This is a genomic window from Brevibacillus sp. NSP2.1 (assembly GCF_000470975.2).
Lineage (GTDB): Bacteria > Bacillota > Bacilli > Brevibacillales > Brevibacillaceae > Brevibacillus > Brevibacillus agri.
Genome location: NZ_CP048274.1, coordinates 4,585,974 through 4,642,443 on the forward strand (window position 1 = coordinate 4,585,974; position 56,470 = coordinate 4,642,443).

53 protein-coding genes, 12 tRNA genes and 1 pseudogene (2 of these 66 only partly in view) are annotated in these 56,470 nt (G+C 50.6%); 15 read left to right on the forward strand and 51 right to left on the reverse strand.

Going from position 1 to position 56,470, the window contains the following annotated elements:
• Positions 1 to 113, reverse strand: the 5' portion of a protein-coding gene (locus tag M655_RS22245) for a DUF3139 domain-containing protein (protein WP_007780736.1). Its footprint begins 196 nt before the window's first position; only the first 113 of its 309 coding nucleotides appear in the window; it begins with the start codon at positions 111 to 113; its stop codon lies beyond the left edge, outside the window.
• A gap of 113 nt (positions 114 to 226) precedes the next feature.
• Between M655_RS22245 and M655_RS22250 the strand changes: the two genes are divergently transcribed.
• Together M655_RS22250 and M655_RS22255 are read left to right on the forward strand one after the other, a co-directional pair.
• Complete coding sequence (locus M655_RS22250) at positions 227 to 715, forward strand: C40 family peptidase (RefSeq protein WP_286085890.1); 489 nt, start codon at positions 227 to 229, stop codon at positions 713 to 715.
• A gap of 78 nt (positions 716 to 793) precedes the next feature.
• Entirely contained in the window at positions 794 to 1,999 is a 1,206-nt protein-coding gene (locus tag M655_RS22255) for a hypothetical protein (RefSeq protein ID WP_286085891.1), read from the forward strand.
• A 248-nt stretch (positions 2,000 to 2,247) separates the two neighbouring features.
• On the opposite strand, the gene cas2 is transcribed toward M655_RS22255, so the two are convergent.
• From cas2 to M655_RS28395, 8 genes are all read right to left on the reverse strand, one after another.
• Positions 2,248 to 2,541 (reverse strand): CRISPR-associated endonuclease Cas2, encoded by a 294-nt coding sequence (gene cas2, locus M655_RS22260; protein WP_005836160.1) that lies wholly within the window; start codon positions 2,539 to 2,541, stop codon positions 2,248 to 2,250.
• A gap of 9 nt (positions 2,542 to 2,550) precedes the next feature.
• On the reverse strand, positions 2,551 to 4,218 hold the full coding sequence (gene cas4g/cas1g, locus M655_RS22265; RefSeq protein WP_152344123.1) for a CRISPR-associated endonuclease Cas4g/Cas1g: 1,668 nt from the start codon (positions 4,216 to 4,218) through the stop codon (positions 2,551 to 2,553).
• A 24-nt stretch (positions 4,219 to 4,242) separates the two neighbouring features.
• Entirely contained in the window at positions 4,243 to 7,569 is a 3,327-nt protein-coding gene (gene cas12b, locus M655_RS22270; RefSeq protein ID WP_026557978.1) for a type V CRISPR-associated protein Cas12b, read from the reverse strand.
• Between the two features lie 2,059 nt (positions 7,570 to 9,628).
• Entirely contained in the window at positions 9,629 to 11,188 is a 1,560-nt protein-coding gene (locus M655_RS22275) for a hypothetical protein (protein ID WP_286085892.1), read from the reverse strand.
• A 13-nt stretch (positions 11,189 to 11,201) separates the two neighbouring features.
• Positions 11,202 to 12,098: an S-layer homology domain-containing protein gene (locus M655_RS22280; protein ID WP_026557980.1), complete on the reverse strand. Its 897-nt coding sequence runs from the start codon at positions 12,096 to 12,098 to the stop codon at positions 11,202 to 11,204.
• A 309-nt stretch (positions 12,099 to 12,407) separates the two neighbouring features.
• A complete protein-coding gene (locus M655_RS28385; protein WP_502708111.1) occupies positions 12,408 to 12,749 on the reverse strand; it encodes a hypothetical protein in 342 nt (113 codons plus the stop codon).
• Positions 12,750 to 12,755: 6 nt separating this feature from the next.
• On the reverse strand, positions 12,756 to 13,097 hold the full coding sequence (locus tag M655_RS28390) for a hypothetical protein (RefSeq protein ID WP_502708111.1): 342 nt from the start codon (positions 13,095 to 13,097) through the stop codon (positions 12,756 to 12,758).
• A 6-nt stretch (positions 13,098 to 13,103) separates the two neighbouring features.
• Positions 13,104 to 13,445 (reverse strand): hypothetical protein, encoded by a 342-nt coding sequence (locus tag M655_RS28395; RefSeq protein WP_502708111.1) that lies wholly within the window; start codon positions 13,443 to 13,445, stop codon positions 13,104 to 13,106.
• Positions 13,446 to 13,944: 499 nt separating this feature from the next.
• Here M655_RS28395 and M655_RS22285 point away from each other — a divergent pair, with 499 nt between their 5' ends.
• Positions 13,945 to 15,135 carry an ISL3 family transposase gene (locus tag M655_RS22285; protein ID WP_129552220.1) on the forward strand — a complete coding sequence of 397 codons (1,191 nt, stop codon included), beginning with the start codon at positions 13,945 to 13,947 and terminating at the stop codon, positions 15,133 to 15,135.
• A 284-nt stretch (positions 15,136 to 15,419) separates the two neighbouring features.
• Here the strand turns inward: M655_RS22285 and M655_RS22290 are convergent, their stop codons facing one another.
• The 4 genes from M655_RS22290 to M655_RS28405 form a co-directional block, all read right to left on the reverse strand.
• Positions 15,420 to 16,622 (reverse strand): transposase, encoded by a 1,203-nt coding sequence (locus M655_RS22290; protein ID WP_129552163.1) that lies wholly within the window; start codon positions 16,620 to 16,622, stop codon positions 15,420 to 15,422.
• A 277-nt stretch (positions 16,623 to 16,899) separates the two neighbouring features.
• A complete protein-coding gene (locus M655_RS22295; RefSeq protein ID WP_005835371.1) occupies positions 16,900 to 17,079 on the reverse strand; it encodes a winged helix DNA-binding protein in 180 nt (59 codons plus the stop codon).
• A 166-nt stretch (positions 17,080 to 17,245) separates the two neighbouring features.
• The gene (locus M655_RS28400) at positions 17,246 to 17,341 is read right to left on the reverse strand and encodes a hypothetical protein (protein WP_412677745.1); all 96 of its coding nucleotides are present in this window, start codon (positions 17,339 to 17,341) and stop codon (positions 17,246 to 17,248) included.
• Between the two features lie 68 nt (positions 17,342 to 17,409).
• Positions 17,410 to 17,616, reverse strand: coding sequence for an NAD(P)H-dependent oxidoreductase (locus tag M655_RS28405; RefSeq protein ID WP_412677746.1), 207 nt, complete (start codon positions 17,614 to 17,616; stop codon positions 17,410 to 17,412).
• Between the two features lie 169 nt (positions 17,617 to 17,785).
• On the opposite strand from M655_RS28405, the gene M655_RS22305 reads away from it, so the two are divergent.
• Positions 17,786 to 18,574, forward strand: a complete 789-nt coding sequence (locus M655_RS22305) for an IS4 family transposase (protein ID WP_005835376.1) — start codon at positions 17,786 to 17,788, stop codon at positions 18,572 to 18,574.
• A 345-nt stretch (positions 18,575 to 18,919) separates the two neighbouring features.
• On the opposite strand, the gene yhbH is transcribed toward M655_RS22305, so the two are convergent.
• Both yhbH and M655_RS22315 read right to left on the reverse strand, forming a co-directional pair.
• The gene (gene yhbH / locus M655_RS22310; protein ID WP_026557981.1) at positions 18,920 to 20,077 is read right to left on the reverse strand and encodes a sporulation protein YhbH; all 1,158 of its coding nucleotides are present in this window, start codon (positions 20,075 to 20,077) and stop codon (positions 18,920 to 18,922) included.
• Between the two features lie 96 nt (positions 20,078 to 20,173).
• The gene (locus tag M655_RS22315; protein ID WP_025847917.1) at positions 20,174 to 22,072 is read right to left on the reverse strand and encodes a PrkA family serine protein kinase; all 1,899 of its coding nucleotides are present in this window, start codon (positions 22,070 to 22,072) and stop codon (positions 20,174 to 20,176) included.
• Positions 22,073 to 22,440: 368 nt separating this feature from the next.
• On the opposite strand from M655_RS22315, the gene M655_RS22320 reads away from it, so the two are divergent.
• Complete coding sequence (locus M655_RS22320) at positions 22,441 to 22,641, forward strand: hypothetical protein (RefSeq protein ID WP_007779969.1); 201 nt, start codon at positions 22,441 to 22,443, stop codon at positions 22,639 to 22,641.
• 301 nt (positions 22,642 to 22,942) lie between these two features.
• On the opposite strand, the gene M655_RS22325 is transcribed toward M655_RS22320, so the two are convergent.
• From M655_RS22325 to trmL, 3 genes are all read right to left on the reverse strand, one after another.
• Positions 22,943 to 23,107, reverse strand: a complete 165-nt coding sequence (locus M655_RS22325) for a hypothetical protein (RefSeq protein ID WP_286085893.1) — start codon at positions 23,105 to 23,107, stop codon at positions 22,943 to 22,945.
• Between the two features lie 150 nt (positions 23,108 to 23,257).
• Positions 23,258 to 23,986, reverse strand: coding sequence for an HAD family hydrolase (locus M655_RS22330; protein ID WP_005835386.1), 729 nt, complete (start codon positions 23,984 to 23,986; stop codon positions 23,258 to 23,260).
• Between the two features lie 74 nt (positions 23,987 to 24,060).
• A complete protein-coding gene (trmL, locus tag M655_RS22335) occupies positions 24,061 to 24,531 on the reverse strand; it encodes a tRNA (uridine(34)/cytosine(34)/5-carboxymethylaminomethyluridine(34)-2'-O)-methyltransferase TrmL (RefSeq protein ID WP_005835388.1) in 471 nt (156 codons plus the stop codon).
• Between the two features lie 159 nt (positions 24,532 to 24,690).
• On the opposite strand from trmL, the gene M655_RS22340 reads away from it, so the two are divergent.
• Positions 24,691 to 25,398 carry a ferric reductase-like transmembrane domain-containing protein gene (locus M655_RS22340; protein ID WP_005835390.1) on the forward strand — a complete coding sequence of 236 codons (708 nt, stop codon included), beginning with the start codon at positions 24,691 to 24,693 and terminating at the stop codon, positions 25,396 to 25,398.
• Between the two features lie 19 nt (positions 25,399 to 25,417).
• Here M655_RS22340 and M655_RS22345 read toward each other — a convergent pair whose 3' ends face one another.
• From M655_RS22345 to rnhA, 4 genes are all read right to left on the reverse strand, one after another.
• Positions 25,418 to 26,392: an amidase domain-containing protein gene (locus M655_RS22345; RefSeq protein ID WP_026557982.1), complete on the reverse strand. Its 975-nt coding sequence runs from the start codon at positions 26,390 to 26,392 to the stop codon at positions 25,418 to 25,420.
• Positions 26,393 to 26,554: 162 nt separating this feature from the next.
• Positions 26,555 to 27,103, reverse strand: a complete 549-nt coding sequence (locus tag M655_RS22350; protein WP_005835393.1) for a methylated-DNA--[protein]-cysteine S-methyltransferase — start codon at positions 27,101 to 27,103, stop codon at positions 26,555 to 26,557.
• A gap of 173 nt (positions 27,104 to 27,276) precedes the next feature.
• Complete coding sequence (gene queG, locus M655_RS22355) at positions 27,277 to 28,494, reverse strand: tRNA epoxyqueuosine(34) reductase QueG (protein ID WP_026557983.1); 1,218 nt, start codon at positions 28,492 to 28,494, stop codon at positions 27,277 to 27,279.
• Positions 28,491 to 28,931: a ribonuclease HI gene (gene rnhA / locus M655_RS22360; protein WP_007779986.1), complete on the reverse strand. Its 441-nt coding sequence runs from the start codon at positions 28,929 to 28,931 to the stop codon at positions 28,491 to 28,493. The genes queG and rnhA overlap by 4 nt, the downstream gene beginning before the upstream one ends.
• A 157-nt stretch (positions 28,932 to 29,088) precedes the next feature.
• Between rnhA and M655_RS22365 the strand changes: the two genes are divergently transcribed.
• Positions 29,089 to 29,760: a B3/B4 domain-containing protein gene (locus tag M655_RS22365; protein WP_025847908.1), complete on the forward strand. Its 672-nt coding sequence runs from the start codon at positions 29,089 to 29,091 to the stop codon at positions 29,758 to 29,760.
• 15 nt (positions 29,761 to 29,775) lie between these two features.
• On the opposite strand, the gene M655_RS22370 is transcribed toward M655_RS22365, so the two are convergent.
• From M655_RS22370 to M655_RS28410, 4 genes and pseudogenes are all read right to left on the reverse strand, one after another.
• Positions 29,776 to 31,107, reverse strand: a complete 1,332-nt coding sequence (locus tag M655_RS22370; RefSeq protein ID WP_005835403.1) for a purine/pyrimidine permease — start codon at positions 31,105 to 31,107, stop codon at positions 29,776 to 29,778.
• 180 nt (positions 31,108 to 31,287) lie between these two features.
• On the reverse strand, positions 31,288 to 32,337 hold the full coding sequence (locus M655_RS22375) for an NAD(P)/FAD-dependent oxidoreductase (protein ID WP_005835405.1): 1,050 nt from the start codon (positions 32,335 to 32,337) through the stop codon (positions 31,288 to 31,290).
• Between the two features lie 101 nt (positions 32,338 to 32,438).
• Positions 32,439 to 33,443: an ABC transporter substrate-binding protein gene (locus M655_RS22380; RefSeq protein ID WP_026557984.1), complete on the reverse strand. Its 1,005-nt coding sequence runs from the start codon at positions 33,441 to 33,443 to the stop codon at positions 32,439 to 32,441.
• A gap of 70 nt (positions 33,444 to 33,513) precedes the next feature.
• Positions 33,514 to 34,369, reverse strand: a pseudogene (locus M655_RS28410) (helix-turn-helix domain-containing protein).
• Between the two features lie 723 nt (positions 34,370 to 35,092).
• Here M655_RS28410 and M655_RS22395 point away from each other — a divergent pair.
• Positions 35,093 to 36,166 carry a hypothetical protein gene (locus M655_RS22395; RefSeq protein WP_152344124.1) on the forward strand — a complete coding sequence of 358 codons (1,074 nt, stop codon included), beginning with the start codon at positions 35,093 to 35,095 and terminating at the stop codon, positions 36,164 to 36,166.
• Between the two features lie 74 nt (positions 36,167 to 36,240).
• Complete coding sequence (locus M655_RS22400; RefSeq protein ID WP_237716599.1) at positions 36,241 to 36,702, forward strand: hypothetical protein; 462 nt, start codon at positions 36,241 to 36,243, stop codon at positions 36,700 to 36,702.
• A gap of 105 nt (positions 36,703 to 36,807) precedes the next feature.
• Here the strand turns inward: M655_RS22400 and M655_RS22405 are convergent, their stop codons facing one another.
• The 14 genes from M655_RS22405 to M655_RS22470 all read right to left on the reverse strand — a co-directional run bounded on the left by M655_RS22405 (position 36,808) and on the right by M655_RS22470 (position 41,446).
• Complete coding sequence (locus tag M655_RS22405; RefSeq protein ID WP_007779997.1) at positions 36,808 to 38,553, reverse strand: ABC transporter ATP-binding protein; 1,746 nt, start codon at positions 38,551 to 38,553, stop codon at positions 36,808 to 36,810.
• Positions 38,554 to 38,710: 157 nt separating this feature from the next.
• On the reverse strand, positions 38,711 to 39,538 hold the full coding sequence (locus M655_RS22410) for a helix-turn-helix transcriptional regulator (RefSeq protein WP_051353946.1): 828 nt from the start codon (positions 39,536 to 39,538) through the stop codon (positions 38,711 to 38,713).
• A 627-nt stretch (positions 39,539 to 40,165) separates the two neighbouring features.
• Positions 40,166 to 40,247, reverse strand: a tRNA-Leu gene (locus M655_RS22415).
• An 8-nt stretch (positions 40,248 to 40,255) separates the two neighbouring features.
• Positions 40,256 to 40,329 (reverse strand) — tRNA-Cys (locus M655_RS22420).
• Between the two features lie 20 nt (positions 40,330 to 40,349).
• Positions 40,350 to 40,425, reverse strand: a tRNA-Gly gene (locus M655_RS22425).
• Between the two features lie 7 nt (positions 40,426 to 40,432).
• Positions 40,433 to 40,507, reverse strand: a tRNA-Gln gene (locus M655_RS22430).
• 26 nt (positions 40,508 to 40,533) lie between these two features.
• Positions 40,534 to 40,609: transfer RNA gene (locus tag M655_RS22435), tRNA-His, on the reverse strand.
• 29 nt (positions 40,610 to 40,638) lie between these two features.
• Positions 40,639 to 40,712: transfer RNA gene (locus M655_RS22440), tRNA-Trp, on the reverse strand.
• A gap of 5 nt (positions 40,713 to 40,717) precedes the next feature.
• A tRNA-Phe gene (locus M655_RS22445) sits at positions 40,718 to 40,793 on the reverse strand.
• A gap of 44 nt (positions 40,794 to 40,837) precedes the next feature.
• A tRNA-Asp gene (locus tag M655_RS22450) sits at positions 40,838 to 40,914 on the reverse strand.
• A 46-nt stretch (positions 40,915 to 40,960) separates the two neighbouring features.
• Positions 40,961 to 41,037 (reverse strand) — tRNA-Met (locus tag M655_RS22455).
• Between the two features lie 78 nt (positions 41,038 to 41,115).
• Positions 41,116 to 41,191, reverse strand: a tRNA-Val gene (locus M655_RS22460).
• 84 nt (positions 41,192 to 41,275) lie between these two features.
• Positions 41,276 to 41,349, reverse strand: a tRNA-Glu gene (locus tag M655_RS22465).
• A 4-nt stretch (positions 41,350 to 41,353) separates the two neighbouring features.
• A tRNA-Ser gene (locus M655_RS22470) sits at positions 41,354 to 41,446 on the reverse strand.
• Positions 41,447 to 41,732: 286 nt separating this feature from the next.
• On the opposite strand from M655_RS22470, the gene M655_RS22475 reads away from it, so the two are divergent.
• From M655_RS22475 to M655_RS22485, 3 genes are all read left to right on the forward strand, one after another.
• Positions 41,733 to 42,017, forward strand: coding sequence for a phospholipase A2 family protein (locus tag M655_RS22475; protein WP_007784666.1), 285 nt, complete (start codon positions 41,733 to 41,735; stop codon positions 42,015 to 42,017).
• Between the two features lie 139 nt (positions 42,018 to 42,156).
• Positions 42,157 to 42,360: a hypothetical protein gene (locus M655_RS22480; RefSeq protein ID WP_005829080.1), complete on the forward strand. Its 204-nt coding sequence runs from the start codon at positions 42,157 to 42,159 to the stop codon at positions 42,358 to 42,360.
• 116 nt (positions 42,361 to 42,476) lie between these two features.
• Entirely contained in the window at positions 42,477 to 43,436 is a 960-nt protein-coding gene (locus M655_RS22485) for an IS30 family transposase (protein WP_129552162.1), read from the forward strand.
• A gap of 404 nt (positions 43,437 to 43,840) precedes the next feature.
• On the opposite strand, the gene thiM is transcribed toward M655_RS22485, so the two are convergent.
• From thiM to M655_RS22505, 4 genes are all read right to left on the reverse strand, one after another.
• Positions 43,841 to 44,653 carry a hydroxyethylthiazole kinase gene (thiM, locus tag M655_RS22490; protein ID WP_005829082.1) on the reverse strand — a complete coding sequence of 271 codons (813 nt, stop codon included), beginning with the start codon at positions 44,651 to 44,653 and terminating at the stop codon, positions 43,841 to 43,843.
• Position 44,654: 1 nt separating this feature from the next.
• The gene (locus M655_RS22495) at positions 44,655 to 45,161 is read right to left on the reverse strand and encodes a hypothetical protein (protein ID WP_237716657.1); all 507 of its coding nucleotides are present in this window, start codon (positions 45,159 to 45,161) and stop codon (positions 44,655 to 44,657) included.
• A gap of 230 nt (positions 45,162 to 45,391) precedes the next feature.
• Positions 45,392 to 46,573: an RtcB family protein gene (locus M655_RS22500; RefSeq protein WP_007784671.1), complete on the reverse strand. Its 1,182-nt coding sequence runs from the start codon at positions 46,571 to 46,573 to the stop codon at positions 45,392 to 45,394.
• Between the two features lie 256 nt (positions 46,574 to 46,829).
• A complete protein-coding gene (locus tag M655_RS22505; protein WP_005827748.1) occupies positions 46,830 to 47,705 on the reverse strand; it encodes a hypothetical protein in 876 nt (291 codons plus the stop codon).
• A gap of 115 nt (positions 47,706 to 47,820) precedes the next feature.
• Here M655_RS22505 and M655_RS22510 point away from each other — a divergent pair, with 115 nt between their 5' ends.
• On the forward strand, positions 47,821 to 48,195 hold the full coding sequence (locus tag M655_RS22510; protein ID WP_005827746.1) for a YgzB family protein: 375 nt from the start codon (positions 47,821 to 47,823) through the stop codon (positions 48,193 to 48,195).
• A gap of 76 nt (positions 48,196 to 48,271) precedes the next feature.
• Here M655_RS22510 and M655_RS22515 read toward each other — a convergent pair whose 3' ends face one another.
• The 3 genes from M655_RS22515 to nth all read right to left on the reverse strand — a co-directional run bounded on the left by M655_RS22515 (position 48,272) and on the right by nth (position 51,616).
• A complete protein-coding gene (locus tag M655_RS22515) occupies positions 48,272 to 49,969 on the reverse strand; it encodes a glycosyl hydrolase family 18 protein (RefSeq protein WP_369750416.1) in 1,698 nt (565 codons plus the stop codon).
• A gap of 320 nt (positions 49,970 to 50,289) precedes the next feature.
• A complete protein-coding gene (gene perR, locus M655_RS22520; RefSeq protein WP_025845534.1) occupies positions 50,290 to 50,724 on the reverse strand; it encodes a peroxide-responsive transcriptional repressor PerR in 435 nt (144 codons plus the stop codon).
• 157 nt (positions 50,725 to 50,881) lie between these two features.
• Complete coding sequence (nth, locus tag M655_RS22525; RefSeq protein ID WP_026558258.1) at positions 50,882 to 51,616, reverse strand: endonuclease III; 735 nt, start codon at positions 51,614 to 51,616, stop codon at positions 50,882 to 50,884.
• A 127-nt stretch (positions 51,617 to 51,743) separates the two neighbouring features.
• Between nth and M655_RS22530 the strand changes: the two genes are divergently transcribed.
• Complete coding sequence (locus M655_RS22530; protein WP_005827737.1) at positions 51,744 to 52,649, forward strand: complex I NDUFA9 subunit family protein; 906 nt, start codon at positions 51,744 to 51,746, stop codon at positions 52,647 to 52,649.
• Between the two features lie 133 nt (positions 52,650 to 52,782).
• Here M655_RS22530 and M655_RS22535 read toward each other — a convergent pair whose 3' ends face one another.
• Genes M655_RS22535 through bcp form a run of 4 tightly spaced genes read right to left on the reverse strand, consistent with a single transcriptional unit; the run spans position 52,783 to position 55,706 of the window.
• Positions 52,783 to 53,331, reverse strand: coding sequence for a cob(I)yrinic acid a,c-diamide adenosyltransferase (locus M655_RS22535; protein ID WP_005827736.1), 549 nt, complete (start codon positions 53,329 to 53,331; stop codon positions 52,783 to 52,785).
• A gap of 46 nt (positions 53,332 to 53,377) precedes the next feature.
• Entirely contained in the window at positions 53,378 to 54,139 is a 762-nt protein-coding gene (locus tag M655_RS22540; protein WP_007786789.1) for a class I SAM-dependent methyltransferase, read from the reverse strand.
• A gap of 9 nt (positions 54,140 to 54,148) precedes the next feature.
• On the reverse strand, positions 54,149 to 55,201 hold the full coding sequence (locus M655_RS22545; RefSeq protein ID WP_005827732.1) for a M42 family metallopeptidase: 1,053 nt from the start codon (positions 55,199 to 55,201) through the stop codon (positions 54,149 to 54,151).
• A 34-nt stretch (positions 55,202 to 55,235) separates the two neighbouring features.
• Positions 55,236 to 55,706, reverse strand: coding sequence for a thioredoxin-dependent thiol peroxidase (bcp, locus tag M655_RS22550; protein WP_005827730.1), 471 nt, complete (start codon positions 55,704 to 55,706; stop codon positions 55,236 to 55,238).
• A 151-nt stretch (positions 55,707 to 55,857) separates the two neighbouring features.
• On the opposite strand from bcp, the gene M655_RS22555 reads away from it, so the two are divergent.
• On the forward strand, positions 55,858 to 56,470 hold the 5' portion of the coding sequence (locus M655_RS22555; protein ID WP_005827728.1) for a winged helix-turn-helix domain-containing protein. The gene runs 20 nt beyond the window's last position; 613 of the gene's 633 nt are visible here — the first part of the coding sequence; the start codon lies at positions 55,858 to 55,860; its stop codon lies off the right edge, out of view.

The following is a 56,470-nucleotide window of genomic DNA, read 5'->3' on the forward strand; positions in this document are numbered from 1 at the left end:
AGATATTGGCGTACTTGATTTTCTAAGCTTAACAAAGTTCCTTGAACATATATAACTGGAGCAGAGATCATGATTAAGACCAGGAAAACTATAATCATTGTTTTTTTGTTCATTTTCGTTATCCCCCAAAAAATTGGTTGTAAAATGATGCTTTTTTTTCCCTTAAGAGTGAAAGCGATAATGGGCGCCCTACTATCGTTAATCAACTATATAGGAGGAATTTTATATGGCAACTGAAAAACCACAATATCCTGGAACTAACACAGATATGAAGCCAGGAGACGTATTGTACTCGAAAAAAAGCTTTTCGACTTTTTTTGTTGGACACGTGGCAATTGTAGGACCGGACTACGATATCATTCACGTTCATCCAAAAGGACCTTGGTTCGTTGAAGATATCGATTACTATGTATCTCGATTTAGGGACGGCGATAAGATCGAAGTTCTCCGTCCCAGGAGTGGAGCTTCTAAAGCTGCTAAATGGGCAATCAACCATATTGATGACGTAAAGAAATACTACTTCAATATGGACTTGGATAATATTGAGCTTAGTTATTGTTCTAAGTTCATCTGGCAAGCATTTTACTATGGTTATAATCTCGATATTACCGGCATGGGTCTTACCGATCGCAGTAGAGCAACCCATATTTATCCAAATGATGTTCGAGATTCCGATCACCTTGCATCAACAGAAACCATCGACGTTGAGAAGTAAGAAGCTGAAACCTCGCATTAGCGAGGTTTTTTATTTGAGCGCCGATTTAAGATCTCAGTAGTTTAGACGGACTTTAGCGTGCTAACCACGAAGCTTTCCACTAAGCTTTCGAACAAACAGGTATCTGCTTATCAACGTGCAGCACAGGCGGTGCTAACCACGAAGCTTTCCACTAAGCTTTCGAACAAACAGGTATCTGCTTATCAACGTGCAGCACAGGCGGTGCTAACCACGAAGCTTTCCACTAAGCTTTCGAACAAACAGGTATCTGCTTATCAACGTGCAGCACAGGCGGTGCTAACCACGAAGCTTTCCACTAAGCTTTCGAACAAACAGGTATCTGCTTATCAACGTGCAGCACAGGCGGTGCTAACCACGAAGCTTTCCACTAAGCTTTCGAACAAACAGGTATCTGCTTATCAACGTGCAGCACAGGCGGTGCTAACCACGAAGCTTTCCACTAAGCTTTCGAACAAACAGGTATCTGCTTATCAACGTGCAGCACAGGCGGTGCTAACCACGAAGCTTTCCACTAAGCTTTCGAACAAACAGGTATCTGCTTATCAACGTGCAGCACAGGCGGTGCTAACCACGAAGCTTTCCACTAAGCTTTCGAACAAACAGGTATCTGCTTATCAACGTGCAGCACAGGCGGTGCTAACCACGAAGCTTTCCACTAAGCTTTCGAACAAACAGGTATCTGCTTATCAACGTGCAGCACAGGCGGTGCTAACCACGAAGCTTTCCACTAAGCTTTCGAACAAACAGGTATCTGCTTATCAACGTGCAGCACAGGCGGTGCTAACCACGAAGCTTTCCACTAAGCTTTCGAACAAACAGGTATCTGCTTATCAACGTGCAGCACAGGCGGTGCTAACCACGAAGCTTTCCACTAAGCTTTCGAACAAACAGGTATCTGCTTATCAACGTGCAGCACAGGCGGTGCTAACCACGAAGCTTTCCACTAAGCTTTCGAACAAACAGGTATCTGCTTATCAACGTGCAGCACAGGCGGTGCTAACCACGAAGCTTTCCACTAAGCTTTCGAACAAACAGGTATCTGCTTATCAACGTGCAGCACAGGCGGTGCTAACCACGAAGCTTTCCACTAAGCTTTCGAACAAACAGGTATCTGCTTATCAACGTGCAGCACAGGCGGTGCTAACCACGAAGCTTTCCACTAAGCTTTCGAACAAACAGGTAGCAAGCCTTACAGACCCGTTTTTCGAGCAAGCCAAAATTCAATCGCCATTCCTCTTATCCATCGGCTGCCTCTTCCCCTAAAAAACTCTGGAAAGCCTACGCCCACAAAGAGTTCGAGCATCCCCCGGCTTTTTTGACCTGAGAGGATGCTCGCATCATAAAATTCGAAAGCTTAGTGGAAAGTCGTGATTATCCGTGGGAATAGACCTGTGGATGGGCCCATAATGCACACGCACGGATATGTAAGTCGACTTATGGCCTATAGCGTGCGACTGACACCTTTATTTTACTCTTTTTCCACTTTTGTTACAACTAGCTTTCTTCATTCCTTAATAGATAAATTTGGTCAAATCGCGAGGCAGAAACTCCCTGCCAACAGTAGATATCCGCTTGTCCAGTTGATCTCTCGTCACTGGGCCGATTTTTACAAACATGACCTGGTCTTCTCCATGGTGAACCAGCTCCGCCAGGCTTACCTTTAGCTTGGCTTGCTGAATCTCGGTGAGTTGGCACAGAAACACCGAGTACTGGACGTGCTCGCCTTGCCCCTTCATCAGCTTGAATACTTTTCTCCAACGTTTTTGATCGGCAATATCATAGCTTACCAGAACAAATTGTCGCATGGTCATTTCCTACCTTGTCATGAGCGGCGTATATTCCACCAGCTCTCCATCCAGATACCGGGCCAAAAACCTTGCTTCCAGCTCCAGCATACGGCGATAGCTGAGCTTATACCCAAATTGCGGATGCGTCAGCGTCTCGTTCATCCGTCTTTCATAGGCAGCGAAATACGTTTGTCTTCCTGCCTTTTTCAAATAACAACTGTCTTTTCCCCAATAAAAGTCCCCGAGGGTGAGTTCCTCCGTATTCAAGGTACGTATCGCTACGCTATCGGCAATCAAGGCGCGGAACGGTTCCATCAGATCGAGTGCCAAAGCTGGTCTGCCCGGCTCCATCGTATGGAAAAAGCCGAACAGTGGATCGAGTCCGACATTGGCACATGCGGAGTAAACATCCCGTGAAAGAAGCGTATAGCCGAGGGAGAGCAGCGCATTGACCGGATCTTTGGGCGGGCGACGGTTGCGACCGTTCATGATCGCCATACCGTCTACTACTGGGTGCTTTAACATGGTAGGGAAAAACTGCATGTACAACTGTGCTGCACGTCCCTCGATACCTCTCACTATTTCCAGTGATGGCGCCTCCCACGCGCGATCTCTAAGCTCTTTTAACTCTTTTAAAACTGCTTTATCTGGTGAGCCATTGCGGCGCAGCATCGTGCGCTGATTGGAAATTTTCGCATACACGACCCTTCTCGCGATTCCAAGGGCGATCTCCGCGTGCTGAAATTTGATAAACTGCTTGGCTCTTGTTCGAATGTTTTTCGATAAAGGGGGAGTCATTATTCCTGTCAATGTGCCATGCGTAGTCAAGTAGCTGACGTGGACGCCACAGTTCATCAAGGTGTGCAGAAGCTGCGTAGAGCATTGCACATGCCCCATCAAGCTCACGTGAATCAAGTCTTTGATCGGGATTTCGTCTATCTTTTCGCCCCGGCAGGTGATGGTCAAGCTTTCTCCGCTTCTGCCCAGTTTTGCCCCCTGCTCTGTAACATACAGTACCCCGCCATCTGGACGACTGGGCACAATCTTTCTGATGTTTGCGCTCAACCCCAACATGTAATTCGTCTCGTCAGGCATGCATACGTAATTTAACGAGCATCGAAAGCACTTTTTCGACTCCTGCAACGGAGGGGGAATTTCGGCTTCCCGAAGCTGATGAGCTTTTTGAATGCAGGCGTGAGTAGCCGCTATGAGTTCCTGCGAAAAAGGAATGCGAACCTTCTTTTTATTGCCACGGTAGTATAAGTAGCCATAATCGGATTCATATCCATTCGCGCGAAGCAGCAAGCCTTGCGCACACAATTGGATTTGGTCGTTGGGCCAGGCAGAACCGTCCAGCGAATACACGCCTACAGTGAACATCTGCCCGCCTTCTGGCGACGCCGAATGCTTTCCTTCTACCGGAATCCACTGCTTACCTTCTTCCAGACAGACGGCATCCAGCTTTCCCGTAATGCCAAGCACAGGGTCGCCGAGCTGCAAGCTAAACGGAGCGTCCCCCCACATCTCTTCCGGCGCTGCCTTGCTTTTGCGCAGATGTGTCTCTGCACGCTTGTGTTGTGCTGCTCCTTCGACCGTGTCTGCGCTTTCCTCAAACAGCCCCTGCACATGCATAATATGGTACAGTCGCTCACAATACTGAATTTCATTTAGCATGCGGACAGGTATCCAGGACAAGCCATTCACTCTCCTTGCACACCCTTACCGAGCCTTTGTCAAAAACCGTTCCCGCAATTTTCCGTACAGCTTCCTTTTCACCTCGCCCCAAAAATCTTTTTGGGGATACCATACGGATTCGGGAAAAAAGACTCCGCTAGGATCGCGGAACAGTGTACGGTATGTTCCTTTCGCCTCTTCTGCTTCCTCGATGATCTCCTGAAAGTCTTCCAGTTGTTCGGGCGACTCAGACTCTTCTGTAAAGGTTGTTTTACCTTTAAGCTTTGCCTGGCTGTCCCACACATATACATCTTTCCAGGCTGTATCCGATTTTTTCACAAAAAGCCCTTTGCCCAGCTTTGCCTGCACCGATTTTGTCTTGGGAACGAGATACTCTTCCTCGTCTCGGACGATGACGCGGCAGCTAACCTTGAACAGTTCATTGTATCGCTGCCAAAAACGTTTTTGCAGATTGTGCGCCGCGTTAATATCGGCCTGGAGAAACACGACCTCCTTGCTTCCGCTTCCGTCTGTCAAGGTCATGAACAGTTCTCCGCTATCATCCGGGACAATGTCGCCGGGCCTTAGCTGTTTCACTTGTTCTTCCGTCAAAAATTGCTCGTTGACTAACCTCTTCTGCAAGTTCTCAAACCGTCTGCCCTGCAGGTCTTGGCCTCTCACCTTTTTACAACGAATGCCTGGCGTTCCTGTCTTGGCGTAAAAACGAGAGGAATATTCCGCCCGGACATCGCCAATCTGAATCCCGTATGGCTCCGCCTGCATGTGGACGTATTTCGGAATGCTGCGATGCGCCCACTTCATCAAGGTGGAGTTTTCTTTGGTCGAGCGATCCAGGTTAGAACGGTACTGGCTCAGATTTTCAAACAGAATGACCTGGCAAGCCGGGTATTCGGCGCACCACTCTTGTTTCCGCTCGTCGTAAACATACCCCAAGGCAGTCATGACAATGGCGTGACTTAACTGCTTCAGGCGATCCTCTTTGACGTTTTGGATATGGGTCAACAGACGCTGGTGGCTGGTATGGCCTCGCTCAAAGCGATTAACCTCCTGCGGATTCCTCGTCCTGCGGCTCCAGGAAATCAACAGCTTGCGCAAGCCCTCCAATTCTTCTATGTTCCACATGCTCAGACCTGCGATGCCTTTTCGCTCGTCAGCAGCAAAGCGCTTGCGCCATGCCTGAACGGCTTTTCCGACGTATTCCTCTGCTTTTCGGTGTATTTGCACTACCGCTTGTTCCCAGTCCGCTTCGTTTCGAGGCAAAACCTTTGTTAAGTCGCAGACAATCCCCTCCCAAAATGTCCGGTCTGTTTGATCGAGCGGCGACTTTTTCTGCTCAACCGCTTGTTTCAGGCTGTCGAGTTCATCCCAGCGATCTCCATACTGCTTATTTGCCATACGCATGATTTGGGCGAGCACTCTGATTTGAAACTTCACACGTTGGTGTAGCTGGAACCGCTCGTCCCGTTTTTCCATCACCTGTTTTTCTACCTGTTCACCAGGCAACCTGAGCATATAGCTCCGCTGATGGACAGCGACCAGCGGCGTTCCTTCAATCCAGTAGGAAAAATCAGCCGCATTTTTATCGCTACTCTCTTCTACAGAAAAAATAGAAGTCGCTGCAGCCGCGCGCAGCCCAAGGTCTATGCTCATTACACGAAAACCGGATGCCAGCGACTCCACCCCAGCCGAGTGTTGTGGCGAAGCTTTTATCCATTCAACAAGTTGCTCCGACTTATAGGTAGTGACCTTGGGAAACTCGTTGGGGCGACGAATGAGTTGCAGTACTTGTCCATACGGCGCCTGCACGCGGCCATTTTTCACTTCTTGCAAAGGTTCGAAATCAATGACAACGTTAAGGTAAACGCTGCCGATTTCCCCGTCCTCGAAGTTTTTTTCTTCCTTCTCCAAATCGCCCCGCTCCAGTTGTAGCTTTGCTCCCCCCAAGTGTCCGTTAAACGTCGAGCCCGAACCTTTATCCTTGAACTCGATTTTCTGCTTGCCTTTGTCATTTTTCAGCAACTTCACCTGCTGGTAAAACTGCCTGGACAAAGCTAGCTCGACCTCGACGTCTTTCTTTTCCATCCATCCCGATTCGCTTGGCCATATCAACTGACTAAACGTTACAAAACGTCTGCTTCTCGGTTTGTCCGCTTCAGCCGTCAAGTAGTAGTCTTGCAAATTTCCTCCCCGTGCATCGAAGCGCACCCACAATGGATGCTTCCTGGCATTGGGCAACGTCATCGTGGCGCTTTGCTTGGCTTCCTCCAGCCGTTTCGTCAGTTCGTTGCGCGCGACAAAATAATGGATACGCTGCGGATTCCCCTTCCAGATCAGGCGGTTCTTCTCTTCCATCAGATACTGGAAGAAATGAGCATCCCCAAACCGCCCTCTCAGTCGCTGCTGCACACGCTTGAGCGCCTCTTTGTATTGCTCGTGACTGGCACTGGCGGGAAAGGTTGACCATAGCTCGTACAGCTCGTTCCAGCCTTTCATTTGCCGCTTGGTAATCCGATACTTGTCATTGGCAGCGGTCATGTTTTCCCTAAGCTCTCGCTCTCGGTTTTCTTCGTACTGCTCTAGCAAGCTGATCCATTCCTGACCGCCTTCGAGTTGCTCGTTCAGTTGAGCCATTTTTTCTTTCAGCTTGGCATACTCTTCCTGGACACGTTTGTTCCAGCTCTCCCAACTGAGCAGTCTTTCAATCGCTTGTTGAAGCATGTCTCTGTCCCAGGTTCGCACAAACTGATTGGATTGAAGTGGCAACCACGCGATATCTGTTACGGTGTTCGTGTACAGGGGAAAGATCGGTCTAATGCCGTATTCCTCCAAAGTAGTAATCACAGAAGCGGTTGGGTCTTCCTCGCGTCTTTTTTTCCATTTTTCGTAATCCTGTTCCCAGGTTGGGTCGTTCGCTTCTTTTTTCTTCTGCCAAGTGGGTTTTGCCCCTGCCTTCGAAGTACCTTTGCCGCCTTCGCTGTTCGGATCGACGAGCGGGCTGAGAAACTTTCGGCTGATGATCTGGGCGTCGCCACTTTGTCCGACCGAGGAGGGGACAAGCAGTTCATATAGTTGGCGCAAAGCTTCCAGTGCCTTATCTAGCGGAAGCGCTTGCGTATTTTTATCTGCCTGATTTCGTTGTTGCTGTTCGCGTATGTGACAAATCAGTTCTTCCTGTAGTTCTTCTTTTGGCCGTTCACCAGTGCTTTCCTGACGAAAGAGCAGGAGCATTTTCATGTAATAGGCGACGCCTTCATTTAACAACCGATGCGTCCGCCATATTCCTTTTCGGAGGTTTTGCGCTTCCGGGCCTGTGTGGGTTTTTAGTTTTAGTTTTATGCTACGGATTGCCATGACTGGTGCCTCCCGCTTCCCACCTAAACTCGTAACTTCTACGCTTTCGCTTGTCCATGACGTTATTTCCTTTCTTTACTAAGTATGATTTTTGAATTTCAAAAAAAATCGAACATCTATAAGGTATAATATACTATCAATATTAACAGCTATCAATTCTTTATTTAAAAGAGAGTAAATGCTTGTTGCATTTTTCTTCATGTACTATACTTACTAATACGAATTATAGGTTCGTCTAACTTTAGTGCGTGTGCATTGGGTGATTCAAACAATCACTTCTCCACTAGAAGCTTATTACAAAGCTTGCACTTTATTTACAAAGAGAAAAGCCAATGCTCTCCCTTTCCAAATGAAACCAGTTTTCTTTTAATCCATTTTTTGCCTGACTGCTTCTTTTTTGCAAGAAAACGTATCGAGCACCTGTAAACCTCTCACTATGACTATTGAATTTGGTATATATTATTATCAAGAGATCAATGATTTTGAAGTTCACTATAGGTTATTTAATAGAAAGATGCCCCTAACGTAAAGCAGGGGCATCTTTGATGTGTTAATTTTCAAGGTATTTCACCAAGTTTTCGAACGATGAAAAGGAGCATCAAGTTGGACAAGCTGTGCTAACCACGAAGCTTTCCACTAAGCTTTCGAACCTCTGGTGTAAGGCACCACTCTTAGCCGAGTAGTTCAAGTGCTAATCCCGAAGCTTTCCACTAAGCTTTCGAACCAGGCTTTTTGTGCATAGGTCATGCAGTAACCTAATCCGCGTGCTAATCCCGAAGCTTTCCACTAAGCTTTCGAACCAGGCTTTTTGTGCATAGGTCATGCAGTAACCTAATCCGCGTGCTAATCCCGAAGCTTTCCACTAAGCTTTCGAACCAGGCTTTTTGTGCATAGGTCATGCAGTAACCTAATCCGCGTGCTAATCCCGAAGCTTTCCACTAAGCTTTCGAACCAGGCTTTTTGTGCATAGGTCATGCAGTAACCTAATCCGCGTGCTAATCCCGAAGCTTTCCACTAAGCTTTCGAACCAGGCTTTTTGTGCATAGGTCATGCAGTAACCTAATCCGCGTGCTAATCCCGAAGCTTTCCACTAAGCTTTCGAACCAGGCTTTTTGTGCATAGGTCATGCAGTAACCTAATCCGCGTGCTAATCCCGAAGCTTTCCACTAAGCTTTCGAACCAGGCTTTTTGTGCATAGGTCATGCAGTAACCTAATCCGCGTGCTAATCCCGAAGCTTTCCACTAAGCTTTCGAACCAGGCTTTTTGTGCATAGGTCATGCAGTAACCTAATCCGCGTGCTAATCCCGAAGCTTTCCACTAAGCTTTCGAACCAGGCTTTTTGTGCATAGGTCATGCAGTAACCTAATCCGCGTGCTAATCCCGAAGCTTTCCACTAAGCTTTCGAACCAGGCTTTTTGTGCATAGGTCATGCAGTAACCTAATCCGCGTGCTAATCCCGAAGCTTTCCACTAAGCTTTCGAACCAGGCTTTTTGTGCATAGGTCATGCAGTAACCTAATCCGCGTGCTAATCCCGAAGCTTTCCACTAAGCTTTCGAACCAGGCTTTTTGTGCATAGGTCATGCAGTAACCTAATCCGCGTGCTAATCCCGAAGCTTTCCACTAAGCTTTCGAACCAGGCTTTTTGTGCATAGGTCATGCAGTAACCTAATCCGCGTGCTAATCCCGAAGCTTTCCACTAAGCTTTCGAACCAGGCTTTTTGTGCATAGGTCATGCAGTAACCTAATCCGCGTGCTAATCCCGAAGCTTTCCACTAAGCTTTCGAACCAGGCTTTTTGTGCATAGGTCATGCAGTAACCTAATCCGCGTGCTAATCCCGAAGCTTTCCACTAAGCTTTCGAACCAGGCTTTTTGTGCATAGGTCATGCAGTAACCTAATCCGCGTGCTAATCCCGAAGCTTTCCACTAAGCTTTCGAACCAGGCTTTTTGTGCATAGGTCATGCAGTAACCTAATCCGCGTGCTAATCCCGAAGCTTTCCACTAAGCTTTCGAACCAGGCTTTTTGTGCATAGGTCATGCAGTAACCTAATCCGCGTGCTAATCCCGAAGCTTTCCACTAAGCTTTCGAACCAGGCTTTTTGTGCATAGGTCATGCAGTAACCTAATCCGCGTGCTAATCCCGAAGCTTTCCACTAAGCTTTCGAACCAGGCTTTTTGTGCATAGGTCATGCAGTAACCTAATGTATATTTGGCTTTGAAGTACAGGGTGTCGATTGGCAATATTTCAATGGTTTGCCCATTTCGAATCGTTGAATTGTTTAGTGTTATGATGGGGCATTTATCTTCGCCATCTTTGGTTTCTACGCGAAAGTACTTTTCCCAACACTCAGTCCCGTCATCACTTTTGTAAACTACCTTTACTCGTCCAGATGAGCCTATACTGCCTACTCCGACCTTTTTGTTCCCTCCGGAACCAGTAGCCATTGGTGAACCATTCATCGTGAATGTGCCGTTTTTCTTCGCAAAAACAGTGATCTCTGCATTTTTCTCTACCACGATATCCGATCCACCGCTGGAAACAGCCGTATGATTTTTTATGTCTTTGTCGCCAACTACCTGAATATCCATTTTTGTTTTCGTTGTTTCTATGGAGCAGGCTGGACTTGGATCAGGGTCTTCTGGATCTGGTGGAGGTATAGTTGGATTACCAACGGTAAAGCGTGCGCTGTATGCAACCCCTTGTCCATCTACAGTTGGCGCATTTTTCGTATTACGTGCATGAGTGTCCGTAAAAAGTATTCTAGCTTCATAATTCCCTGGTTTTGTTGCTACCCAAGTTTGCACCGGGAATTTCACTTCATATCCAGAACCACTTCCGTTTGTCGGGGCAGCTCCGGGTATATCATAGGTCTTAATAGCATCTTTAAACTGATGCTCTGTTTGTCCTGTATCAAGGTTGTAAATATACATGTTGTAAACAATTAAACCGCGATTGTAGATACTGTAGTCTTTCCCTTTAGCAGTAACTGTTACTGTATTGCCTACCTCATACTTCGTCTTGTCAGTTTGAATAGAACCATCAGGCCGCTGTGTTGTTACGAAATTTGTTACGCCTACGTATGAACCTTTTTCAGAACCCGAAGCAGGTCTGAAGGAGAAGGGACCGCCTCCCCCTCCAGACTTTTCGGCAACCATTGAAAGGAGGTATCCAGTGTAACCAGAGCCTCCCCCTCCACTTATGCTCCCACCATAAAAACCATTTTCATTAGTCAGAAAGGAGGGGTTTCCGTTGAATAGTCTCGCATATGCCTGAGCTTCGCTGATGTCTACGATTGGATAACCGTTATTGGCGGATTCTGTAGCTTTCGAATAGTTTGCTACTTTGTAGTTACTCCCTCCACCAGAGACTGCTCCTGACCATTTTACGTCGGCGAAGGTAAGGTAAAATGGATCGCTAGGTAATGACCAACCATTTATAAAATTCTCGTCGCTACCGCGAACTTTTTTATCTTCATCAAGATACCCTACAAGCCTATTCCGTACATCCGGATTTGAGGTAGTTGCATCTGCGAAATAAGGTGTGAGTGCAAGGCAACTGACTACTAAAGCAATCATCGTCAGACCCAACTTCCCACACTTTTTACGTATCTTTAACATGATCTGCCCCCAATTATCGGGAATTAGTGCGTGTTAGATTTGTCCCACTATTGTACGTGTAATAAGCGAGTAGCTTAGCCTGCCCGGAATTTTTTACGCTAAACGCCATATAATCAACCTGACTAGCATTCACTTTAACAGCGCCCCCATAATAAGACTCTACATTTTGATTCTTCAATCGAATAATCAGCCTAATATCCTTACCTTGCATAGTTGGCACCGTACCTACAAGATATCCGTTAGAACTCTTCAACGAATTATGAAACTTCAAAGCAATTTCTTCACCAATTTTTGTGTCTTTTACATCTTTATTCAAGAGATACAAAGCAGCAGCTTCCTCACCCCGTGTAACAGTTCCGAGTCCATCACTGGTAGATGTTGGAACACCGTTAGCAAATTTCCCAGCTTTCTTCGGAATCCATCCATTGCCAACAGCGATATCGGAATATACTTGACGTTTATCTCGAAGCCTGCTGTACATACTCTTCCAAGCGTTGTTCATCAGTAAAGACGCTTCCTCTCGGGTGAGGACTTTATTGGGATTTATAGCGACGTCATCGAGAATCCCGTCCTTTTTCGCACGCTCGTAAAAAATTTTCGCCCAATGTCCGGCTGGTAAGCCCTCTACTGCTGTACCGGCTGTGAGTGCTTTAGCATTGACTAGCCCTGCGACCAAATCCGCTTGCGTAATGGGTTGCTCAGGCCGAAAATTTCCATCCGGAAACAGCCACATCAATTTGTGATCTACAGCATACTGAATTTGAGTCTTGTAAACATGATTCTGATAGTCCTTCGCGTTAGCTTGTTGAGCAAATGCTGCTTCAATCATTGAAGAGTTGAACGATATACCGCTCAGAAGGCATATAGACGCCATCACGCATTTAACTGTTTTTTTAAGCTGCTTTTTCATAGTGCTAATATCCTCCCTATTTTTTCATTGCACACCACTCATGCTACATTTCACATAAGCCTAGCTATTGGGGCCAGATACTTGTTTCTCAAAAAACCTGCTAAGTGCTACCTCTGGTACATCCCCTTCAATTTACACTAAGCTTTCGAACGTTCGGCGTAGTAGTGTACACGCTCTTGAATATGATGGTACATCCCCTTCAATTTCCACTAAGCTTTCGAACTCAACCATACTTATTTATTTTAGCACTGCCCCAAAGTGTACATCCCCTTCAATTTCCACTAAGCTTTCGAACTCAACCATACTTATTTATTTTAGCACTGCCCCAAAGTGTACATCCCCTTCAATTTCCACTAAGCCTTCGAACCCTTGTCCGCGATAAATCTGTACGTCGAATCCGTGTACATCCCCTTCAATTTCCACTAAGCCTTCGAACCCTTGTCCGCGATAAATCTGTACGTCGAATCCGTGTACATCCCCTTCAATTTCCACTAAGCCTTCGAACCCTTGTCCGCGATAAATCTGTACGTCGAATCCGTGTACATCCCCTTCAATTTCCACTAAGCCTTCGAACCCTTGTCCGCGATAAATCTGTACGTCGAATCCGTGTACATCCCCTTCAATTTCCACTAAGCTTTCGAACTCAACCATACTTATTTATTTTAGCACTGCCCCAAAGTGTACATCCCCTTCAATTTCCACTAAGCCTTCGAACCCTTGTCCGCGATAAATCTGTACGTCGAATCCGTGTACATCCCCTTCAATTTCCACTAAGCCTTCGAACCCTTGTCCGCGATAAATCTGTACGTCGAATCCGTGTACATCCCCTTCAATTTCCACTAAGCCTTCGAACCCTTGTCCGCGATAAATCTGTACGTCGAATCCGTGTACATCCCCTTCAATTTCCACTAAGCCTTCGAACCCTTGTCCGCGATAAATCTGTACGTCGAATCCGTGTACATCCCCTTCAATTTCCACTAAGCTTTCGAACTCAACCATACTTATTTATTTTAGCACTGCCCCAAAGTGTACATCCCCTTCAATTTCCACTAAGCCTTCGAACCCTTGTCCGCGATAAATCTGTACGTCGAATCCGTGTACATCCCCTTCAATTTCCACTAAGCCTTCGAACCCTTGTCCGCGATAAATCTGTACGTCGAATCCGTGTACATCCCCTTCAATTTCCACTAAGCCTTCGAACCCTTGTCCGCGATAAATCTGTACGTCGAATCCGTGTACATCCCCTTCAATTTCCACTAAGCCTTCGAACCCTTGTCCGCGATAAATCTGTACGTCGAATCCGTGTACATCCCCTTCAATTTCCACTAAGCTTTCGAACTCAACCATACTTATTTATTTTAGCACTGCCCCAAAGTGTACATCCCCTTCAATTTCCACTAAGCCTTCGAACCCTTGTCCGCGATAAATCTGTACGTCGAATCTCAGGCTTTTCTCAGCCCGTTTTCGAGCAGTCTTTTTTTAGGTACCATTTTTCTTGAAATTCAAGGAGCTTTTTTCTTTCCAACTCAGTTTGACGCCTACTCTCCCAACGCTTGCGAGCATCCTTGGCGTTTTTAGGGCTGGGAGATTGCTCGCGTCTTCATTTTTCGAAAGCATAGTGGAAATTCGAAATTATCCGTGGGAATAGACTTGTAGAGGGTCTATAATGCACACGCACGGAATATCAAAACGGCCTGTCGCCTCTAGCATACGGCCGATACTTATATCTTACTTTTTTTCCAAATACAGATTCATCACCATAACCCGTGCTAGACATTGAAAAAACGTAGATGTTCCTCTATCGTGAAAGTTGTCCTGACCATCACAAGATAGGAGGAAATCTACGTTGTCTAACCAGTTTACCACAGACTTAATCGGCCTTCCATCGTTTCAACTTTCCCATTGGGACAAAACGACTGAAACCGATTGGGTAGTGACTCTCACTCCCAATCCAGCCTCTCATCTGTGTCCTCTCTGCCTGAAAGAGAGCACCAATCATGCTCGCCCAGGGTACCGTCTTCTTCGTCACCGCTTTATTTCTTCATGGGGTACTGTCTGGGTACGTGTTCCTGTATATCGACAACGTTGCCACGATTGCCAGATCACCTGGACTCTCGAATGGGATGGAATTCCCTATCGAGGAACGGCTACTTTTGCGTTTCGTCAAATGGCCGTTGAGTTGTGTCAGAAGAGGGATTTGCTTAGCGTTTCCAAACAACTCGGAATCTGCTATACGACATTGGAACGGTGGTATTACCAACTGGCTCCTCAGCTTCTCGCTAAGCCCCAAGATCATCTTACGCCTACTATGGTCTGTCTGGACGAGTTTGCTCTCCAAAAAGGACACAAGTACGGTGTCAACCTCATGGATGCACAAAGCGGGCATATCTGGCAGGTTACAGAAGGGCGTTCACGTGAGCAGGTTCGTCAGGCTCTCATGAACTGGCCCTTTGCTACGCCTCCACAGGTTGTTGTGACAGACTTGGCTCCTGGAATGGCTGAGACGGTTCGCGGTGTTTGGAAGGATGCCACGGTAGTAGCGGACAAGTTCCACGTCATTCAGCTCTTCTCCAAATCGTTAGAAGCTGCTCGTAAACGTACCCGTTCGCGGGGAACTCATCGCCGGGGTAGACATGAACAACGTCTGCTCCACACATCTCCTGATAAACTGAAACCTGAGGAACAGGAGGAATTGAAAGCCTGGTTCGCTCAAGATCCCCATTTGGAACGCCTTTACAACGCTCTTCAGCACATGAGAACGGTATATGCAGCTCAGACAGAAGAGTCGGGAAAAGAAGCACTCCAACAATGGATAACCGAGCACCTCACATCTCCCACCTCTGCCGTCCGTTCGATTGCAAAAACAATCGTTCAATGGCGACAGTCGGTTCAGAATTATTTTTCGTTTCGAGTTACAAATGCTCCGATTGAAGGGACACACAACAAAGTGAAAGTCATCAAGCGACGAGCCTATGGGTATCGCAACATCGAGCGGTTCAAGATTCGAATTCGGCTGGAGTGTAAACCAGCCATATAAAAAAGTGAAAAACTACGCTAGAGGAAGATCAAGCACGTTTAATGGTGAAGAGCTCAAATACAACACAACCGCGATTTGATCCACCCTGTAGAAAATCACCACTCAAGACCTCACTCCTTTCAAGTCGCTATTATAAATGAGCCTTTTGCAAAATTAGGTTTTCGTTTAAAAAATGAAGTTTAATGGTACGTAAAGTGGGAAATGCCACTTTTATAAGGTAAAGCCTAAAAGCAAGATGGGCATTCGGACAGAATTTTGCGATGCTGCTTTTTTCAAAAGAGTGCTTAGGCCGTTTTTTTGGATGGCTTGGCTTTCTTTCCTGCCAGAGCAGACACCAATAATACGATAGCATTCAAATACACATACGTTTTCACTTTTTGAATGCCACCGACATGTAGATCATTCGCTGTCAGGTTTTCCTTTAAACGGGCATTGCATCGCTCTACACTCGTCCGTTTGTGATACATCTTCTTCCAATTCTTTGTGTCCCGATGTGGCAAAGAAAATCTGCGGAGATCATCGTGGACGTTCACTTTTACGACCATTCCGTAGTTGGAGGAAGAGCACCAAGCTGAGCCGTGTGGGCACTCTACTTTTCCCATCACATGCGGGCAACGAAATTTGAGATGGGTTCCGTCAGCACCTGCGTACACCATTTCAAATCCCATGCTGCATCGAGGCGTTCCGTTTGACGTATAACCAGCAGGTGGCTCTTTCTCGTTTCGGAGGTTTAGAGGAATGATAGCCTGTGCCTTGTATTGATGAGCGATTTCGTAGTTCTTGAGATGATCGTATCCACCATCCATCACGTAATTCTTACACACTTCCTTGGCTTGGTTGTTCACTTGTGCCAGGAGAGGAGGAGCCATGTCTCCATCGTTGACGTGAGCAGGAGTGACTTCTAAAGCAACAGGCAATTCGCTGTCCGCGTCTACTGCCAGATGAATTTTGTAACCGAACCACGTGATTTTATTGCCAAAGGAGTCGAACTTGGCTCCCCAGGTGGCGTTTCCTGTTCCTTGGCAGCGAGATTTCGGTTGCTTTTTTTCATACGCATCAATCGCCGTGCTGTCGATGGCAATGGTCGTTCCTGTAATGATTCCCTCTTCACGGCATTGCATGACGAGGTCGTAAAACAGCTTCTCGGCAACGCTTTTCTGGACAATTTGAGCAAATACGCGACTAAACGTTGCAATGGATGGAACGGGTCGATCAATGGGAAACCCACACTGGTAACGAAAGCGTAAATCACTTGTGAGTCTCAGATGAAGAGCAGTAAATTGCGAAATTCCTTCGAAAGGAGCCGCCAACAAAGACCGTAAAATCGCTTCGCGGCTGTGTCCCGTTGCCCCTTGGGGCGTAATGCTTCTCAATTCTTTGGCGTACGGGCGTAAGTCCAGAACCGAAAAAAATAAGGGCAGACGTTCTTTCGATTCAAGTTTTTGCAGTTCCTCAAAGGAAAAAAGTGATGGCTGGAGAATATACAAGTGACTTCACCTTCCTCGAAAAGTTTTCGTGTGTGGTTGCTTGAAAACTTCTCCTTCTTGGGGTGAAGTCCTTTTTTATGCTTTTCAAGTGCTTGATACGAAAGGGCTCAGAAATCTGCAAAAGGCTCAAATATTAAAAAACCGACCTCATTCTCTTGCGAATGAAGTCGGCTCTCCACTCTGTTTCCTGCATCAAGAACCGAGGCAGTCATCCTTTCGCTTGATCCAATCGCTCACTCGCGCGATGAATCATGGCAGTCAAGCTTCTGCCCTCGCCTTACCCAAGGACTGCCGAATAGCGGCCATGCAATTCTTGCACCGCGACTGCGATGTCTGCCTGCGCTTCTCTTCCTTTGTCCGTCTGCCAGATCAAGACGTGCTTTCCTTCTATCTTCCGCTCCAACTGTCCTTTTTGCACCATCTTGTCAACCAACCGCGTGATCGTCGACGGCGTCATATGCAGCAGCTGCGACAGTTCCGTTGGCGTGACCTCTCTTTTTCGTTCACAGCCATCAACAAAGTGGCGTACGTCGGCGAAAAGGAGCGTTCTGCTTTTCCTTTTTCCTCATGACGGACCATGCCAGAAAGCAGCTGGAGCTGTTATTTCCCAGTCAATCGGATGGTTAGCGCACGCCTTCGGTGGCCAGAGCAGGATTCAGGGCATGCTTGACGTATTCTTCGGCGCTGTGCTTGATCTGTTCCTCCGACGCCTGCATCATACCGTGGAATCTGAACGGCGTAAGGTACTTCATTCCCGTCAAATTCGCCATCGCTTGCAGCGGCGTCGTCAGCTCGGCGATCGTGAAATAGTTGTGAGGAGATTAAGTACGCGATTCGCTGCCTTAACATGCGGCGTCGTCAGCTCGGCGATCGTGAAATAGTTGTAGCCATCCCGCTCGTAGGCTTGCTCCGGTCCTCCGACGGAAATCGCCAGCAAAAATTCCTTGTTGTGCAGCTTGTTTCCTTCGGAGCCGTACGCCCAGCCATACGTCAAGACAACATCCTGCCACTGCTTCAACAGCGCAGGCGTCCGCTTCCTGCTTCATTCTTTCTACCCACGCTTTATTTACGCGCGATTCGTTTAAATGGGGGTGAGCCACAATGACTAATGTTTTCACCACTAGCGTTGCATTAATCTTTTCAAATCATTCAATATCCTCGTAATGCAGAAGTACCAATGGGCAACCTTCCGAAAAACCAAGGCGGGAATCAAGATTCATCTTCGTCTCGTATTTGCCAATCAGGAGGATGTGTATCCTGATAAGATTTCCCTTACGTATGCCAAGTCTAATGACCGCACGCAAATGGAATCGCTGATTGACGAGATCGGAGCCATGTACGTCTTTGATCGAGAATACGTGGATTACGAAAAGTTTGATGAATACACGGACAAAGGCATCTTTTTCGCTTCACGTCTGAAAGATAACGCGGAAATTCGCCATCTCTATACTTTCAAAATACCACCAGAAAGCTCTGTTTTATCGGATTCCATGATCTTGCTTGGAACGCCACAAAAACGGGTGGATAACGTGTTGCGACTGATTGAGACGCTGGATTCGAAAGGAAATCGTATTCGAATCATTACGAATCGCTTCGACTGGGAAGCAGATGAACTCAGTGACATCTATCGTTGGCGCTGGCAAATAGAACTGTTTTTCAAGTGGATGAAACAGCATGTAAAGATCAAGAACTTCTATGGCACGAGTGACAATGCTGTAAGAAATCAAGTCTTTCTCGCTCTCATTGCCTACTGCTTGTTGCTCCTAGTCAAACTGGGAAAAAACGGTCCGCACAGTCTGTTGCAAATCAGTAGATGGCTGAAAGTTTTTCTCTGGCAAACGTTCGAGCAATGGTTTGGACGAATGAATTACCAATCCAGACGAACATCAAGAGGGCGACAGAAAAGGAAGTGGATGTTGTTTGTTGTTGTCACCGCTGGAGTAAATGTATAAAACTACCAAATGGATAGTGGCTACCTTTTGGTTGGTTGCTGCCCTTTTTGATTACGAAGCTGAAAAATTACATTCAGAATAATCAGTCAATAATCCGATTCATCTTTTATGCAACGCTAGTGGGTTTTCACAGAATATGCTCCTTTGTTCACATATTGTTTGTACATACAAACTACATTACTATCTTTTTGACGCCAACTAACAAACTGTAAGTCCAATCCGCCTTTCCGTGCTCCAGACGCTATCTCCTCCGTGCGTTCTCGAAAAGGGAAAAGCCAACTCCATCCCTCACCAGGATGAAATCGGCTCTCCCTTGGTTCCTTCCCTTTTTCCCTGACGCGCCCCTCACGTTACTGCTTCTTTTTTCCCAAAAAACGTCCGAAGCGCCTTGTAAACCTCGCCCTTTTCCCGAATCACGCAATGCAGGAACTTGGGCTCCTTGATGTGGCGATACGCTGACATGAGTGTTGAGTGCCTGTTATACTGGTTGACCTCTCCATAACCGAACATGTTGCATCTCTCCATGAGCTCTTTGACCAGCTTCACGCAGCGCTCGTTGTCGGATGTCAGGTTGTCGCCGTCGGAAAAGTGGAACGGGTAAATGTTGTACTGGGACGGCGGATAGCGGCTGTCGATGATCTCCAGCGCTTTTCTGTAGGCGGAGGAACAAATCGTCCCCCCGCTCTCGCCTTTCGAGAAAAAGGTGTCCTCCGTCACTTCCTTCGCATCTGTATGGTGCGCGATGAAGACGATTTCTACTTTTTCGTACTTCGTGCGCAGGAAACGAACCATCCAGAAGAAAAAGCTGCGGGCGATGTACTTTTCGAAGACGCCCATCGACCCCGAGGTATCCATCATCGCAATAATGACTGCATTCGAATGCGGCTTAATGATCTCATCCCACGTCTTGAAACGCAGGTCGTCTTCCGTGATGCCCAGCTCCAGGTCGCTGTAGCCGGCAAGGGCGTTGCGGCGGATCGCGGCGATCAAGGTCCGCTTTTTGTCGATGTTGCCCATCAGCCCTTTTTTGCGGACATCGTTGAAGCGCGTCTCCTCAATGACAATCTGGTCCTCGTCCTTGCGCTGCAAGTTCGGCAGCTCCAGCTCGGCGAACAGCATCTCCTGCAATTCCTCGACGCTGATTTCCGCCTCGTAGTAATCCACTCCCGGCTGATCTCCGGCGCCCTGGCCTTTGCCCGGCCCTTGCGCCTGATCGCCGTCCTTGGCGATGACATCTCCTACCTTGCTGTTTCCTTTGCCTTGACCTCCGTGCTTTCCCTTTTGGAAGTTAAAACGCAATCGGTATTCATCCAGGGAGCGAATGGGGATCTTGATAACTTCCCGACCGTTTGACATGATGATATTTTCTTCGCTGACGAGATCGGGCAGGTTTTTTTTGATCGCTTCTTTCACTTTTTCCTGGTGTCGATTTTGGTCCTGGTACCCTTTGCGGTGCAGCGACCAGTCTTCCCGGGAGACAATGAACGATGGTGCATCTTCCATGGCGTCTCCTCCTAGCAACTGGCGCAATCTGCGCCGAATATGATGTGCGGGATAAAGCGTAGGTGCGTTTTTGTCAGGGCTGTGCGAACCGCTTTTTTACCTGTTCAGCAAGCTTCCCACGTAACGGAGCAGCTCGTTGGCGCAAACCGGGCAATAGTTGTGCTCTTCGATGAGGCGCTTTGTCACCTCGTTGATTTTTTTCAACTGATGCTCATCCGGCGTTTTGTTCGAAGTCGTGATCTTGACGACGTCCTTGAGGTCGGCGAACAGCTTTTTCTCAATCGCTTCCCGCAGGCGGTCGTGCGTGCTGTAGTCAAAACGCTTCCCTTTGCGCGCGTAGGCCGAGATGCGGATGAGGATTTCTTCGCGGAATGCCCGCTTGGCGTTTTCCGAAATGCCGATCTGCTCCTCGATGGAACGCATCAGGCGCTCATCTGGATCCATCTCCTCGCCGGTGACGGGGTCGCGGATTTTATTCATGTTGCAATACGCTTCGACGTTGTCGAGATAGTTATCCATGAGCGTTTTCGCAGACTCTTCGTAGCTGTAGACAAACGCTTTTTGCACTTCTTTTTTCGCCAGCTCGTCGTATTCCTTGCGGGCGCTGGAGATGAAGTTCATGTAGCGCTCCCGCTGCTCCTTCGTAATCGACGGATGCTGGTCGAAGCCTTCCTTCAGCGCGCGGAGAATGTCCAGCGCATTGATGCACTCGGTGTCGCGGCGAATCAGCGCGCTGGAGATGCGGTTGATGACGTAGCGCGGGTCAATCCCGGCCATGCCCTCATCGGCATGCTCGTTGCGCAGCTCTTCCAGATCGGCACCCTTGAACCCTTCCACCGATTCGCCATCGTACAGACGCATTTTCTTGAGCAAATCGGCTCCTTGCTTTTTCGATTCCTTCAAACGAGTAAGAATAGAGAAAATGGCGGCTGACCGCAGGGCATGCGGGGCAATGTGCACATGTCCGAGATCGGATTGTTTGATTAATTTCGCATAAATTTTTTCCTCGTCGCTGACGCGCAAGTTATACGGCATCGGCATGACGATAATCCTAGACTGCAACGCTTCGTTTTTCCTGTTGGCAATGAAGGCTTTGTACTCGGATTCGTTCGTGTGAGCCACAATCAGCTCATCCGCGGAGATCAGGGCAAAACGGCCCGCCTTGAAGTTTCCTTCCTGCGTCAGTGACAGCAGGTGCCAGAGGAATTTCTCGTCGCACTTCAGCATTTCCTGGAACTCCATCAAGCCACGGTTTGCTTTGTTCAGTTCCCCGTCAAAACGATAGGCGCGGGGATCGGACTCGGAACCATACTTGGTAATCGTAGAAAAGTCGATGCTGCCAGTCAAATCGGCAATGTCCTGCGACTTGGGATCAGAGGGGCTGAATGTACCAATCCCGACACGGTTGGCTTCGGAGAAAAGAATGCGGCAAACCGGGAAGTCTTCGATGCGTCCGCCGTATTCCGTCTCCAATCTCATGCGGTTGTAAGGAGTAAGCTCTCCCTCGATTTTGATGCCCAGCTCTTCCTCAATTTCCGGACGCAGCTCATGCGGGATCAGATGCAACGGCTCTTCCTGCATCGGGCAGCCTTCGAGCGCGTAGACGGCGCCTTCGTCCGTGCGGGAATACTCCTCCAGTCCTCGTTTGAGCATGGTAACGAGTGTGGATTTACCGCCGCTGACCGGACCCATCAAGAGCAAAATGCGTTTGCGGACGTCCAGACGACGTGCTGCCGAGTGAAAATACTCCTCAACCAGACGTTCAATGGAACGATCCAGCCCGAAAATTTCCCGGCTGAAAAATTGATACGAGCGTGTGCCATCCTCGCTTTCCTCGACACCAGCACTTTTAATCATGTTGTAGACGCGTGAATGAGCCGTCTGGGCAATTTGCGGATTTTTGCGAACAAGCTGCAAGTACTCGGCGAAAGTCCCTCTCCACATCAGGTTTTCTTCTCGGGCCCGGTGCTCAGCGATTCGTTTTAAAATGTCCATGTTCGACACTCCTCCCTCATAAGCCCCTCTCTCTTCCCTAACGACAATGTACTCTCATGTATATGTCTGCCTGCAGTCACGCATTCGCGTGGAACCCGTTTTCTTCGGTTGCCAACAGGCTCTTCAAGCCTTTACATATGTGTATGCGAGACATGAGCACAAGTTTCAGCAATCTTGCCACAAAAATCATGCACGAGTGGCAAATTTTCTTTTCGCGGCAGGGAATATTACGGAAATGTAAGGTTTTGTTGATTGCTTTGTAAGCTAAAGCAATGGTTTGTAAGCCGATCCGTCGCGTACAATTAACTCATCCATCAGCCATCATTCATGCGCAGTTGATTGATCTGCAAACATGGGAGGTCCGAATCATGAATACGCAAAAAGATCGCATGCAAATCAAGAAAGGTCTGTACTTGACCGGAATCGCCGCATTGATCGTCCTCGCTGTCTTTGTTTACCAGTGGGTGCGCGGCATGGAGCTGGATACAGGTGAAATTCTTAGTGTTCCGATCACCTTGGGCGCTTTCCTGAAGCTTTGGAACGATCACCGAAAACTGTCCTTAACATAAGGAACGCACAAGCTTTAATCCGTTTGCAAAGTGGGCAGGCTACGCTATAATGGGAGTAGTTTGTTTACGAAAGGAGCTGTCCAACATGGGTACGTTTATCGTAGCGTTGGTCTTCGCAGCTTTTCTGTTCTTCATCCTGACAGCAGGCTACAACGAGGACAAAACCTGGAATCTGTAGGGACAAGCTAACGGGCAGTTTGCTGGCATCAGCACGGCGCTCCCAGGAAAAAAAGCAGGCTGCCTGTCACGGCAACCTGCTTTTTTTCGTTGAAGCTTCGTTCGTTTACGCTTCTTGTCCCTGCTATTTTTTGTCCGCTTGCTTTTGGGCTTTCGCGGCTTCTTTCGCGGCTTTTTCTGCCTTGCCTTGGGTAACGGTCGTATCCGCCGCTTTTTCCTCTGCACTCGCGACAGAAATTCCGCTGAACAGCAAAGCAGCCATGGCCATAGTCGAAACGATTTTTTTCACGTTGGTTCCTCCTTCTTGTGTACGAAGCGTGATTGCTACGTAAACAAGCCTGCCGCACGACTTTGGGAAAAGTATGTGAAAAAGCAGGCTGCCCCGCTTTTGCGGCAAACAGCCTGCTTGCTCGTTGCCGGCGACGACAGCCAGCGCAATTTATGCTTTGGCAAACACGCCTGTCCGCTCCGTAATCGCCTGATACAATTCCTCCAACGAGCCTCGCTGATCGACCGGATACTGCGGCTCGCCGCGGTCTTCCAGCCAGTTCGTGACGAGGTACGTCTTCATCCCCAGCTTCGACGCGACCATGTCTTCCTGCATGTGGTTGCCGATCATGATGCAGTCGGTCGGCTCCACGCCGAGCTTTTGGCAAATTTCCGCGAAATAGCCGGGATTCGGCTTCGTATAATGCGACTCCTCATAGACGGTCACCAGTTCGAAATCGTCCGCGCTCATGCCGATCCAGGCGAGCCGATGGAAAATCGCATCGCGCGGAAAGACCGGATTGGTGGCGACCGCGACCCGATAGCCTTGCGCCTTGGCCGCATCCACAATTTTTTTGCCCCACGGCGAAGGATAGGTCAGATGGGACAGCGTCGGGAACACATCGCGGTAAAAGGAATCGAACAGCGGCCACACCTCTTCGCGATCCCATTCGCTGTGCGCGGTAAAATATTCGATGAACACCTGTTCATTCGTCTTCTCCGGCTCCTGGCTCATAATCATCGCCTTGGTTGCGTCCCAAATCAGCTTCAGGAGCTTTTCCGTATCGTACTTGTCGCCAACATGGCGGCCTACCTCGACCAAATAGCTTTTGACAAAAGGCTCGGTCTGCATTTCCAGGAGCGTTCCGTCCAGATCAAACAGGATCGTGTTCACAGTCATTTGCGTTCTCTCCCTTTTTCATCGACGCCCTGCTTGTTGTTGCTGCTGTAAGCGAAGGCGTTTGTCATCGTGCCCTAATTCAGCCCCGGAAAACCTAGCTGCCGCAAGCCTTCAAACAAAACGATCGCCGCACAGTTGGACAGATTGACGGAGCGGGTGGCTCCGCTCATCGGAATGCGAATCGTCTGCTCCCGGTACCTCTCCGTCAGTTCCTCCGGCAAGCCGGTGGTCTCCTTGCCCAAAATAATGTAGTCGCCATCGCGAAAGGAAACATCGGTGTACAGCTTCTCGCCCCACGTCTCCACGAAGTAAAACGTGCCTGCTCCCTCTCCCTGCGCCGCGGCAAAATGCTCAAAGCTCTCGTGATGGTGGATGTTCACCGCGTGCCAGTAATCGAGGCCAGCCCGCTTCAAATAGCGATCCTCTGTCGAAAAGCCAAGCGGGTGAATCAAATGCAAATGAGCGCCAGTCGCTGCGCAGGAACGGGCGATATTCCCCGTGTTGGCAGGAATGAGCGGCTCGTGCAAAACAATATGTAGCGGCATATCAGCAAAACTCCTTGTATATGACGAACTTGGGTCCTTCAAATCTCTTCTATTATACATAAACCAACCGCGCCATGACCACCGAGCCAGTGCCTGTAACATGCAGCGGGGCTGTTGCATCTAACGGGAAAACAACGGATGCAAAGGAGTGTCGCTGACATGAATACGCCCCGCCGTCATCTGCTTCGCCTGCTCGCCCACATAATGTCTCTTTTGATCGTCCTGATTGGCGCAGCATGGATGTGGCCTGACTTTTCCGCTTTCCCGGCTATGGAGGCGTGCAGCATGATCGCAGGCTACCTCTCGTTTCTCCTGATCGGTCTCACCCTCTTGATTGGCCCGATCAAGTCGTGGCTGCCCGGACGCTGGACCGCTGCCTGCTTGTCCATCCGCAGAGATGTCGGCATCTGGGCCGGACTGACTGGCATCCTGCATGTCTGTCTCGTGCTGATCCTGTTTGAAGGAGAGCCGAAGCTGTACATGATCTCTGACACCCGGCCTGACCAGACGGGCGGGTGGCTGCGCCTGTTTCTTTATGCGCCTCCCGAGTCCGGCGTATGGCCGATTCCGAACTGGAGCTTTACGGGTGTCGCCAACTACTTGGGAGCGATCGCCTTCATCCTTTTGCTGGCGCTCTTGTGCACTTCCTCTGGACGCGCGGAAAAATGGTTGGGCGGCTCCGCCTGGAAAAGACTGCATCTGGCCAATCCGTGGCTGTTTCTTCTCGTCCTGTTCCACGGCCTGATCTACATTCAATCGATCAAAGGAGAGCCGCACAGCTTCTCCGACCTGCTCGTCTTCGCAGTCGTTGTCTGGTTCGTTCGCAGCCTCTCGTTTGGCCGAACTGTGCTCAAGCGCAGGCGGTAACCTGCAAAGCCAAAGCCGCCTACACCCCGCGAATATGAAAAAACGCATAACGGATGCTGGGCGTATAGGCAGTCGAGTCCTCATACGCCCAGTAGCGCATGCTGCTGTCTGTCGTGTGGGCGTTGACAAGCGGCATCATATTCGCGTCCATCGTGACCACAATCGTATTGTGCTGAAAACGTCCGTCGCCGTTAAAGTCGTAGCAAATGATGTCGCCCGGAACCAGCTCGGCGGCAGACTTTTTGGCGACAGCGCGCATCGGCGGCCCGCCTGATTTCAGCAACAGGTACAAGCTGTGCGCTACCGTCCAGCTATAGCTCCAGTCCGCGCTTTTTCCGGTGCGAATCCACCAGCCTTTGCCACGTTCCTTGGACATCAGCATGGGAATCCCCCCGGCGTACAAGCATTGCGATATAAAATTGGTGCAATCATCGTTGAAGCGCGGGTAAGCGGGATTCGTCGTATTCCAGTACCGTTCTGCATAGGCGACTGCTTTATCCGCCCGATAGCCGCCCGCGCCGTGGACGACGAGCAACGGCTGCGACACCGCCTCTTCAACGGCTGTTACCGACGCCGTGCCCCGCAGCTCCTGTTCCTCTATCCCTTCGCTTTTCTGGTCGCCTCGCTGCTCCCGCGTGCCGACAATTCCCCACTGACCTGCCGCTTTGTCCAAACGAAGCTGAAGCATCCGTCTGCTCGCCTCTTCATACGTTTTGTTTTTCAACAGATACCGGCTCTTGCCCGTCCAGACTACCGTGATGTCAATCGCAGCATCCGTCTCCAGCCAACAGACGGGCTTGACCTGGCCGCTCACGCCGCGAAGCGCGGCCCCCCGCTTGCGCATTTGCCGATGGGCGCGATGGATGCGTTCCCATTCTTGTTGCAGCAGCGGCTTTTGCTCCAGATAAAAAGGCAGCAGCCGCTGATGTTGTCCATCCAGAATCGATTGGTGCACGGCATCGAAGTACCGTTGCACAAACGCACGCCATTCCATCCGTCGCTCCCCCTCTTCCCAGCGTTCTATGCCTGGACATGTCGTTCCTTCCGCCAGCTCGCCTCGCGGGGCACGCTCACTCCCCATCCACGAGCTCACCTGGCATCTCACGAAAAGAATATGTCAAGGACAGTGCATTCAGAAGAAAGAAAAGCCATCCGGCTAGCGGACAGCTTGGTTGGAGGTCGCATGGGCAAAAAGCGGCCCTTCCTCGTGCGACAGCAAAAATTCTTTGATGGACAGCCCGCCTCCGTAGCCGACGAGCGCGCCGTTTGAGCCGACAACCCGGTGGCAAGGGATGATTACCGGGATCGGATTGCGATTGTTCGCCCCGCCAATCGCCCGGACCGCTTTGGCCGCTCCGATAGCGATGGCAATATCCTTGTAGGAGCGGGTTTCGCCGTATGGAATATTCGTCAACTCAGTCCACACTGTTTTTTGAAAAGGAGTGCCGTACAGGACGGTAGGAACGTCAAACTCTGTTCGCTCGCCGGCAAAATATTGCTCAAGCTGCAGCTTGGCCTGCTCGTTGATCGCTTCGTTTTTCTCCGGAGTGACTCCGAGAAGCGTCTTTTTGCACCAGCGAACAAGGCGCGGCAGTCCTTCTTCCTCGTTCGCAAAGTCGATGTAGCACAAGCCTTCCTCCGTCGAAGCGAGCAGCAGCGGGCCAATTGGCGATTCCATTGTGGTGTAGCCTACTTCCTGTGCCATCGTACATCCTCCCTCTCTCCCAAATATTTTTTAGCGCAGGCTGCCTTGCTATCGCTCGTCCGCTCCCGAAGCGCCAGCGGCTTCAGGCGACTTTTTCCAGAGGTTAGCCAGCCTGTCATACGTCTGTCTGTCACAGCGGCTTTCGCGCTTTTCACCAGCGTACCAGCCTGCGACTAGGGGAGTTGTTCCTGCTGTTCCTGCTGTTCCTGTCGCCGCTGCTTCTCCCCCTGCGCACTTTGCTCCGCCAGCAGCTTCATCCCCTTCGCAATCTCGTCCTGCACCTCTGCCACCTGCTCCGTCTCCTGTGCCCTCACGAGTGCCGCTTCTGCATCGGCTCCCCCGATTTTCCCCAGCGCCCAGGCTGCTGTGCCGCGAATGACCGGACGTGGATCGTTCGCAAGCAGGCGGGCGAGATGAGGAACCGCGGTGCGATCCTTGAAGTGGGCCAGGGCCAGAATCGCGTTGCGCTGAATCGGTTTTTTGCCGCGCCACGATGAAGAAGACAGGCCGAACTTTTCCTTAAACTCCTTGTTGCTCATCTCCAGAAGCGGGATCAAGAGCGGCTTGGCAATCTCGGGATCAGGCTGAAACTCGGGATGATGGTTGGAGTTGATCCGGCGGTTTTTCGGGCAGACGGTTTGGCAAGTATCACAGCCGTACAGCCGATTGCCGATTTTTCCTCTAAATTCGTCTGGAATGAAATCTTTTACCTGAGTCAAAAACGCTACACAGCGCTGAGCGTTGAGCTGGCCTCCCTGCACAAGCGCCCCGGTCGGACAGGCGTCTACACATATGTTGCAATCGCCGCAGCCTTCTTCGATCGGGTGGTCGATCGGCAACGGCAAATTCGTCAAAAGCTCGCCCAGGTAGACCCACGAGCCGAACTCCGGCGTAATCACCGCACAGTTTTTGCCGACGAATCCGACGCCAGCCCGCTCGGCGACAGCACGATCAGACAGCGCGCCCGTGTCTACCATCGATTCGATTTTGGCACCCGGCTCCAGCTCCTGAATGAATTTGCCGAGCTTGTCCAGCTTGTCGCGCAGCACGTGATGGTAATCGACTCCCCAGGCCGCCCGGCACAAAATGCCCCGGTACGCGCCAGGCTCGGACTTGGGCGGATTCTCCAGCTTGGACGGGTAGGCGAGCGCAATCGAAATCAAGGAACGCGCGCCCTCCAACAGCAGGCTGGGATTCGTCCGCTTTTCCAAATCCGGCTCCTCAAAGCCTGACTCATACCCCTTTTCCCGGTGCTCGATCAGTCGTTCCTTGAGCGTCAAAAAAGGGTCGGCGCTGGCAAAGCCGATCTTGTCGATGCCGATCTCCTTGGCGTAATCAATGATGGACTGCTTCGTCTGCTCCCAGTAGCGCAAGTCTTGCTCGTCAATCACAGTTGTTTGATCGCTCCCGTCGCCAACTCGTCGCAGCGGTTGTTCCACTTGTTGTCGGCATGTCCTTTTACCTTGACGTACTCTACTTGATGAATATCCATCAGCCGAAGCAGCTCTTTCCACAAGTCCTGATTCTCTACCTGCTGGCCTTTGCTGTTTTTCCAGCCGTTTTTCAGCCAGCCCTTGTACCAGCCCTGCTTGAAGCAGTTGACCAAATACGCGCTGTCGCTGTACAAGGTCACCTTGCAAGGCTCTTTCAACGTGGACAGCGCCTTGATCGGCGCAAGCAGCTCCATGCGGTTGTTCGTTGTATGTGGTTCGGCACCGGACATCTCCTTGATGTGCTGGCCGTACATCAGGACAGCACCCCAGCCGCCCGGCCCGGGATTGCCAGAGCAGGCGCCGTCTGTATAAATCTCTACTTCACGCATTGTCATCGTCTTTGGAAACCTCCTCTGTTGCTTCTATTGTATCGAAGCTTAGTCGCTTCCACAAAAATATTTTGCTATACTACTTGAGAAATCTGTCCTGTTCCAAGCTTTGGCAAAAATAGTCGTTCGCAAGCGAATTTTCTTATAGAAGGAGTGAATCATGATGAACGTACAACTCGACTCTACCGTGACCGAGCGCCTTCCCGCCTTTTCCCTCGGCATTTTGCAATACAGTGGCGTATCTGTCAGCGACTCGCCAAAAATGCTGCAAGGCCGGATCAACTACTTTGTAGAAAGCTTGCGCCTGGAGCACGAGCTGTCCCGCCTGGCCGAGATCGAAGGCATCCGCGAATGGCGAGCCGCCTTCAAAAAAGCGGGGATCGATCCTTCCCGCTACCGCCCCTCCTCGGAGGCACTGCTGCGCCGTCTGTTGCAGGGCAATCCTTTTTTCTGGATCAACAGCGCCGTAGACGTCAACAACTTCTTCTCCGTCCTGCATGCGCTTCCCTTTGGGATTTACGATCGGCAGCAGCTTACAGGCGACGTCACTTGCCGTCTGGGCCGGGAAACAGACGTGTACGAAGGATTGAACGGTCGCGAGGTCCACATGGAAGGAAAGCTGCTGCTCGCGGACGAGCAGGGGGCCTTCGGCAGTCCGATTGTCGATTCCAAGCGAACTTGTGTGACCGAACAAAGCCGGGACCTGCTGCAAGTCGTCTTTTTCCACGAGCAGCTTTCCACTGAGAAAAAGGACGAAATCATCGGCTCCGTGGGCCGCATGTTTACCGAGATCAACGGCGGCGAGCTGACCCACAGCGCCATCGCCTCGCCTTAATAAAAAGACGGCCCGTCATGCAGCGTGGCCGTCTTTTTGTGTCTGACTGTCAGTTGGCTTGCGAAAAACAACGTGCTCCAAGAGCAAACAGACGATTACCCCGAGCAGCAAGCCGTTGCCGAACAGGAAGCTGACCAGCGCAGGCAGCTTCTGCCAGGCGGCTGCCGGAACAAACATGACGCCAATCCCGATCAGAAGCGAGCTGCCCCCGACCGTGATGGCCCGATCATCCATTTTGACTGTCACGTAATCTTTCAAACCGAACCCGAGAAGCTGCGTGTACGAAATGAACATCGCCGCATAGGCAACCGGAGTCGGCAAAGCCGCCAAAAAATGAGCGACGGTCGGGAGCAGGCCAATCAGCATCATCCCGACCATCGCGAGCATGAAGGGCAGGCGCGACGCCATGCGCGTCGTCTGGATCACGGCGGCAGCCAGCGAAAGCGGGATCATCCCCACGACGCCGCTCACGCCGGAAAGCAGGTGAGACACCCCTGTAAACACCCCGCCACGGTTGTATTGGGAATCGGTCGGCACCGTATTTGTCGCCTTGCCCATCACGACCATACTCGTCACCAGGTTCGTCAGCAGGACAAATCCGGTCAACATGCTCGTCAGGACGACGCCCCAGTCCCAGCGCGGCGTTCCCCAGAAAAAGAAGCTCGGCCACGAGATCAACTGATCCGCAGGCCGCACAGGCTCCGTCCAGCCCAATACGGCGTAAAGCACCCAGCCGCCGACCATGCCAAACAGGACCGCAAAGCTGGAAAAGCGCTTCGTCCGCATGATCCAGACGACCAGCGCCACGATGCCGACGGAAACGAGCGCTACGCCCGGCTGCACCTCTTTGGAATGCTGAAAGCCAATCCCCAGCATCCCGGTCAAAATATTGCTGCACAAAGAAATCGCCAGCAAAATCATATACGTGCCGGATACAAGCGGTGTAAACCATCTTTGCAGCTTGCCGATCCAGCCCAGCATCCCGAAGCCGATAAACAGCAGGCCCGCCAACGCCATCCCGAGCTGAAACGATTGCCCGATCTCGCGCGGCTGCAGCCCTGCACTCGCACCGAGCTGCGCCAAAATGATAAAAATCCCCCACCACAATCCAGCCGGTCCTTCCAGCATCGGATAACGGTGTCCGATCCATACTTGCAAAAGCGAAGCCAGCCCGATGAAAAACATCGTCTGCTGCATCAAATGGCTCATCTCGTCTGCCTGTAACCCATACACGTCCCCGATCATCAACGGAACGGCAACACTGCTGGAGACAGCTACGATCATCCATTGCAAGGCCGAGAGAATGCTCGTGCCCACTGGAGGTCTGTCATACAATCCGTACTTCAAAACAATCCACCTCGTTTTCTTGCCGCCAATCAATCATGAGCTATGCAACTAAATGTCTCCAGTTAAGAATATCATCATCCGGTTTTTCGGCAAACATGCAAAGGGGCAAGAAACTCTCTGCGAGAAATTTCTTACCCCTTATGCTTTGGCCGCCCATGCGGCTTCCGTTTCCTGCAAATACTATTTTATCATTTGCTTAATCAGCTCGCGGTTTCGGCTTTGGAAAATTTCATTGTGGGACGAAACCATTCCGCTGGCATGCGCTTCCGGCTGAATGTACAGCTTGGCTTGGTTGACGGCATTTGCTGCGTCGTGAAAAGCTCCAGCAATCAGATGCACTTTTCCTTCATACGAGATAATATCTCCCGCCGCAAAAATCCCCGGCTCGGATGTAGCGCCGTTTGTCTTGCCGGCCAGGAAGTATTCGTTCGCCATTTCCAGCTTCACCTGGCTGTTCTCCAGAAGCGATCTGTCGCGTTCGTAGCCGTGATTGATAATCACTTCGTCAATCGCCAGCTCCTGCACCTCGCCCGTCACGTGGTTAGTCAGCTCGACCCGCTCAATTTTTTCCTGGTTGGAAGCCGCAATCAGCTTCGTGATCGTCGTGTTGAAGAAGCATGTGGCGGAGCTTTTCAACAGTTGCGTAACTTGTGCTTCGTGCCCGGACAGCGCTTCTTTCCGATACGTCACATACACTTTTTTGGCAATCGGCTCCAGCTCATTGGCCCAATCGACCGCAGAGTTTCCACCGCCCGAGATGATGACGGTTTTGTCCTTGAAGCGCCGCAACGACTTGACGGTATAGCTGAGATTGGATACTTCGAACTTTTCCGCGCCTTCCAAGTCAATTCGTTGCGGCTCCAAAATCCCTCCGCCAATTGCCAAAATGACGGTTTTGCTATAATGCTTCTCGCCTGCCGAAGTGTGCAAAACGAACACGCCTGTTTCGTCCCGCTCGATCCGCTCCACTTTTTGACCCAAAACGACAGTTGGATCGAAGGTCAATCCTTGCTGAACGAGCTGTTCAATCAGCTTTTCGCCCAGTGTTGGCGTCAGGCCGCCGACGTCCCAAATCATTTTTTCGGGATAGACGTGGACTTTCCCGCCCAGCCTTGGCTGATATTCGATCAGCTTCGTCTTCATTTCTCGCAAACCGCTGTAAAATGATGCGAACAGCCCAGCAGGCCCTCCGCCGATAATCGTGACGTCATACAATTCTTCGTTCGTCATCCGTGTATCTCTCCTTTACTCCCATCCATAATGGGCGCACGCAGCAACAGGGCCCCTGCACAATGCTTGCACAGAGGCGGCTGCTCGATCAGCGACGCATTTTATTTAGCCAAAATATTTTTCACGATCGTTTTCACCCCAAGCTCAATTCCCAACGGTCCGCCCGCGGCAATCGAGCTGTCCAGTGCGTACATATGCCCGTTCTTGATCGCTTGAAGCGAGTTCCAGGCAGAATCGCTCTCCAGGTTTTTCAGGTAGCCTTGCAGCTTTTTGGACGAGCCGCCGATATCAGCGACAAATATGTAGTCCGGGTTCATCGCCGCCAGTCCTTCCAGGGAAATCTGCTCCCCTTTGGTCGACATATCTACGTATATGCTCGGCGGGTTCAACCCAAGGACGCTTTCCTTGCTGAAAATAAACTGCGTGGTAAAGCCCCAGAACTGCTTGTCACCCAGCATAATCACGCCAAACGTTTTGTCGCTGAACGCTTTCAACTGTTCTTTGGAATCGGCAATCAGCGTTTCGATCCGCTTGATTTCATCCTCGGCCTTTTGCTCTTTGCCGAAAATTTTTCCGTACTCGCGCAGCGCGCCTTGCCAGTTGTTTTCATTGCTGTCCACCATTACGACCGGAGCGATTTTCTCCAGCTTGTCGCCGTAGCTTCCATACCGCCCCGAAACCATGATGATGAGGTCAGGGCCGACTTCCAGCAGCTTTTCCAGGTTCGGGCTCGTCATGGAGCCGATGTCGACGATCTGTTTGTCCTTGTACGGAGCGAGCGATTCCCACTCCTGCAAAACATCCAGGTCTGTCGCCGCTACCGGGGCTTCGTCCAACAAAAACAAATGCTCAAAATTGCGGAAAAATAAGAGCGCTACTTTCTCCGGTTTCTTTTCCAGTACAATCTCGCGTCCAAGAGCATCTACATACGTTCTCGGCCATTTTCCCGTTTCCTGATCGGCTTTTTCGGGAGCGGCGCTTTCCTCTTTGGCTGGTGCTGCACTGTTTGCTGCGGAACTATGGTTAGTCTCCGGCGTTCCGGCACAACCCGCTAAAATCCCCGCCAAAAGCGCAAGGGTGACGAATAGTCTCATGAGTGTTTTCATTCTGACTCCTCCGATGTGACTTGAGTTTTGCTTGACCAACTAAGCTACGGTCAGTTTAGCAAAACGCATTTTAGAGAGGAATGGAGCCATCCTGAATTCCATATGGATTTTTCCTGAATCGTCCGCGAAATTCGGCCGGAGACAACCCTACCTGCTTTTTAAAAATGCGGCTGAAATACAAGGCGTCTGCATAGCCGACGCTTTTCGCCACCTCGCCGATCGGCGCGTCGTTCGCCAACAGGCATTCCTTCGCCCGATTCAGCCGATAGGCCATCAAATACTTGCCCGGGCCCGGGCCCATGCCCGTATTTTTTGAAAACGTAGAACAAGCGATTTTCGTTGATGTCGTTTTGCTCCGCCAACGCGCGTACACTAAGCCCATCCATGTAATGCTCATGTATGTAGCTGGATACTTGCTCGAACAGTGCCTGCTCCCCATCGCTGCTCTGGTTGCGTGCACAAACGAACAGTTCCTCCAGGACGCAGCGAAACAACGTCTCCGTCTGAAAGGCAGAAATCCCACCCGGCTCCCTCGAGGAGCGCCAGAGAAGCTCAAGCAGCTCCATCAGGCGCGGGCTTTGTCCCGGAGTGAGCTGAAAATGCGCTCTACTCAAGGAAAATCCGGACGGCTCGGGCGCGCAAACCCGGTATAAAACAAGCAAATACTCCCACTTACTGTTGCCCGTAACCCGCCGATTCAATGGCATACGGGCACCGCCATGCACGACATGTCCCGGCGACAGCGCATAGGACGTTCCGCTGAAATCAAACTCGGCCTTTCCTCTCAAGGGAAAAACAAAGCCTGGGAATGCTTCCGTATAGTCATCGCAACTCATGCCCGGATCGCGCACATAGCGACAGACTTGCTCCACTCGAAAAGAGGTACGCGCAAAATGTTCGGCAAGTTTGTTGATGTCCATCTTCATTTCACACACCTCCTGCCATCAAGTGCCGTTGCTCCATGCGCTCATCGCCCGCGTCCGCTGGGACGAGTCCCGTTGCAGTCACATAACTTAATCATACTTATATTGATATTGAGAATCAATCTTATTGTTTTTCTCTTTCCTTCTTTTCCTCGCATTGCTGATGTCTGGTTGTCGGCTATAGCACGGGCAAAACAGAGTAGCTATCGCGATTACTCCCCATTCAATTCCAAATAGTAAAGTCATTAAACATAAAGATTCTAGATTGGCTCTATTTTTTGAAACTCTATTTTCAGGCAATCACGAAATACAGAGATTCCTGAAGCAGGGTAAAATTTTTTCAACAATACGAGCACCCTTTCAGCCCTAGTTTCCCCCTCATACACCAATTAACCACGCTTATGTAAAATACCAAAGGGTTCCGAAAGTCGAGATATGTTGGCCGAAAGAGTCGGTCCGGAAAGGAGATGTTTTATAGAAGCGCCCCTGGAGTCCACATTCGTTCCTAGAACAACAAATATACAAAGGCACCTACAATGTGCATATCACAGGACTATTATCCTTTAATTGCTTTAAATCCCTTTGAACAAAATAGTACTTAATGTTCATTTTTTCAATTAATTATATAATTCGACATTTTTTTCAATTACTTTGCTATAAACTAATAATCAAAAGAATTCCAAACCAATCTGTTGAATCAAACCAATGAAGATAGGAGATGTTTTCATGAAATCTAAGAAAAGATTATTAAGTGGAGCTGCATTACTTAGTATATGTCTTTCAGCTACTTCCGTATTTGCCGCATCATCAACATGGTCAAATAATGGATCATATGAAAAAACAATATGGTGGAAGCCTTACTCAGGAACGTTTAATGTTACTAAAGATTCATCTTATCCAAAAATTACAGCACGGATAGATTTCAAATATAGTGCAAATCAGAAAAGTGAGATGATGCGTTATATAAGCTATTACCCAACTTATGATTTTCGTGACGAATCAAAAAATGGGTTTGATGGCTCTTTCATTTCTACAAATTTGCCCGACCCTAAATATGATTACGAAGATGACAATGGTGATGGAAAAGATGATGAATTAGAAGCAGTATCTAGAGACCAATGGAGTATTAGTGCTAACACGAATTACTATGTAACTAGTAGCTTTGGTGTGGTAAATACGACAAATGATCCCAAGGTTTCTTCTTATGCATCAATTAGTGTAGCACCAATTTATCCAGGAGGGGACTACAACACTGTTGCTGGTACAGCCGAACTTCTCGGAGTATTTAAATATAGCCAGTTATCAACTCCTTCATCTGTGTCAAATAGAGAAGCTCTCGTCTTGAATACTGAAATTTTAGCGGATAGAGAATATGATAAAATCAAAACGAAAGGTGATTTAGAGAACTACAAAAACAATGTAAACAAAAGAGTGGAAAGGTTCAAAAGTAACGATGATTACCAATTTGTGATTACATTAAAGAACCCTATGAGCATAGACAGTTTTTACGATTTGGTTTCCGATTATAATTTAGAGGTTTCAGAATTGTATGCCAGAGGTATTGATAGTGAAAAAAATATTGTAACTATCGGCACAAAAACAATTCAACCAGAGGTTTTAGAGAGCATTCAAAAAGAAGCTTCTTATAGCTTCAAGGGTATTATTGAAATTGAAGGTACTGCTAAAGGAAAAGACTTAAAAAAGATAATGAAAAATGATAAAGTTTTTGCTGTAGAAGTGCAAACTGAAGATCAACCAGCATTTGGTTTGTACTGGAAGAAGGAAACTCTCAACAAATGATTACATTTAAAAATAAAGGTCTGCAAAATCATACTGTAGACCTTTACTTTTCCTTTGCGAGAGGAGAAACTTTCATGACGAAAACAAAATCTGGATGGTTACGAACGCTAGTGGAAATAGGGATGATATACGTTTCTTTATACGCGATTGTCTTTCTTATCGGCGTATACAGCTTTACAATCGTCACGGATTTGCCGACTGATCGGGATAAAAACGGATCTGGACTATTTCTAGGCACCCTTGTCAATTGCGTTCCTTTTTTGCTTCTTGGTTGGAGAGCACATTTTTTTCACAATCGAAATATTCATACTGTTGCTATTGCCACCGTAGTTACTTCCTTCCTTTTGGAAAAATTTTTACCTGTCTGTTTCGCGTATGTATTCTCTCCAGCAGACCCGTTTGTACTTCTAAGCGAAGAGCTTCCTTATTATATTTTTGGCATCAATTACATCCTATATGGCACCCTTTTATCGTGCTTATCTTTTTATATTGGCTTGTTTGTCAGGCGATCATTAAAGCAGCATACTGCGTCATAACCTCCAAAAGACCCTTACTGAATCAGCAGGGTCTGTTCGGTTGCAAAAGGACACGTAGAAGGAGCTTTGCTGGCCGCTTCCATTTTTGCGTCTGTATTCATTTTTTTACGGCTTGCTGACAGCCTCCAAGCCATTCCATACCCCAAACTGCGCCTGATACAAGCGGCTGTACACACCGCCTGCGTCGACCAGCTCGCGATGATGCCCCTGCTCGACGATGCCCTCCCCCGTCACCACGACGATTCGGTCTGCATCCTTGATCGTCGCCAGCCTGTGCGCGATCACCAGCGTCGTCCGGCCTTTGGACAGCTCTGCCAACGATTGCTGAATCGCCAGCTCTGTCTCCGTATCCAGCGCCGAGGTCGCTTCATCGAGAATCAGGATCGGCGGATTTTTCAGGAACATGCGGGCAATCACCAGCCGCTGCTTTTGACCGCCGGACAGCTTCACGCCGCGCTCCCCGATCACCGTCTCCATGCCTAGCTCCTGCGCGCGAATAAAGTCATCGAGTCGCGCTCGCCGTGCCGCTTCCCAGATTTCCTCCTCGCTCGCCTCCAGTTTTCCATACAAAATATTTTCGCGAATCGTGCCCGCGAACAGGAACACATCCTGCTGCACAATCCCGATCTGTCGGCGCAACGAATCTTGTGTCACCTGGCGGATGTCCACCCCGTCAATGCTGATCGAACCGCTCTCGACCTCGTAAAACCGCGGCAGCAAGCTGCAGAGCGTCGTTTTGCCCGCACCGGACGGACCGACGAACGCGATCGTTTCTCCTTTGCGGATGACCAGATCGACCTGATCGAGCACTTTTTTCTCTCCGTCATAGCTGAAGGAGACCTGGTCGAAGCGAATCTCTCGCTGAAACGGCTTCATTTCCACCGCGTCCGGAGCATCCGCCACATCCGGCTCTGTGTCCAGCAATTCGGTATAGCGCTTGAAGCCTGCGAAGCCTTGCGGATAACTTTCCACAATGGCGTTGATCTTCTCAATCGGACGGAAAAACACGTTCGTCAGCAGCAAAAAGCCGACAAACTCTCCGTACGTAAGCTGCTCGCGAATGACAAACCAGGTTCCGCACACCATGACAAACAAAGTGACAAACCGCATCATCATGTAGCTGATCGAACCGTTTTTGGCAATCAGCTTGTAGGAGCTGAGCTTGGTCAGGCGAAAGCGCCCGTTGTTGACAGCAAATTGTGCTTCCTCGTGCTTCTCGTTGGCAAACGCCTTGACGACACGGATGCCACCCACGCTGTCTTCAATGCGAGCGTTGAAGTCGCCCACATCGCGAAACAGTTGGTGGATCGCCTGGGTCATTTTTTTGTTGAAGTACACGACGACCCAGATGATGGCCGGCACAACGATGAAGGTGATAACCGCAAGCTGCCAGTTGATGGACAGCATGAGCGCAAACGAGCCTACAAGCGTCATGATCGCGATAAACAAATCCTCCGGTCCGTGATGCGCCATTTCGCCAATCATGTTCATGTCGTTTGTCAAGCGACCAATCAAATGCCCGGTCTTCGTATTGTCAAAAAATCGGAACGACAGCTTCTGAATATGCGAAAACAGCTTGCGCCGCATATCCGTCTCGATGTTGATGCCCAGCATATGCCCCCAGTAGTTGACGATGTACATAAGCAATGTGTTCAAGGCATACAAAGCGAGCAGTCCAAGCGAAGCCCACAAAATCATGCCCCACTTCCCGCCCGGCAGCAAATCGTCGATAAAAGCATTTACCGCTACCGGAAACGCCAGCTCCAGCAAACCGGCAATGATTGCGCAGCCAAAATCAAGCACAAACAACCATTTATACGGGCGGTAGTAGGAGAAAAAGCGTCGAATCAATCAATGGCCCCCTTTTGGCGTTGGGTTCGCTCCTGTCAGTACTGACCCGGCAAGCTTTTGTCAACGCAACTGCAATAATGATTATCAATTTCATCAATAAGTATAGCAATGTGCCTTGTGAAAGAGAATGGCACATTCATGAATCGATATGGATTATTCATGAATCCCGTTGAAACTCGCTCGGGGACAGGCCGGTGTATTTTTTGAAGCGCTTGCTGAAATACAACGGATCGGAAAAGCCTGTCCTTTGCGCCACCTCCTTGATGCTCAATTGGCTGTGCACGATATTCAACAAGTTTTTCGCCTGGTTAAGTCTGTATCTGTTCAAATATTCACCCGGACTAATTTTCAAATGCTTCTGAAACAGGTAAGCGAGCCGGTTGACATTGATCTGGTGCATTTCCGCAAGCCGATTCATGCTCAAGTTTTCCATGTAATGATTATGAATATAATCGAGCAGCCGCTCCAGCAATAGCCGCCCCTCGTCTTGCGCGCGATACAGCACGAGCGAAAACAGCTCGTTCAAGATGCCGTACCACAGCTCTTTTACGCGCAGCTTGTACAAGTCGCCGGGGCTGTTCCAGTACCGCTCAAGCTGCCTCAGCTTCTCCTGCAGCCGGGCGCTCTGCTCGACAAGGTGCAAGCCGTAATGCTGCCCGGCGTAATCGCATGCATCAGCCAGCTCCCAGTGCTTCACCTGATAGAGCACGAGAATGTAGACCCACTTTTCCTCGCCGATCACCTTGCGATCAAACGCCATGTCAGGGCCAGCGTGTACGACCATCCCCGGCTCCATATCGTATCCCGTGCCGTCAAACCACATTTTGGCTCTCCCGGATAGAGGGAAAATAAATGCCGAATGCAGCCCGGTTCGTCCCCCAAAATATTTCATTCCCGGCTGTCGTTCTTCGAGGGATACACTGGTGAGTGTAATGGCTCCCCTGGCGTAATAGTCGATCAACAGACCAACCTTTGCTCTCTCCATTTGCACCCCGCCTTGCTTTTTACTCAAAAGAACCGTTGGATGTAAGCGCGGCATGGTCGCTACCGCATCCAGGAAAAGCTCTGCAACCCCCCAGCACATGGATATGCTTCATGCATGGATATGCTTCATGCATGGATATGCTTCATGCATGGATATGCTTCACGCTTGGCTAGCTTTGGTCACGCACACGCTTCTCCTATCGGCAGGCAAGCGCCAGCCTCGCTTGGTTCTTCTCTCGCTGGTTCTTCTGTTCAGGTGTTGTTGCCAGCGGCTCGCGCTGTTACTCCGCTCGGCGTAGCACCTGGCATTGGAACACATTTTTACTCACAAAATCTGCAATTTACCTCTTGTGAAAATTTCGGTTCTCGTTTATCATAATAGATAATGATTCTCATTTTCAACAAATCAACTTGGCCAAACTGTCGAACTCTACAGCTTGCTCTTCTGGCTGCTTGCAGGACTGATTTCTTCATTTCTTGCGTGTAACGAATCAGTCACCTGTTGCATCCGGTTCGCTTGCTTGCTGATCGGTTTCAGGAGATGGAGCGATACATACTGCTTTTCATGTTGATCGTAACAAATAAAATAACCCTAAGGATGAACATCCTTAGAGCTTGATTTCAGAAATGGTGCCGGTGAAGGGACTTGAACCCCCACGGTTTCCCTCACGATTTTGAGTCGCGCGCGTCTGCCATTCCGCCACACCGGCAATTAAATTGGAGGAGGCACCCGGATTTGAACCGGGGATAAGGGTTTTGCAGACCCGTGCCTTACCCCTTGGCTATGCCTCCATGTATAAAAAAGGTTTGAATGGAGCGGACGACGGGTCTCGAACCCGCGACCTTCGCCTTGGCAAGGCGACGCTCTACCAATTGAGCTACGTCCGCGTATAAATGGCTGGGGTACTAGGATTCGAACCTAGGAATGACGGAGTCAAAGTCCGTTGCCTTACCGCTTGGCTATACCCCAATAAGTAATCCCCAACTTTGAAATTATGGGGCGATCGATGGGACTTGAACCCACGAGTGCCGGAGCCACAATCCGGTGCGTTAACCCCTTCGCCACGACCGCCATATTAACTAACTATGCCTTTTGGAAAATGGCAGGGGCAGTAGGAATCGAACCCACACCAAAGGTTTTGGAGACCTTCGTTCTACCGTTAAACTATGCCCCTACACATGGTGGCTCGGGACGGAATCGAACCGCCGACACGAGGATTTTCAGTCCTCTGCTCTACCGACTGAGCTACCGAGCCGTATGTATCTTTTGCTTAGCGTGCCATTTGTTGTTTGTGAAAAATGGCGGAGCTGACGGGACTCGAACCCGCGACCTCCGGTGTGACAGACCGGCGTGAACTCCAACTTCACCACAGCTCCATGTTTGGTTGCACCTACAGGTACTCCCTTTGCAAGAAAGAAAATTTGGTTGCGGGAGCAGGATTTGAACCTGCGACCTTCGGGTTATGAGCCCGACGAGCTACCGAGCTGCTCCATCCCGCGACGATTCGGACGATCAATGTCAGCACCTATCTTAGAAGCAAGACGCTTTTGGCTGACCATCCATATGATTATGATAAGTGGTGGAGGCTGACGGGATCGAACCGCCGACCCTCTGCTTGTAAGGCAGATGCTCTCCCAGCTGAGCTAAGCCTCCAAAGTACCCCACAAAGAGAAGAGATTGCGTTGTAGCAACACCGAGTACTTTGCGGGGACCCCAACAACTAGTTGGGTGTATAAGTGACCCGTAGGGGATTCGAACCCCTGTATGACAGCGTGAAAGGCTGCTGTGTTAAACCGCTTCACCAACGGGCCAAGATGGCGGATGGAGTGGGATTTGAACCCACGAGACGGGTCAACCCCGCCTACACGATTTCCAATCGTGCTCCTTCGGCCGCTCGGACATCCATCCAAATTTTCCGCTTGCCCTGTTCGCATATCGCTCGGGCAAGAACTAATCTATCATATCTAACAGCCGATTTCAAGGAGTATTTTAAAAGTTTTTCTGCGTGCAAATCTGTGAAAACGAAGCGGCTCCCCGCTGGCGTTCTCGTCCTGGCAGCGACCGCCATGACACCACCCTCTCTCCGCTCTGCCTCGCAAGTTTTTGCGTCAATTTTCGTGGAAATTGCCTAAAGCAACTTCCCCGCTTTTCCAATATGCTACCAATAATCATTGACGATGCGGAGTGATGGCTGGTGGGCAGAAGAAGACGGCGGGCAGGTCGGATTCCTTGTTTGTACGGAAACTGGTGCGGCCCGGGCTGTTCGGGGCCGGGCGCCCCGATTGACGATATCGACCGCTGCTGCAAAAAGCACGACCGCTGCTATCAAAAGCGCGGCTATTTTTCCTGTAGCTGCGACCAGGAGCTTTTGCGCTGCTTGCAAAACAAAATCGACATGAACACGGAAAAGGGCAGGGTGGCCGCGATGATTTCCGCCTATTTTTCCCGCTCCAAATGCATTCCGGACGACTTGAAATAGGCTGTTTTGCGAATTGTCACGATTGTCATTCTTCATACAAAAAATGGTAACACCTTGGACATGAATCTGCCATAACTCCCGTGTTTTTCCTTTGGCTTTTTTTGGTACTCTAGTGAATGTCCAAGGAGGGTACAAGGCCGTGGAAGTGCATATACGAACCGATGCCAGTGCAGCACTGACGTTAAAGAAAGAAATTATTTGTCATGGAATTTCCTGCTTTTATGTCCGCCCGTTTGAAAATGATCAAGTAGAATTTGTATTCCTCGCGCTCTCGGAGCACCAGAAGAAGCTGTTATCCTATACGCTGCGAAACTACAGCTACGCCCTAACTTACCTATCCTAATCCTAGCCATATGACAGATTGTAATATCAAGTGCGACACCTAGATAAAAAAACGGCCCATGATTGATTCGTGTAAAATGAAGTCACCACAACACCATTTACACAGGAGAATCAATCATGAGTTATACACATCTTAGCATAACAGAGCGTAGTGAGCTAGCACTCCTTCATCGGTTGGGTTGGTCTGCCCGCGCCATTGCCAGAGAACTCAAACGGCATCATGCTACCATTGCCCGTGAGTTAAAACGGGGTTGTAAGGCAGGGGAATATCAGGCAGAAGCCGCGCATGAGGTTTACGAGAAACGTCGCGAACGGTCTGTTCCCAGAGGCAAGCGGACTCCTGAACGTGAGCATTACATTGCCAGTAAGCTGGCGCAGACCTGGTCTCCCGAGCAGATTGCCGGACGGATGAGTCAGGAATGCCCCGAACAGAAAGTGTCGTTTAAAACGATGTATCGCTGGCTGTATCAGGGCTTTTTGGTTAAAGGAGATACCACCGTTCTGCGCCACAAAGGGAAACGCCGGAGACCAATCGAAACACGTGGTCGTTTCAACGTAGGAAAGTCCATTCGGCAGCGACCCAAGGAAGTACGAAAGCGTGAGAGCTTTGGTCATTGGGAACGGGATACGGTTGTTTCCAGCCGTGGAAAAAGTAAGGCGTGTGTCGCGACGTTCGCTGAGCGCAAGACACGCTTTTACCTTGCCGTAAAGATGCCTGATCGTACCTCGGCTTCCATGGAAAAGGCCTTTGGTTTCGTTGCTGAGTCGTTACCGAAAGGATCGTTTCAAACAGCTACCGTTGACCGTGGCAAAGAGTTTGCCTGTTACGAACGGCTGGAGTCAGCACATGGCGTAAACATTTACTTTGCCGATCCCTACTCTTCCTGGCAAAGGGGCACGAACGAGAACGCAAATGGCCTTCTGCGAGAATTTTTTCCCAAAGGCAAGGATTTTGCCGAAGTCTCCGAGGAGGAACTGATTCAGGCCTTGGAGCTCATTAACAATCGGCCAAGAAAATGTCTGGGCTGGAAGACCGCTTACGAATCATTCATGGAAGCTCTGTCGCACTTGTCTTGACAATTCGTCCGGTACAAAAAAGCCATGCAAACCGCGCATGGCAAAGCGAAGCAACGGAGTGGCGGCTTGCGAGTAGCGGGCCGCTCTGTACAAAAGCCTGCTAGTTCCGCTTGTCCCGCGCGTGACGGCTCCGCACGAATGCCGCTACTTCCGCCTGTCCGGCATGTGGCCGCTCCGCACGAAAACCCTTTACATCCATCTGTCCGTCACGCGGCCGCTCCGCACGAAGCCCACTGCATCCCCCTGTTCGTCACGCACCCACTCTCTTAGCTCTCTCCTTATCCGCTTCCTTCTTAAAATACGAAGAAATTTTAACTGGAACAGGAGGAATCCCCTCTCCCCCAACAACGACAGGCTGCCGCAAATCGCACGGACAGATGCCTGCACGCCTACACGCTTTTCGCCTACAGCCCCACCTGCTCGATAACCCCCAGGCGGTGCACATCGTCGGCGGTCACGACGGACAGGGCATTCAAAAACTGAATCTGGAAGCTGCCCGGCCCTTCGTCGGCCGTCTTTTGCGCGGCGAGCTGGGCGGCGACACCGTATGTGACGAGCGCGGCGGCTCCGGCTAACAGCGTGTCTTTTTCCACAGCGGCAAATGCGCCCATCACTGAAGTCAGCAAGCAGCCCGTGCCTGTCACTTTGGTCAAGATCGGATGGCCGTTATGGATGGCGTACACCCGGCTGCCGTCGGCAATGACGTCGACCTTTCCGGTAATCGCCACGACCGTTTTCAGCTTTTGCGCCGCCGCTTTTGCCAGCGTTGCGACGTCTCCGCCCGCCTCGCCTGCGTCCACGCCTTTGATCTCCCACGCCTCTCCGATGACGTTGGCAATCTCTGCCGCGTTTCCGCGAATGAGGGTCACGTCCAGCTCGCGCACGATTTTTTGCGCGGTTTCCGTGCGGTACGGGGTTGCGCCTGCGCCTACCGGGTCAAACAGCACCGGGACCTGGTGGCAGTTGGCCGAGCTTCCGGCGATCAGCATCGCTTCTACTTCGCGTTCGTTCAACGTTCCCATGTTCAGGACGAGTGCCCCTGCGATTTTCGCCATATCAGCGACTTCCTGCTCGGCGTAAGCCATGACAGGTGACGCGCCGAGGGCGAGCAAGCCGTTGGCCGTGAAGTTGGTCACGACGACGTTTGTGATGTTGTGCACCAGCGGATTGCGCTTTCGTACTGTTTCCAGCAGTTTGCCGATGGACTCAAGCTTCATCCTAGCGATCCCTCTCTTTCGTATCTGCAGACTGGGGAATCATCTTGAACACTTCCACAATCTCCCCCAGCTCCGGATGATCCTGTCTTACTCCTATGATGATATAGGATTGCTCGAGCGCAGGCAATTCGGGCATGGTGGCAGAAAGCCTCCACGCTGTTTTCTCACGGTCCGTCACGGTCGCCAGGAAGGAAACGCGTCCGGCCCTTCTTTGCAAAACTTCCACTTCCACAAGCGTGCCGTAAATCTTCAAGCGGTCATCCGGGTGGGCAATCCGGTTTTCCTCTACCCATTTTTCCTTTAATTCCTCAACTTTTAGCGACTTCCAGCGGTCGAGAAACTCCCAATCCTTCGAGTGCGGAAAAATATGCTTCGTCTGCTCCAGGAACGTGTTGTACTCTCCGTGAAGCTGATCGATGTATTCGTCCACTTCCTCCGAGATGACGCGGATGTGCTCCTCCCCGCACGTGCGAATGTGATGAGCCAGGAACTTAAAGGACTCGATCATGTCAAAGTTCCCCCACCCCCAAGGTTGTTCGCCGAAAACTCCCCCCCGGGTCCGGCACTTTTGGCAGGTGAAGTAGTAGTATGTAGCCATAGCTGTTCCCCTATCTCCCCTATTTGGTCTCTTTTCTCATATCGGTTGGGGAAGCGGTGCAATTTATGTTACATTCGAACCTATTTTGCCAAAAGGAAAGCAAAAGATGGCTCCCGCCCGGCAGCGGAAACCATCTCGGCTCATACTCCTTTGATCGCGACGAGCGGCTTGCACTTGGCTACGACTGTCGCCAGCTTTGCCCCCACGACGGAATCAATAATCTGATCCACGTCTTTGTACGCCTTCGGATTTTGGAAGTGGCCAGCCGGAAGCGCTTTGGTCGCCCCTTTGCGATGGACGAGCATCGGCGTGTTGCGGTGATATTCCTGCAAGGCGTAATTGTGCATCAAATCGTACAGGACCGGCGTGGAAAAGTCTTTTCCCAGCACGTCCCGGAAAGCCCGCTCGACCGCATAGCCGATCAGATGGCGGTTCACCACCGCGTAATTCAAGGCCGAGTACATCAGGTTCAAATATCGCTTGCCTTCCTCTGTATCAATCGGGGCGTAGACCAGGCTCGGCTCCGGATTTTCAATCCCCCACTTGAACATCGCTTCCTTGAAGCTTTTCGTGTAATCCCGTCCGAGCATGGCGCCCCAGGCGCGGGAGCCGGAGTGAATCATGATGACGACCTGCCCGTCGAACAAGCCCCATTCCTGTGCGATCTCCCGGTTGTCCTCCGCGATTTCGAGCGACTGGATTTCGATAAAATGATTCCCGCCGCCGAGCGTGCCGAGCTGTCCCCACGCTCTTTGCCACGACTTGGCCGGGATGTGCGCAAGCGCCGCGTGATCGAAGGCAAATGTATGCTTTTCCACATGAGTCAAGGAGCGGCTCACCCCGCCCGGCTCGCCCGCCGGCTCCGCCAAATACGCGGCAGGCAGGCCGTTCAGGCCATGCTTCACCACTTCTTCGAGGGAAATATCGGTGTAGCTCGTTTGCCCGCGCTCCGTCGTCGGCACGTACGTTTCAATCGCCTGAATCAGCTCGCGCTTCAATTGCTTGTCTTTCAGCTCATCCCGATGCAGCGGCGTCAGGTGCACGCGCATGCCGCAGCCGATATCCGAGCCGACAATCGAGGGCGACACAAACCCGTCATGCATATTCCAGACGGCCGTCGTCCCGATGCACGTCCCGATTCCGACATGGGCATCCGGCGTATAGGAAAAGTACACATTGCGAGGGATGCGCAAGTTATGTTCCGCCATCTCGAACACGCGCTGCCCAAATGTGGCAAACACTTCGTCATTGGCAAACACGTGAACGGAGCCAGCGCCAAGCTGCACTTCCCGATGGCAATTCCCGTGATCGATCGTTTTCATTTTCGTTGTTGCTCCTCTCCTTCTGGTTCAAAGCTGGCAAATCATTAATGATAGACTCATCAACGCTTTCGCTGTTCAGTTTTCAAAGAGCATTTTCGTTATCGCCCAGAGGCGACTTTTTTAATTTACCACATATCCACTCAATAATTCAAGTGTTTTTTTCATTTTTTTCGCTGCCAGTATTTCGTTCGTGCAGCAGCGACGTTTGTTAATATAGCATGTCCCCAAGACGGAAGTCAATAGGATTTAAAAAGTTTTACCTGAGCAATATTAATCCGACTTCCTTGTCGCCGTTTGCGCCCTCCGTGAAGACGACCTCCTGGATTAGCAGCCTTTGAATCATTTTCTCTATAAGAAGGGGAACTTCGATTTGCGCATCTACAATCGCCGGATGATTCATCAGCTCCTCCAGCCGCCAAGGTCCTGCCTTTGCTTCCATGACTTCCATTAAGAACGTGACGGACTCCTTAATTTTGGAGGTGATCCAAAACTCGATGGCGAGCACGAGCAGCTCAATCCGCTTCTCAAGCGCTTCTCCGTTAACCGACAGCTCCTCGTACAACTTGAACACCGAAGAATCCATCTGCTTCACCTGGGACCACAAAGCAGCCTGCGGGTGTTCGCCAGCCTCGTACACAATCAGCCTCGCCCACGAATGCAGCGATTGAATGAGCGAATGATGCGCATCCAAAATCATTCCTTGCTGCAAAAACTCTTTTGTCTCGTGGAAAAACCGGAGAAGTTGGGAATACTCCCTACAAATAAACTTCTTTTGCAGCGCTGCCGGCAGACGGCTCAGCCGGAGCTTCATTTGCTTCATATAGCCGTCCTTGTCCCACAAAATCTCGGCTTTGCCAAGCATCGAGGCAAGGCGCTCATCCAGACCACAGACGGCTCCCTTTTCAAGCTGCCATGTACTGATCTGCTGCTCCATGACCACTCGTCCCTGAAGATGCAGGCGGCGGATTTTCCCCTCAGCTTGCGGCTGGTTGACCACTACAAAATAAAAGGCTCCATCACGAAACGGGACCAGCAAATCCGAAACAGGCAAAACCAGCACAGCTTGTACGTCCGGGCGCTGTTGTAGCTTTTTCAGATACGTTTGCTGACTCTCCTCTCGCTTCATAGCCATACCGTGTTCCTCCCTGCCCTGGGTTGAACTTATGGATTCTACACGATTTGTTCGTTTCCTGCTTGTCAACAGACAAAACCTTTGTATGCTATACTGTAATGTAGGAGGAATGATGATGAAAAAAACTGAACGCCTGAGCAAAATCAAACGCATGCGCACATGGGGCAACTGGAGCATGGTGATCGGCATTTTGCTGATGTATACAGGGTACGCTTTTTTCGGGGGATATCTGGACTTTATACCTTTCCTTGGCAACCTGTTAAAAGGCTCTCACATCTTCATGACGCTGCTTTTAATCATCGGCTTTATTTTGACGATGGGCAGCACTGTGTTGTTCATGATTTCCGGCATGGTTTCTACCTCTGCTCCCCAGGTGGAATGTCCTTCGTGCCAAAAAGTAACGAAGATGCTTGGAAAAGAAGATGCCTGTATGTTTTGCGGACAGCCATTGCGCTTGGAAGACGGACAGCCTCAGCAAAACCAGACATGATTGGTGCCTCGACCTTGCGATACACAATAAGCCACCTGCACAATCCCGTCTTACGGGCAGCAGGTGGCTTCTTTTTTTACTGAGCCGTTATGGCGCTTTTCAAGCCTTCTTCGATGGCCGGCCAAATCTCCGGCTCTTCAAATCCGCGCCGCCACGAAGCGACTCCGGCCAGATCGTACTTTTTGACCAGCTCGATCCGCTTTTTCATGGAAGAGACATCCTCCAGCCACATCTTGTAGACATTCCCGTCTTTCGGATCGCGATATTCCACGTATTGTTGGCCGGATGCTTCGTCGAGAACAGGCGTAAGCTTTCGCTCCTGCACCCATTCTTGCGCCCTTGGCATGGACAGCGCTTTGGAGCTTACCTTGATTGTGCCGTCAGCCTGCTTGGCTTCCGTCCACAGTCTCGTGTAAAAAGGAACGCCCAGCAGCAGCTTTTCGTTTGGCACTTCCTCGAGCACGCCTTGCAAGCCTGCTTCCACCCAAGGCAGCGAAGCGACCGAGCCTGCTTTTGGACTCGCCGCCCAATGCTCATCGTATGTCATGACAGCCATGTAGTCGACCACCTGGGCCAATGCCTTGCGATCCAAAAACATCGACCACGTCTTCGCATTGGACTTGATGGTGACATCAATGGAAACGGTCAGCCCTTGCTGGTGCAAATACGGCGTCAGCTCGCGAACAAACTGGACGAGCCGCTCCTTGTCTTCGTAGTACACATTTTCAAAGTCGATGTTGATGCCGTCCAGATCGTACAGGTGCGCGTAGTGAATGAGCTGGGCGATCAGCTTGTCTCGTTTGTCGTAGCTGCCGAGCACCGCTTGGGTCCAGTCCGGATTGAAGCCGTTCGTGACCAGCCCCCACACCTGATAGCCGCGCTTGTGCGCCCATTTCACATACGCCGGGTCAGCCCTGTTCAAAAGCGTCCCTTCTGCATCCTTCAGCTCAAACCAGGTGGGCGAGACGACATTGACGCCAGGCAACGCCCCGATTTGGGCGACGTTCGGATTTTTATTGACAACATGCTCCCAGACCATGTTTACCTTTTCGCCATTCGGCTTCCACGCAGCTTGCCCCTCGGAAGAAGTGGCGTGCTGCAAGGCGACCTTCCGCTTGCTCGCCATCTCCAGGCTTTTCTCCGGGAGAAAGCCCGCGATTCCGGAAGCGGTCAACACGCGGTAGTAGCCTTCCTGCTGGCCGAGCACATCGACCAGTTCTCCGGCAGATAGCTCGGCAACGATCGGAGTGCGGTGCGAAGCGCCAACGCGAACGGGTTGTTTTTCCTCGTCGCTGACGACTTTTGCCTGCCCGATTTCGTACCCTTCCTGCTCCACCGTGAGGACGCCTGTATCCACTTTGTGCTCAAAAGCAAAAGGATACAGCTTTTCCAATGGATCAAGCGGCACGTAGCGAGTCCCGCCCACTTCCTTGACCGGCACCTGCAAATTGACCGGCTGCTTGTTCAGATGGGCGACTACTTCGCCACTCTCCATCCTGAGCACTTTGTCCTTCGTCGTCACGATCACCGACTTGGTAGGCTCATCCCAAAAGATCGCCGGATCAATCTTTTCCTTGATAAAGTCAAAAGGCAGCAAGATTTGCTCCGCCTCCAGCAAATACGAAGCATCCGCCCGCTGTCCTTCGTAGACGATGACCGCTTTGTCGCCGTCGTACGGCTGGACGTGCTCGGTCGAAGCGCGAAGCACGAAAAACCAGTAAATGCCGCCAAAAATGGCAAGCAAGAAAAGCATCAGCGCAAAAAGCCTGCGCATTGCCCTTCTCCGTCTACGCCTGGGGCGAGGTGCCATTCCAAGCTGCATGTTCATGGCCTGTTCCTCCTCCCAGCCAAATAAGCCCGCACGCGGACCAGATTGTATGCATTCGTCATTCGTCTGTCAATTCGATCATAACGTGGCTTCAAACGATTCACAACCTTTTGTCTACTGGAAAAAACGAGAGACAAGCCCCGCTCTCCCCCAAAAAAAGACGTTTGAACAGTCAAAACGTTACACCTTTCAACAGAAAAACACCTTCTATCTCAACTTGCTAAGCTTTCGTTGAGACAAAAGGTGTTCGTCCGTACAGCTTCATTTTAGTGGGCGCTCTTTTGACAGGACTCGCAGATGCCATATACTTCCATACGATGTCCGGTAACTTTAAACCCGATGTCTTTTGCGGCAGCTTCTTCCGCCTCCCGCAAATACGGGAAATGGAAGTCCCGGATCGCCCCGCAATTGGAACAGATCGCGTGGTAATGATCTTCCTCCACATTGGCATCGAAGCGACTGGACGCGTCCCCGTAGGTAAGCTCAATCACCAGGCCCGCATCTTTAAAAACCCGCAGGTTATTGTAAATCGTTGCGACGCTCATGTTCGGGAATTTACCTTCGAGAGCTTTGTATATTTCGTCAGCCGTCGGGTGAGTCATCGTCTCCAGCAGGTACGTCAAAATGGCATGGCGCTGAGGTGTCATCCGAACCCCGGTGTTTTTGAGGATTTCTACAGCTTTTTCCACACGCTGTGTCATAATTGTCACACCCCACAGTCTTTCGCAAGACAAAAGATCAGTCAATCCTGTTTGTCATTGATTAGAATTACTTTAAATAAGTGTACGTCTATTCGGCGAAAACTGTCAATATCCATTACGCGGAATTGAGGAGAAAGAACTGGAAATCGAGCTTCCCTCAAGAAATGCTCGGCTCCTTTTTCGCTCCGGGCTTCGCTTTCGGCTTGGCGGCTTGTTTGCCAGCTTGCTTCGCAGGCGCTTTTTTCTCCGCTTTTTTGGCCTCCGTCAGAGCGTACTTGCACATGGATTGCAGCGGACATTGATCGCACTTCGGATTGCGCGCCGCACAGATTCTTCTGCCGTGCCAGATCAGCCAATGGTGGGCATCCGACCACTTTTCGCGCGGGATGCGCTTCATCAGTTGGCGCTCCACTTCGTCTACGTTGTCGCTTTTGGCAAGACCGAGGCGGTTCGCCACGCGGAACACGTGAGTATCGACCGCAATAGCCGGGACGCCAAACGCATTGGAGAGAACGACATTGGCCGTCTTCCTCCCTACGCCCGGCAACGCTTCCAGCTCGGCATGCGTTTGCGGCACCTCCCCGTTGTACTTTTCAAACAAGATTCTACAGGCCTCCAAAATGTTTTTGCTCTTATTTTTATACAAGCCCAGCCCTTTTATATGCTCTTCCATTTCTTCCTGGGTGAGATGCAGGTAGTGCTCCGGCCGGTTCAGCTCTTTAAACATCGGCTCGGTAATCTCGTTCACCCGCTTATCCGTGCACTGTGCCGAAAGAATGGTCGCGATCAACAGCTCAAACGGGGTTGTATAGTTCAATTCGCAGTGGGCATCCGGGTACATTTGCTGAAGCGTATCCAAAATGTCTGCGACGGGTACTTTGCGTTGTGCCATAAATATATCCCCCTTTTTCCTACATTATACCGATCTTGATCGGCTCGGCAATCGTCGCAAGCAATAGCACGATGCCGCTGTGCTGATGTAAAATGGGCTTGGAAAGATTTAACGGGGGGCGATACGCATGAAGGTTTTCCTGACGGGAGCTACCGGATTTGTCGGCAAAGGCGTGTTGGAGCGGCTGATTGCCGAAGGTCACGATGCCGTTTGCTTGACGCGGCCAGGCTCAAAAGACAAGCTGCACCACGGGCAGGCCGGGCCGGGAAGCGTCTCTCTGGCAGCCGGAGACATATTGGACGTCGAATCGCTGAAAAGCGCCATGGCAGGCTGCGAGGCGGTCATTCACCTGGTCGGAATCATTCGCGAGCAGCCGGGCAAAGGGATTACGTTTCCCAAAATTCACGTCGAGGGCACGAAAAACGTCGTGGAGGCAGCGAAGCAGGCGGGCGTAAAGCGCTTCGTCCACATGAGCGCCCTCGGTTCCAGAGCAAACGCGACAAGCGCCTACCACCGCACAAAGTACGAAGCCGAGCAGCTCGTGATCGCAAGCGGAATCCCGTACGTCATTTTTCAGCCATCGGTCATCTTCGGTCCGGGCGACGAGTTCGTCAACATGCTCGCGGATCTGGTGCGCATGCCTGTCACTCCTGTTATCGGCGACGGCTCCTATCCTTTGCAGCCCGTAGCGCGGAAAACGGTAGCGGATGTGTTTGTCCAGGCATTGAGCCTGCCCGCTGCGACGAATCAAATCTATGAAACGGGCGGGCCTGATCCGATCTCCTACGGAGAAATACTCGATGCCATCGGCGAGGCAATCGGCAAAAAGCGGGTTCGCAAAGTGCACATCCCGCTCGCCTTCATGAAGCCTGTCGTCAACATGCTGGAAGGCTTCTCGTTTTTTCCGATCACCAACACGCAACTGACCATGCTGCTCGAAGGCAATGCCTGCCGCGACGGCCAGCGGCTGTACGACACTTTTCCTACTGAAAAAATCGCGTTTCGCCCAGGAATCTCTACTTACCTCCGATAGATAGTATTGGCTCAAGCAAAAGGGGCCTGTCCCCAACCAAACGCATGAATCCAGCCAACAGCCAGATGTTTTCACACAAAAAAAGGGGCGTCTCCAAGCCGGACAGTCGACTTATGGGACAACCCCTTTTTGCTTATTCATGCAGCGTTTTTTCCACGGAGCCTGTCTCTTTGTTTACGTGACGGGCGACGACGAAAAGATAGTCGGACAATCGGTTGAGATATTTGACGACTGCCGGATTTACCTGCTCTTGCTGCGCCACATGGACGGCTTTGCGCTCGGCGCGTCTGACAACCGTGCGGGCAATATGGAAGGCAGCGGCAGCGGGATGGCCGCCCGGCAAAATGAAGTTGGTGAGCATCGGCAGCCCTGCATCCAGCTTGTCGATTTGCTCCTCCAGAAACGTCACATCCTCTTCGCCGATCGGCCAGCCTACTTTTTTCCCTTCCGGTGTGGCAAGCTCCGCGCCTACATGGAACAGCTTGGTTTGAATGATGTGAAACACATCCTGCAACTCCTGCCACGCCTCCGTTGCGGGCAACAGGGACAGGGCCAGCCCGATTTGCGAGTTGGCCTCGTCGCACGTGCCGTATGCCTCGACGCGATCCGCGAACTTCGGCACGCGCACGCCCGCCACCAGTGAAGTCTCGCCTTTATCCCCTGATTTCGTGTAAATCTTCATCCGTATCCCCCGCCTTTTTTCTTTGTCTGGAAAGTCTGGAAAGGTGCTACACCGACTCGCAAACGACAATCAATTCCGTGCTGCTCGCATCAAAAGGCGCTTTGGCAAAGTTGCCGTACCGCCTGGTCACCTTCAGCCCGTTCAGGCGCAAAAGGTGGTGAAGCTCGGTCGGAAAAATATAGCGCAGCACAAAGCGTCCATTCACTCGTTCAACCACAGTGCCGCGCGCATCTGTGCGCTCGTACATGCGGGTCACTTCGCACAGTTGCTGGAAGTGGTCGTAGCGGGTGTAATCCCACATCAACACTTCTCCCCCGGACGGCAGTGGATACGTTCCGCGCAGCGACATCTTTTCATTTTCTTCGTAAAAATGATTGATTTTGGGCACAAACACGTTCATCGCAAGCTTTCCGCCAGGTGCCAGATGCTTGCGAATACAGCCGAGCGCCTTCATCTGCTCCTGAATGTGCAACAGGTGCAAAAACGAGCGGAACGGGATCATGATGAGTGAAAAAGTCTCGCCAAGATCGAAGCTGCGCATGTCTCCCTGAAGCAGCGTAAGCCCTGTGGTCACGCCTTGCTCTTGTGCCTTTTCCTGCGCGCGCGCCAGCATCTCCTGTGACAAGTCAATGCCCGTCACCTCGATCCCGGCCTGGGCGACCGGAATCGCGATTCTCCCGGTGCCGCAAGCAAGATCGAGCACTTTGCCGCCAGCCTGCTTCGCTTCTTCCAGGTAAAAATCGACGTCGCCCGCAACGCCGCGCTGCGTCAAATCGTAGTAATCGGCCCATTGATACATATTGCTCATGCCGTCCTCCTATGCTTGCATTTCCTCGGAAGCCAGGTAAGCCATGATGAGCTTCGCCGTATTTTCCAGCGCTTCTTTGTGCGTGCGCTCATGGGAGTGGGAGGCGTCCACGCCAGGGCCGATCAGCCCGTGGACGATGTCGTACCCTGACCGCAACGCCGCGCTCGCGTCTGAGTTGTAATACGAGTAAATGTCTACCGCGTAGTTCAAGCCGTTTTCTTTGGCCAGTCGGGTCAAATGGCTGCGCAAACCGTAGTGGTACGGCCCGGAGGAATCCTTCGCGCAAATGGAGACGCAGTATTCGTCTGTCGTCTGGCCGTCGCCGATCGCGCCCATATCCACCGCCAAATACTCCACGACGTTTGCCGGAATGCTGGAATTGCCGCCATAGCCGATCTCTTCGTTGTTGCTGATAAAAAAGTGCGTGGTGTATGGCAGTTGCTGCCCGGATTCGCGAAGCTCCTTCAGCACGCCGAGCAAAATGGCGACGCTCGCCTTGTCATCAATGTGCCGGGACTTGATGAAGCCGCTGTCGGTGACGGTCACGCGCGGGTCGAAGGAGACAAAATCCCCGACGGAAATGCCCAGCTCCTGCACCTGCTCCCTGTTTGTCACTTTTTCGTCCAGGCGCACTTCCATGTTGACGTCTGTTCTTTCCGCCTTGCCTGCATCGCGGCCGTACACGTGGACGGAAGCCTTCGAGGACAAAATCGTTCCGGTGACGAGGCGGCCGCTCGCGGTTTCCACCGTGCAATGCTCCCCTTCAATTGCATTGAACTCAAAGCCGCCGATCAAAGTCAGCTTCAAACGGCCGTTGCTTTTGATTTCCTTGACCATCGCGCCAAGCGTATCGACGTGCGCTGTCAGCAGGCGCGCCTTGTCGTCACGCGCTCCCGGCACAGTCGCTACAATCGCGCCTTTGTTCGTCCGCTTGTACTCGACGCCGAGCTGTTCCAGCTCCTGCGCTACCCACGCCATGACTTTGGCTGTGTTGCCGGACGGACTCGGGATGTTCGCCAATTGGCAAAAGGATTGAACCACATACTCTGTAGACACACTCATGAAATGCTCCTCCTCTATGTATCAACTCTGCCTGTCAGCCTTGCAGCTCTTCCTTGATGAATTGAAGCACTTCCTGTACGTGCCCTTTCACCTTTACTTTTGGCCAGACCTTTGCGATGTTTCCTTCCTTGTCGATCACAAAGGTCGTCCGCTCGATCCCCATGTACTCGCGGCCGTACATTTTTTTCAGCACCCACACTCCGTACGCTTCTGCCACCTCGTGCTCCGGGTCTGCCAACAGCGGAAACGGCAGCTCGTGCTTGGCAATAAACTTGTCGTGCGATTTGACTGAATCCGGGCTGATCCCGAGTACGACTGTATTCAGCTCAGCGAACTGCGGATGGTAGTCCCGGAAATCACACGCCTCTGTCGTGCAGCCTGGCGTCATGTCCTTCGGATAAAAATAAAGCACAACATTTTTCCCGCGGAATTGGGAAAGTGAAATCGTCTGATCCTGATTGGCCTGCAATGTAAATAACGGCGCGGCTTGTCCGCTTGCGATCATGCTCATCCCTCCGTAAAAATCACTTGTCTCATTTTACCACAAGCTTACAGGCACTTCATCCGCATATACGTTGCGCTTTCAATTAGAAAACGATAGAATTAATTAAGAAAAATAAAAAAATGGCCTAGTCAGTTGGATGGTGAGAATTGGCATGAAAGAGTTTTTTGAAGTAACCGATCCAGAAGCGCTTAAATCCCTTGCCATAGCAGAACGGGTTAAGATTTTAGAACTCTTCGAGGATTTGGAGCCGCGTACGGCCAAACAAATCGCTACGGAACTAGGCGAAAATGCTGCACGTCTTCACTACCACGTGAAGGAGCTCGTGCGTGTTGGTTTGCTCGAACAGGTGGATACCCGCGTCAAAGGTTCCATCGTTGAGAAATATTACGAGCCAGTCGCCAAGGTGATTCAGGTTAAGCTTCAGCTTATGATTGAGGAAAACGCACAGCAATTGAGTGACGTCATGTTCACTCCGTTTCGCACGACAGAAAAGGATCTCATGAGGACACTCAACCGCTTCGTGGCAAGCGATCAGGATGTTCGCAAGGAATACCAGAACACGTTTGCTTTTAACCTGACTGAATTTTATTTGAGCCAGGAAGAACGCAACCAACTGGTCGACGACATCAGCGATCTTTTGCAGAAGTACAAAGGCTTTAAAAACGAGCCGGGACGCCGCAAATTCAAGTTTTTCGACGTTCTGTTCCCGTTGACGCCTGCTGACCCGACTGACGATTCGGAAGAACCGTTTGAGGATGCAGACG

Excerpts from the sequence above, each read along its gene's own strand:
- M655_RS22250 (WP_286085890.1), top strand. The coding sequence starts at position 227 with ATGGCAACTGAAAAACCACAATATCCTGGAACTAACACAGATATGAAG.
- cas2 (WP_005836160.1), bottom strand. The coding sequence starts at position 2,541 with ATGCGACAATTTGTTCTGGTAAGCTATGATATTGCCGATCAAAAACGT.
- cas12b (WP_026557978.1), bottom strand. The coding sequence starts at position 7,569 with ATGGCAATCCGTAGCATAAAACTAAAACTAAAAACCCACACAGGCCCG.
- M655_RS22275 (WP_286085892.1), bottom strand. The coding sequence starts at position 11,188 with ATGTTAAAGATACGTAAAAAGTGTGGGAAGTTGGGTCTGACGATGATT.
- M655_RS22280 (WP_026557980.1), bottom strand. The coding sequence starts at position 12,098 with ATGAAAAAGCAGCTTAAAAAAACAGTTAAATGCGTGATGGCGTCTATA.
- M655_RS28385 (WP_502708111.1), bottom strand. The coding sequence starts at position 12,749 with ATGGTTGAGTTCGAAAGCTTAGTGGAAATTGAAGGGGATGTACACGGA.
- M655_RS28390 (WP_502708111.1), bottom strand. The coding sequence starts at position 13,097 with ATGGTTGAGTTCGAAAGCTTAGTGGAAATTGAAGGGGATGTACACGGA.
- M655_RS28395 (WP_502708111.1), bottom strand. The coding sequence starts at position 13,445 with ATGGTTGAGTTCGAAAGCTTAGTGGAAATTGAAGGGGATGTACACGGA.
- M655_RS22295 (WP_005835371.1), bottom strand. The coding sequence starts at position 17,079 with ATGACGCCGTCGACGATCACGCGGTTGGTTGACAAGATGGTGCAAAAA.
- M655_RS28400 (WP_412677745.1), bottom strand. The coding sequence starts at position 17,341 with ATGATGCAGGCGTCGGAGGAACAGATCAAGCACAGCGCCGAAGAATAC.
- M655_RS22305 (WP_005835376.1), top strand. The coding sequence starts at position 17,786 with ATGCAGAAGTACCAATGGGCAACCTTCCGAAAAACCAAGGCGGGAATC.
- yhbH (WP_026557981.1), bottom strand. The coding sequence starts at position 20,077 with ATGGAAGATGCACCATCGTTCATTGTCTCCCGGGAAGACTGGTCGCTG.
- M655_RS22315 (WP_025847917.1), bottom strand. The coding sequence starts at position 22,072 with ATGGACATTTTAAAACGAATCGCTGAGCACCGGGCCCGAGAAGAAAAC.
- M655_RS22320 (WP_007779969.1), top strand. The coding sequence starts at position 22,441 with ATGAATACGCAAAAAGATCGCATGCAAATCAAGAAAGGTCTGTACTTG.
- M655_RS22330 (WP_005835386.1), bottom strand. The coding sequence starts at position 23,986 with ATGACTGTGAACACGATCCTGTTTGATCTGGACGGAACGCTCCTGGAA.
- trmL (WP_005835388.1), bottom strand. The coding sequence starts at position 24,531 with ATGCCGCTACATATTGTTTTGCACGAGCCGCTCATTCCTGCCAACACG.
- M655_RS22340 (WP_005835390.1), top strand. The coding sequence starts at position 24,691 with ATGAATACGCCCCGCCGTCATCTGCTTCGCCTGCTCGCCCACATAATG.
- M655_RS22345 (WP_026557982.1), bottom strand. The coding sequence starts at position 26,392 with ATGGAATGGCGTGCGTTTGTGCAACGGTACTTCGATGCCGTGCACCAA.
- M655_RS22350 (WP_005835393.1), bottom strand. The coding sequence starts at position 27,103 with ATGGCACAGGAAGTAGGCTACACCACAATGGAATCGCCAATTGGCCCG.
- rnhA (WP_007779986.1), bottom strand. The coding sequence starts at position 28,931 with ATGACAATGCGTGAAGTAGAGATTTATACAGACGGCGCCTGCTCTGGC.
- M655_RS22365 (WP_025847908.1), top strand. The coding sequence starts at position 29,089 with ATGAACGTACAACTCGACTCTACCGTGACCGAGCGCCTTCCCGCCTTT.
- M655_RS22375 (WP_005835405.1), bottom strand. The coding sequence starts at position 32,337 with ATGACGAACGAAGAATTGTATGACGTCACGATTATCGGCGGAGGGCCT.
- M655_RS22380 (WP_026557984.1), bottom strand. The coding sequence starts at position 33,443 with ATGAAAACACTCATGAGACTATTCGTCACCCTTGCGCTTTTGGCGGGG.
- M655_RS22395 (WP_152344124.1), top strand. The coding sequence starts at position 35,093 with ATGAAATCTAAGAAAAGATTATTAAGTGGAGCTGCATTACTTAGTATA.
- M655_RS22400 (WP_237716599.1), top strand. The coding sequence starts at position 36,241 with ATGACGAAAACAAAATCTGGATGGTTACGAACGCTAGTGGAAATAGGG.
- M655_RS22410 (WP_051353946.1), bottom strand. The coding sequence starts at position 39,538 with ATGGAGAGAGCAAAGGTTGGTCTGTTGATCGACTATTACGCCAGGGGA.
- M655_RS22485 (WP_129552162.1), top strand. The coding sequence starts at position 42,477 with ATGAGTTATACACATCTTAGCATAACAGAGCGTAGTGAGCTAGCACTC.
- thiM (WP_005829082.1), bottom strand. The coding sequence starts at position 44,653 with ATGAAGCTTGAGTCCATCGGCAAACTGCTGGAAACAGTACGAAAGCGC.
- M655_RS22495 (WP_237716657.1), bottom strand. The coding sequence starts at position 45,161 with ATGATCGAGTCCTTTAAGTTCCTGGCTCATCACATTCGCACGTGCGGG.
- M655_RS22500 (WP_007784671.1), bottom strand. The coding sequence starts at position 46,573 with ATGAAAACGATCGATCACGGGAATTGCCATCGGGAAGTGCAGCTTGGC.
- M655_RS22505 (WP_005827748.1), bottom strand. The coding sequence starts at position 47,705 with ATGGCTATGAAGCGAGAGGAGAGTCAGCAAACGTATCTGAAAAAGCTA.
- M655_RS22510 (WP_005827746.1), top strand. The coding sequence starts at position 47,821 with ATGAAAAAAACTGAACGCCTGAGCAAAATCAAACGCATGCGCACATGG.
- M655_RS22515 (WP_369750416.1), bottom strand. The coding sequence starts at position 49,969 with ATGCGCAGGCTTTTTGCGCTGATGCTTTTCTTGCTTGCCATTTTTGGC.
- perR (WP_025845534.1), bottom strand. The coding sequence starts at position 50,724 with ATGACACAGCGTGTGGAAAAAGCTGTAGAAATCCTCAAAAACACCGGG.
- nth (WP_026558258.1), bottom strand. The coding sequence starts at position 51,616 with ATGGCACAACGCAAAGTACCCGTCGCAGACATTTTGGATACGCTTCAG.
- M655_RS22530 (WP_005827737.1), top strand. The coding sequence starts at position 51,744 with ATGAAGGTTTTCCTGACGGGAGCTACCGGATTTGTCGGCAAAGGCGTG.
- M655_RS22535 (WP_005827736.1), bottom strand. The coding sequence starts at position 53,331 with ATGAAGATTTACACGAAATCAGGGGATAAAGGCGAGACTTCACTGGTG.
- M655_RS22540 (WP_007786789.1), bottom strand. The coding sequence starts at position 54,139 with ATGAGCAATATGTATCAATGGGCCGATTACTACGATTTGACGCAGCGC.
- M655_RS22545 (WP_005827732.1), bottom strand. The coding sequence starts at position 55,201 with ATGAGTGTGTCTACAGAGTATGTGGTTCAATCCTTTTGCCAATTGGCG.
- bcp (WP_005827730.1), bottom strand. The coding sequence starts at position 55,706 with ATGATCGCAAGCGGACAAGCCGCGCCGTTATTTACATTGCAGGCCAAT.